Source organism: Acetobacterium sp. K1/6 (assembly GCF_034438075.1).
GTDB classification, from domain to species: domain Bacteria; phylum Bacillota; class Clostridia; order Eubacteriales; family Eubacteriaceae; genus Acetobacterium; species Acetobacterium carbinolicum.
In genome coordinates this window covers 1-57,671 of the sequence record NZ_JAXQGA010000018.1, presented here as the reverse complement: position 1 = coordinate 57,671, position 57,671 = coordinate 1, and the positions used below count along the sequence as shown (strand labels likewise).

At 41.2% G+C, this 57,671-nt stretch carries 58 protein-coding genes, 3 pseudogenes and 1 riboswitch (1 of these 62 running past the window's edge); of the genes and pseudogenes, 23 read left to right on the top strand and 38 right to left on the bottom strand.

Features of this window, described 5'->3' with window-relative positions:
- Positions 1–343: the start of a uroporphyrinogen decarboxylase family protein gene (locus tag U2P91_RS14320; RefSeq protein WP_322519859.1), read on the bottom strand. 635 nt of this gene lie to the left of the window's left edge; only the first 343 of its 978 coding nucleotides appear in the window; the start codon lies at positions 341–343; the stop codon falls past the left edge of the window.
- Positions 344–726: 383 nt separating this feature from the next.
- The gene (locus U2P91_RS14315; protein WP_186841452.1) at positions 727–1,929 is read right to left on the bottom strand and encodes an IS110 family transposase; all 1,203 of its coding nucleotides are present in this window, start codon (positions 1,927–1,929) and stop codon (positions 727–729) included.
- Positions 1,930–2,237: 308 nt separating this feature from the next.
- On the opposite strand from U2P91_RS14315, the gene U2P91_RS14310 reads away from it, so the two are divergent.
- A complete protein-coding gene (locus U2P91_RS14310; protein ID WP_322519858.1) occupies positions 2,238–3,689 on the top strand; it encodes a helix-turn-helix domain-containing protein in 1,452 nt (483 codons plus the stop codon).
- Positions 3,690–4,074: 385 nt separating this feature from the next.
- Here U2P91_RS14310 and U2P91_RS14305 read toward each other — a convergent pair whose 3' ends face one another.
- The 7 genes from U2P91_RS14305 to U2P91_RS14275 form a co-directional block, all read right to left on the bottom strand.
- The gene (locus tag U2P91_RS14305; RefSeq protein ID WP_322519857.1) at positions 4,075–4,377 is read right to left on the bottom strand and encodes a hypothetical protein; all 303 of its coding nucleotides are present in this window, start codon (positions 4,375–4,377) and stop codon (positions 4,075–4,077) included.
- Positions 4,378–4,565: 188 nt separating this feature from the next.
- Positions 4,566–4,745, bottom strand: coding sequence for a transposase domain-containing protein (locus U2P91_RS14300; protein ID WP_322519856.1), 180 nt, complete (start codon positions 4,743–4,745; stop codon positions 4,566–4,568).
- A gap of 212 nt (positions 4,746–4,957) precedes the next feature.
- A complete protein-coding gene (locus U2P91_RS14295) occupies positions 4,958–5,809 on the bottom strand; it encodes a tyrosine-type recombinase/integrase (RefSeq protein WP_322519869.1) in 852 nt (283 codons plus the stop codon).
- Entirely contained in the window at positions 5,751–5,996 is a 246-nt protein-coding gene (locus tag U2P91_RS14290) for a hypothetical protein (protein ID WP_322519855.1), read from the bottom strand. Before U2P91_RS14290 ends, U2P91_RS14295 begins: the two co-directional genes overlap by 59 nt.
- Positions 5,986–6,786: a tyrosine-type recombinase/integrase gene (locus tag U2P91_RS14285; protein ID WP_322519854.1), complete on the bottom strand. Its 801-nt coding sequence runs from the start codon at positions 6,784–6,786 to the stop codon at positions 5,986–5,988. The genes U2P91_RS14290 and U2P91_RS14285 overlap by 11 nt, the downstream gene beginning before the upstream one ends.
- An 87-nt stretch (positions 6,787–6,873) precedes the next feature.
- On the bottom strand, positions 6,874–7,971 hold the full coding sequence (locus U2P91_RS14280) for a tyrosine-type recombinase/integrase (RefSeq protein ID WP_322519853.1): 1,098 nt from the start codon (positions 7,969–7,971) through the stop codon (positions 6,874–6,876).
- Positions 7,928–8,539, bottom strand: coding sequence for a hypothetical protein (locus U2P91_RS14275; protein WP_322519852.1), 612 nt, complete (start codon positions 8,537–8,539; stop codon positions 7,928–7,930). Before U2P91_RS14275 ends, U2P91_RS14280 begins: the two co-directional genes overlap by 44 nt.
- 219 nt (positions 8,540–8,758) lie before the next feature.
- Here U2P91_RS14275 and U2P91_RS14270 point away from each other — a divergent pair, with 219 nt between their 5' ends.
- Positions 8,759–9,220: a glycine cleavage T C-terminal barrel domain-containing protein gene (locus U2P91_RS14270; protein ID WP_322519851.1), complete on the top strand. Its 462-nt coding sequence runs from the start codon at positions 8,759–8,761 to the stop codon at positions 9,218–9,220.
- Positions 9,221–9,347: 127 nt separating this feature from the next.
- Here the strand turns inward: U2P91_RS14270 and U2P91_RS14265 are convergent, their stop codons facing one another.
- The 12 genes and pseudogenes from U2P91_RS14265 to U2P91_RS14210 form a co-directional block, all read right to left on the bottom strand.
- On the bottom strand, positions 9,348–9,914 hold the full coding sequence (locus U2P91_RS14265) for an MFS transporter (protein ID WP_322519850.1): 567 nt from the start codon (positions 9,912–9,914) through the stop codon (positions 9,348–9,350).
- Positions 9,911–10,138, bottom strand: a complete 228-nt coding sequence (locus U2P91_RS14260; RefSeq protein ID WP_322519849.1) for a hypothetical protein — start codon at positions 10,136–10,138, stop codon at positions 9,911–9,913. Before U2P91_RS14260 ends, U2P91_RS14265 begins: the two co-directional genes overlap by 4 nt.
- A gap of 19 nt (positions 10,139–10,157) precedes the next feature.
- Positions 10,158–10,514, bottom strand: a complete 357-nt coding sequence (locus tag U2P91_RS14255) for an MFS transporter (RefSeq protein ID WP_322519848.1) — start codon at positions 10,512–10,514, stop codon at positions 10,158–10,160.
- A 355-nt stretch (positions 10,515–10,869) separates the two neighbouring features.
- A pseudogene (locus U2P91_RS14250) lies at positions 10,870–11,589 on the bottom strand (LarC family nickel insertion protein); the annotation flags it as partial.
- A gap of 17 nt (positions 11,590–11,606) precedes the next feature.
- On the bottom strand, positions 11,607–12,368 hold the full coding sequence (gene larB, locus U2P91_RS14245; protein WP_416173385.1) for a nickel pincer cofactor biosynthesis protein LarB: 762 nt from the start codon (positions 12,366–12,368) through the stop codon (positions 11,607–11,609).
- Positions 12,369–12,380: 12 nt separating this feature from the next.
- A complete protein-coding gene (locus U2P91_RS14240) occupies positions 12,381–14,039 on the bottom strand; it encodes a DUF362 domain-containing protein (RefSeq protein WP_322519846.1) in 1,659 nt (552 codons plus the stop codon).
- A 16-nt stretch (positions 14,040–14,055) separates the two neighbouring features.
- Positions 14,056–14,427, bottom strand: a complete 372-nt coding sequence (locus U2P91_RS14235) for a hypothetical protein (RefSeq protein WP_322519845.1) — start codon at positions 14,425–14,427, stop codon at positions 14,056–14,058.
- On the bottom strand, positions 14,417–15,334 hold the full coding sequence (locus U2P91_RS14230; protein WP_322519844.1) for a 4Fe-4S binding protein: 918 nt from the start codon (positions 15,332–15,334) through the stop codon (positions 14,417–14,419). Before U2P91_RS14230 ends, U2P91_RS14235 begins: the two co-directional genes overlap by 11 nt.
- Before the next feature lie 101 nt (positions 15,335–15,435).
- Positions 15,436–15,669 (bottom strand): MoaD/ThiS family protein, encoded by a 234-nt coding sequence (locus tag U2P91_RS14225; RefSeq protein ID WP_322519843.1) that lies wholly within the window; start codon positions 15,667–15,669, stop codon positions 15,436–15,438.
- 5 nt (positions 15,670–15,674) lie between these two features.
- Complete coding sequence (locus tag U2P91_RS14220) at positions 15,675–15,899, bottom strand: 4Fe-4S binding protein (protein WP_322519842.1); 225 nt, start codon at positions 15,897–15,899, stop codon at positions 15,675–15,677.
- A complete protein-coding gene (locus tag U2P91_RS14215) occupies positions 15,900–17,897 on the bottom strand; it encodes an aldehyde ferredoxin oxidoreductase family protein (RefSeq protein WP_322519841.1) in 1,998 nt (665 codons plus the stop codon).
- A 36-nt stretch (positions 17,898–17,933) separates the two neighbouring features.
- Complete coding sequence (locus U2P91_RS14210) at positions 17,934–18,245, bottom strand: hypothetical protein (RefSeq protein ID WP_322519840.1); 312 nt, start codon at positions 18,243–18,245, stop codon at positions 17,934–17,936.
- Positions 18,246–18,506: 261 nt separating this feature from the next.
- On the opposite strand from U2P91_RS14210, the gene U2P91_RS14205 reads away from it, so the two are divergent.
- Positions 18,507–19,124, top strand: coding sequence for a TetR/AcrR family transcriptional regulator (locus U2P91_RS14205; RefSeq protein WP_322519839.1), 618 nt, complete (start codon positions 18,507–18,509; stop codon positions 19,122–19,124).
- A gap of 241 nt (positions 19,125–19,365) precedes the next feature.
- Here the strand turns inward: U2P91_RS14205 and U2P91_RS14200 are convergent, their stop codons facing one another.
- From U2P91_RS14200 to U2P91_RS14160, 9 genes are all read right to left on the bottom strand, one after another.
- On the bottom strand, positions 19,366–20,040 hold the full coding sequence (locus U2P91_RS14200) for a cyclase family protein (protein WP_322519838.1): 675 nt from the start codon (positions 20,038–20,040) through the stop codon (positions 19,366–19,368).
- Positions 20,041–20,129: 89 nt separating this feature from the next.
- On the bottom strand, positions 20,130–20,984 hold the full coding sequence (locus U2P91_RS14195) for a class II fructose-bisphosphate aldolase (RefSeq protein WP_026395515.1): 855 nt from the start codon (positions 20,982–20,984) through the stop codon (positions 20,130–20,132).
- Position 20,985: 1 nt separating this feature from the next.
- Entirely contained in the window at positions 20,986–22,428 is a 1,443-nt protein-coding gene (locus U2P91_RS14190) for a four-carbon acid sugar kinase family protein (protein ID WP_416173384.1), read from the bottom strand.
- Entirely contained in the window at positions 22,428–23,324 is an 897-nt protein-coding gene (garR, locus tag U2P91_RS14185) for a 2-hydroxy-3-oxopropionate reductase (RefSeq protein WP_322519837.1), read from the bottom strand. The genes U2P91_RS14190 and garR overlap by 1 nt, the downstream gene beginning before the upstream one ends.
- A 231-nt stretch (positions 23,325–23,555) precedes the next feature.
- Complete coding sequence (locus U2P91_RS14180) at positions 23,556–24,170, bottom strand: DUF308 domain-containing protein (protein ID WP_322519836.1); 615 nt, start codon at positions 24,168–24,170, stop codon at positions 23,556–23,558.
- A gap of 39 nt (positions 24,171–24,209) precedes the next feature.
- The gene (locus U2P91_RS14175; protein WP_322519835.1) at positions 24,210–24,644 is read right to left on the bottom strand and encodes a C-GCAxxG-C-C family protein; all 435 of its coding nucleotides are present in this window, start codon (positions 24,642–24,644) and stop codon (positions 24,210–24,212) included.
- A gap of 133 nt (positions 24,645–24,777) precedes the next feature.
- The gene (gene metK, locus U2P91_RS14170) at positions 24,778–25,956 is read right to left on the bottom strand and encodes a methionine adenosyltransferase (protein ID WP_322519834.1); all 1,179 of its coding nucleotides are present in this window, start codon (positions 25,954–25,956) and stop codon (positions 24,778–24,780) included.
- Between the two features lie 111 nt (positions 25,957–26,067).
- Positions 26,068–26,163: riboswitch (SAM riboswitch) on the bottom strand.
- Between the two features lie 134 nt (positions 26,164–26,297).
- Positions 26,298–27,479 (bottom strand): Xaa-Pro aminopeptidase, encoded by a 1,182-nt coding sequence (locus U2P91_RS14165; protein WP_322519833.1) that lies wholly within the window; start codon positions 27,477–27,479, stop codon positions 26,298–26,300.
- 15 nt (positions 27,480–27,494) lie between these two features.
- Complete coding sequence (locus U2P91_RS14160; RefSeq protein WP_322519832.1) at positions 27,495–27,980, bottom strand: small multi-drug export protein; 486 nt, start codon at positions 27,978–27,980, stop codon at positions 27,495–27,497.
- A gap of 150 nt (positions 27,981–28,130) precedes the next feature.
- Between U2P91_RS14160 and U2P91_RS14155 the strand changes: the two genes are divergently transcribed.
- The 4 genes from U2P91_RS14155 to U2P91_RS14140 all read left to right on the top strand — a co-directional run bounded on the left by U2P91_RS14155 (position 28,131) and on the right by U2P91_RS14140 (position 32,590).
- Positions 28,131–28,841, top strand: coding sequence for a tRNA 2-thiocytidine biosynthesis TtcA family protein (locus U2P91_RS14155; protein ID WP_111889383.1), 711 nt, complete (start codon positions 28,131–28,133; stop codon positions 28,839–28,841).
- 143 nt (positions 28,842–28,984) lie between these two features.
- The gene (locus U2P91_RS14150) at positions 28,985–29,671 is read left to right on the top strand and encodes a response regulator transcription factor (protein ID WP_111889811.1); all 687 of its coding nucleotides are present in this window, start codon (positions 28,985–28,987) and stop codon (positions 29,669–29,671) included.
- Positions 29,671–31,479 (top strand): ATP-binding protein, encoded by a 1,809-nt coding sequence (locus tag U2P91_RS14145; RefSeq protein ID WP_322519831.1) that lies wholly within the window; start codon positions 29,671–29,673, stop codon positions 31,477–31,479. Before U2P91_RS14150 ends, U2P91_RS14145 begins: the two co-directional genes overlap by 1 nt.
- The gene (locus tag U2P91_RS14140; protein WP_111889381.1) at positions 31,460–32,590 is read left to right on the top strand and encodes a hypothetical protein; all 1,131 of its coding nucleotides are present in this window, start codon (positions 31,460–31,462) and stop codon (positions 32,588–32,590) included. Before U2P91_RS14145 ends, U2P91_RS14140 begins: the two co-directional genes overlap by 20 nt.
- A 61-nt stretch (positions 32,591–32,651) precedes the next feature.
- Here U2P91_RS14140 and pyk read toward each other — a convergent pair whose 3' ends face one another.
- The 3 genes from pyk to U2P91_RS14125 form a co-directional block, all read right to left on the bottom strand.
- Positions 32,652–34,394, bottom strand: coding sequence for a pyruvate kinase (gene pyk, locus U2P91_RS14135; protein WP_322519830.1), 1,743 nt, complete (start codon positions 34,392–34,394; stop codon positions 32,652–32,654).
- Between the two features lie 132 nt (positions 34,395–34,526).
- A complete protein-coding gene (locus U2P91_RS14130) occupies positions 34,527–35,483 on the bottom strand; it encodes an ATP-dependent 6-phosphofructokinase (RefSeq protein ID WP_322519829.1) in 957 nt (318 codons plus the stop codon).
- 2 nt (positions 35,484–35,485) lie between these two features.
- Positions 35,486–39,034, bottom strand: coding sequence for a DNA polymerase III subunit alpha (locus tag U2P91_RS14125; protein WP_322519828.1), 3,549 nt, complete (start codon positions 39,032–39,034; stop codon positions 35,486–35,488).
- A gap of 511 nt (positions 39,035–39,545) precedes the next feature.
- Here U2P91_RS14125 and glpK point away from each other — a divergent pair.
- The 12 genes from glpK (at position 39,546) to U2P91_RS14065 (ending at position 50,203) form a co-directional block, all read left to right on the top strand.
- Positions 39,546–41,036: a glycerol kinase GlpK gene (glpK, locus tag U2P91_RS14120; protein ID WP_322519827.1), complete on the top strand. Its 1,491-nt coding sequence runs from the start codon at positions 39,546–39,548 to the stop codon at positions 41,034–41,036.
- Positions 41,037–41,176: 140 nt separating this feature from the next.
- Positions 41,177–41,788 (top strand): glycerol-3-phosphate responsive antiterminator, encoded by a 612-nt coding sequence (locus U2P91_RS14115; RefSeq protein WP_111889377.1) that lies wholly within the window; start codon positions 41,177–41,179, stop codon positions 41,786–41,788.
- A gap of 111 nt (positions 41,789–41,899) precedes the next feature.
- On the top strand, positions 41,900–43,369 hold the full coding sequence (locus U2P91_RS14110; protein WP_111889376.1) for an NAD(P)/FAD-dependent oxidoreductase: 1,470 nt from the start codon (positions 41,900–41,902) through the stop codon (positions 43,367–43,369).
- Positions 43,369–44,640, top strand: coding sequence for an NAD(P)/FAD-dependent oxidoreductase (locus U2P91_RS14105; RefSeq protein ID WP_416173386.1), 1,272 nt, complete (start codon positions 43,369–43,371; stop codon positions 44,638–44,640). The genes U2P91_RS14110 and U2P91_RS14105 overlap by 1 nt, the downstream gene beginning before the upstream one ends.
- Positions 44,637–45,005, top strand: a complete 369-nt coding sequence (locus tag U2P91_RS14100) for a DUF1667 domain-containing protein (RefSeq protein WP_111889374.1) — start codon at positions 44,637–44,639, stop codon at positions 45,003–45,005. The genes U2P91_RS14105 and U2P91_RS14100 overlap by 4 nt, the downstream gene beginning before the upstream one ends.
- A 185-nt stretch (positions 45,006–45,190) precedes the next feature.
- Positions 45,191–45,955: a GDSL-type esterase/lipase family protein gene (locus U2P91_RS14095; RefSeq protein ID WP_322519825.1), complete on the top strand. Its 765-nt coding sequence runs from the start codon at positions 45,191–45,193 to the stop codon at positions 45,953–45,955.
- Between the two features lie 12 nt (positions 45,956–45,967).
- Positions 45,968–46,438 (top strand): DUF4358 domain-containing protein, encoded by a 471-nt coding sequence (locus U2P91_RS14090; protein WP_322519824.1) that lies wholly within the window; start codon positions 45,968–45,970, stop codon positions 46,436–46,438.
- Between the two features lie 9 nt (positions 46,439–46,447).
- Positions 46,448–47,848: an MBOAT family O-acyltransferase gene (locus U2P91_RS14085; protein WP_322519823.1), complete on the top strand. Its 1,401-nt coding sequence runs from the start codon at positions 46,448–46,450 to the stop codon at positions 47,846–47,848.
- 10 nt (positions 47,849–47,858) lie between these two features.
- The gene (locus U2P91_RS14080) at positions 47,859–49,046 is read left to right on the top strand and encodes a DHHW family protein (protein ID WP_322519822.1); all 1,188 of its coding nucleotides are present in this window, start codon (positions 47,859–47,861) and stop codon (positions 49,044–49,046) included.
- A gap of 98 nt (positions 49,047–49,144) precedes the next feature.
- Positions 49,145–49,396 carry a hypothetical protein gene (locus U2P91_RS14075; RefSeq protein ID WP_111889349.1) on the top strand — a complete coding sequence of 84 codons (252 nt, stop codon included), beginning with the start codon at positions 49,145–49,147 and terminating at the stop codon, positions 49,394–49,396.
- 110 nt (positions 49,397–49,506) lie between these two features.
- Entirely contained in the window at positions 49,507–49,755 is a 249-nt protein-coding gene (locus tag U2P91_RS14070) for a hypothetical protein (RefSeq protein WP_111889348.1), read from the top strand.
- 67 nt (positions 49,756–49,822) lie between these two features.
- Positions 49,823–50,203 (top strand): PH domain-containing protein, encoded by a 381-nt coding sequence (locus U2P91_RS14065; RefSeq protein WP_322519821.1) that lies wholly within the window; start codon positions 49,823–49,825, stop codon positions 50,201–50,203.
- 206 nt (positions 50,204–50,409) lie between these two features.
- On the opposite strand, the gene U2P91_RS14060 is transcribed toward U2P91_RS14065, so the two are convergent.
- Positions 50,410–51,012, bottom strand: coding sequence for a 50S ribosomal protein L25 (locus tag U2P91_RS14060; RefSeq protein WP_322519820.1), 603 nt, complete (start codon positions 51,010–51,012; stop codon positions 50,410–50,412).
- A 643-nt stretch (positions 51,013–51,655) separates the two neighbouring features.
- Between U2P91_RS14060 and U2P91_RS14055 the strand changes: the two genes are divergently transcribed.
- From U2P91_RS14055 to U2P91_RS14040, 4 genes are all read left to right on the top strand, one after another.
- Positions 51,656–52,333, top strand: a complete 678-nt coding sequence (locus U2P91_RS14055) for a response regulator transcription factor (protein ID WP_322519819.1) — start codon at positions 51,656–51,658, stop codon at positions 52,331–52,333.
- Positions 52,330–53,403, top strand: a complete 1,074-nt coding sequence (locus tag U2P91_RS14050) for a sensor histidine kinase (protein ID WP_111889329.1) — start codon at positions 52,330–52,332, stop codon at positions 53,401–53,403. Before U2P91_RS14055 ends, U2P91_RS14050 begins: the two co-directional genes overlap by 4 nt.
- 100 nt (positions 53,404–53,503) lie before the next feature.
- The gene (locus U2P91_RS14045) at positions 53,504–54,445 is read left to right on the top strand and encodes an ATP-binding cassette domain-containing protein (RefSeq protein ID WP_111889328.1); all 942 of its coding nucleotides are present in this window, start codon (positions 53,504–53,506) and stop codon (positions 54,443–54,445) included.
- The gene (locus U2P91_RS14040) at positions 54,442–55,260 is read left to right on the top strand and encodes an ABC transporter permease (protein WP_111889327.1); all 819 of its coding nucleotides are present in this window, start codon (positions 54,442–54,444) and stop codon (positions 55,258–55,260) included. Before U2P91_RS14045 ends, U2P91_RS14040 begins: the two co-directional genes overlap by 4 nt.
- Before the next feature lie 472 nt (positions 55,261–55,732).
- On the opposite strand, the pseudogene U2P91_RS14035 reads toward U2P91_RS14040, so the two are convergent.
- The 4 genes and pseudogenes from U2P91_RS14035 to U2P91_RS14020 all read right to left on the bottom strand — a co-directional run.
- Positions 55,733–56,776: pseudogene (locus tag U2P91_RS14035) on the bottom strand (TOTE conflict system archaeo-eukaryotic primase domain-containing protein); the annotation flags it as partial.
- A 12-nt stretch (positions 56,777–56,788) separates the two neighbouring features.
- A complete protein-coding gene (locus U2P91_RS14030) occupies positions 56,789–56,977 on the bottom strand; it encodes a hypothetical protein (protein WP_111889325.1) in 189 nt (62 codons plus the stop codon).
- 53 nt (positions 56,978–57,030) lie between these two features.
- A complete protein-coding gene (locus U2P91_RS14025; RefSeq protein WP_111889324.1) occupies positions 57,031–57,552 on the bottom strand; it encodes a nucleotidyl transferase AbiEii/AbiGii toxin family protein in 522 nt (173 codons plus the stop codon).
- A gap of 13 nt (positions 57,553–57,565) precedes the next feature.
- Positions 57,566–57,671, bottom strand: a pseudogene (locus tag U2P91_RS14020) (abortive phage infection protein); the annotation flags it as partial.

The following is a 57,671-nucleotide window of genomic DNA, read 5'->3' as shown; positions in this document are numbered from 1 at the left end:
CATTGGGATGATAATAAGTCAGCATTTGCTGCTCTGAGTCAAAATCCTTTAACTCAGCCTCTGCAAATGGTTTTAAATCAATTGCATCAGTATCCGGAAACTTGATATATTCTTTCCACTCGGTGATGTCTTCTAATATAAATTTACTCGAATCAGGAATACACCCTTCTGAGGTAACGTGCCATAATACGCCAAAAGGATCAAGCCCATCTTTGTCAGTTGGCGATTCAATTGGTCCATTAGAAAGAAAGCCAACAATTTTCATGGCTTCGAATGTCAGCGGTACATATTCCGGGTTTCCCCAATTCAATACTTCAAGAAGATTTTGTTTCGGTGTTAACATAATAAACTCCTTCGCTTTCGTAATATTGGATTTGTATGATTGAACCAAAGAATGAAAAAATAATAGTTATACCTTTATTTTCGTAATTCATTGCTTTTTTCAATCTCTTTAACTATAATACGAGTATATCAAAACGATTACAAAAATGCTTTATTCATTTATACTGAAAAACAATTTAATCTTCATGATTCAATTTGTGATAAACACACAAATACAAGCCCGATAAATATTAACGGCGCTTAAAACTGTTTTAAAAAAGCCTGCAAATAAAAAGTCAATAGGAAATTGAAAGTTTTGTAAAAAGTTATATTCAAGATAATGAAGCACGACAAAAAGACCAGCAACTATCGTTGGTCTGAAGATAAGAATATTTGTGGTGAGTGTTATGAAAGAGATAGCAGGTATTCTTTTACTCGTCCATAGTAGATACGCAGAAACTTATTAGCGCCTGCGGTCATGTAAACATAGTAAGGCTTGCCTTGGGCACGTTTCTTATCGAGAAACTGATAAACAGCATCATCCTGTGGCTTGGTCTTGATAAGAGCATCCATGACCTGAAACAACGTTTTACGCAAAGACGAAGAACCTCTTTTTGAAGTATGGACACTTTTTTGTTCATAGGTTCCAGATTGGTTAACACCTGGATCAACGCCTGCAAAGGCAGTAAGAGCACCCTTATGTGTAAACCGTGTAACATCGCCGATTTCAGCAATTAACTGAGGGCCAAGAGATGATCCAACACCTTTCATTCCCATGACGATTGAGTATTCTGGAAGTTTGGATGCGGTTTCATTCATCAGAGTACGAAGTGATTCTACAGTTTTGGAAGTAATGTTTAATTGATCGACCGCTTGTTTGACAATGAGTTTGGTCAAATGATCTTTAGGAAGTACAGGAACAAGTTCCTTTGCTGCTCCATAGATTTCTTCAGCTTTTAATTGACTGAAGTTGTACTTATTTCGCTTACACCATTTCTGATAATGGACGGTGAAAGCATGAAGAGACATTTTAAGAACACAGTCTACATGCCAGTATGCAGTAGCGAAATCAACCCATTTCTGGCTGCCATCATCACGAGCAGGGCTGTTGAAGTAAGTATTAACACCCGGATAGGTTTGATCAAGTATCGCGATAAAGTTATTTTTCATAGCCGTTTTGTGCTTCATGTAAAAACCAAACTGACGGTTCATTGTTTTTAACTGATTACGTATTTCATCCATAAGACTATACTGTTTCAAATCATTCCAACTGTCAAGAGCATAACGCGCTATTTTTATGGCATCTGCTTTATCAGATTTAACTTTGCGTAGAGAAGTGTCACCGAAATCTTTAATAAGCTTAGGATTTATGGCACTCACAAAAAGATTTGCCTGAGAAAGCTCACGTGCCAGAGGTTCATAATAACGACCCGTGTGCTCCATAACGATGCGGGATTCGCCGTCAATGGATTGGATCTGAGCGATGAGAGAACTGATTTCATTGGAAGTGTGGCGAATCTCAAAAGGCAAAGAAACAATCTCACCATACGGGCGGATAATAGCGATCATGCTTTTGCCCTTAGAAACATCAATACCTACTGCGTTCATGTTCATAAATTTGTCACTCCTTAAAATTATTGCAATGGATAAATACCAGTTTGACTCATTGCCTATTCAATCTACTGTGGTGTGACACGAACGTACTGTGGGACAGCAGTTCAACCTGCATAAAACGAACGCTGCGAATGAGGAGCCGGTTATCAGTCTTTTTTACGGACGCGAAGTCCAAGAAAGGCAGACGATATACCTATTGCTCTTACATTCTAACAGCTTAAGCAACAAGATGGATAAGGTCCTAACTGGTTGTTAGGTACTATGACCATAAATATATTGTAGTAGAAAGGATCGAATTATTGATGAAACTTAGTATGTGGATATTGGCAGACTGGTTAACGAAATACAATCCGGAGATTCATATAAAAGAGGGAGCCTGTGTGCTGGAACGGGTTCGTTTTCTTACTGATGAACAACACCGGTACGAATCCTGTGTTTTTGTTGGTCATTCAAAAAATATGGCGGCCGCTTCATCTAGTCAGGTAAGCTGTTTCAGTGGTGACGATCTGATTCTGCTGGAAACGAGTGATGTTGAAGCGATCTTTAACGAAATTTCAGATGCCTTTGAATTTTATTGGAATTGGCATGATCATATCAGGCGTGCCATTCATGATGGGTGCACCGTCCAGGTTCTGCTTGATCAAAGCAGCCATATTTTAGATGATTTTACTTTTGTTACCGATTCCGGTTATTTACTCAAAGGGCATTGTTGCGAAACTCCCCAAAACAGAGAAATCGAATTAGTCGAAAAAATATTAGCAGAAAACATGATACCCATGGATAGAATTTTAGTGCTCAACGATGATGATCGCATCAAAAAAGCTGCCAGTCGTGCTTATGTGGTGGATTATCCCACCCTACCAAAGCGGACCATCAGCCGTAATCTTTTTCTTGACCATGAACACATCGGTTGGTTGATCTTGGTCGAAATAAAACATTTAATCACACCTGGAAGAATCCAGTTTTTAGATATCCTTGGCGATATCATCGAAGAAGATTACGCCCGTTACGGTCAGGAAGTTAATGAAATTTTCTCCTATCAGAAAATGTTTGTGGATATTCTTTTCGATGATACCGAAATGCCTGATTCCATCAATCATAAAATGATGGCTATTAATTGGCAACCTGATGATGACAAACTTGTCTCTAAAATCATCGACTGTAATCAAAACCGAGATCTGAGCCTGGCTTTGCTGCGAAAGCTGGAAGCTGCCCTAACCGGGTGCATTCTCCTTCATCACGATGAAAGTATTATTCTTATCTCAAATTTGACGCTGATTAACCATGATGTTCTAATCAGACAGTTGCAGTTCCTATTGAAGCAAGCTGCCAGTCGATGTGGTTCAAGCTTTGTCTTTCAGGATATCAATCAATTAAAAGATGCTTACAGCCAGGCGGAAATTGCCATCACCTATGGTACAAATATTCCCGGTGACATTCAATCCTGTAACGATTGTGCCGTCGAATATAGTATCAATCTCTTACGCTCTACCAGTCATGCCGATTTACGACATCCGGGCATTCGAAAGTTGAACAACTATGATACTCTCCACAATTCAAACCTATCAAAAACACTTTGGCTATTTTTATTTAATGAAAGAAATTATACAGAGACCGCTAAACAGTTATTTATTCATAAAAATACCCTTGCCTACCGTATTTCCAGGATCGAGGAAATCACTGGTATCTCCCTTGATGATGCGGAAACCCGATTTCATCTGTTGATTTCATGCTATCTCGATTACTATTCCTGAATAGTTTGCCAATCAGCTGGGTAAACAATGTCAAAGAATGAACAAATAAAAATAGTGAGTACCGTTCACTGGCCCACAAAAAGCTGCATGGAAAAAGTAAAAAGACCTGAAATTTTCAGGTCTTTTTCATAACATCTTACTTCCGTGTCCCCGAAATCTCGGTGAAGAACCGCCATAAGATTTTTAAAATCTTATGGCTTGTCGATCTGGTCAAACACCGGAAAACCACATATGACAAGAGAAGGTTGTAACAAAAAACGGGTCATGCTGGTTTTTATGCTCCTGCAATCCTTGTTACTCGAAATCAGGGGTGGTATTAACCTGAAAGGTGCTTTTATTGCTTACCAAGTATTTAAATCGCTATTATTGCTGACGCTTTGAAACATCACATCACCGCAAGTAATGCCCTTGATATTAACGCGCGCATTTCCTGAACCTTATATGTGCTTTCTTCCATGCAAGAGACATTTGTAACAGCAATCTCTGAGACTTTAGATATAACAGCTTCGGTCAGTTTCTTATTCTTAACAAATTCTTCCACTTCACTTGCTCGAACCGGTATTGGTGCAATTCCGCCAAAAACGAAACGTGCATTCTTCACAACACCATCTTCCGCATCAATGACAGAAGCAAGACTCACTATCGCAAAATCAATTGCATTACACACGCGGAACTTGTCGTAATCCATCTTGCCTCTAGTAAACGGAATTACGATTTCCGTTACGAGTTCATCGCTTTCAAGGTTATCAATGTTAGAATACTTTTTGCCGCAAAAGTTATCTGCTGTAAATTCCCTTTTTGTCGTTTTAATTCGTAAGTGCTTCAAAAGATGACGTATAGCAAGTTTGATCCAAACCTGCTATACTGATGACATCATTATTTGAGGCACTTTTTATAGTTATGATTGAGTCTGCAAACCTCGGGTAATTCCTGAGACCATGGCAGGTATTTTTCAAGTACTTCCGGCTGTTGCAGGTAGTCGCTGTTGGGGATTTCTGTCAGAAGGTAATTCAGATATTCGTAGACATCAAGCTCATTGGCCCGGGCGGATTCCACCAGCGTGTAGAGAACCGCATTGGCGGTGGCACCTTTTGGTGAATCGGCAAAAAGCCAGGCACGACGTCCAGTTGCAAAAGGCCTGATGCTGGCCTCACAAAGTTATCCTGACATAAGAATAACTTTGTTTATCCTCATTATTAAAAAATCCTCAGGATTGGATAAAAGCGGCTTAAACTGCAGAAGCGCTGTTAAATCCTGAGGATTAATCTTTACCTCAAACCACAAAGTTTAGCCATTTCTTCTTCACTGCATGCCGTCCATAATGGTTCTTCGCTTTTTTGTTCTGGTGTTTCCACAGATTCGATGGCGATTCTAAGCATTTCTATCGATGGTTTTGCATAGACTTTTGTTGTTTCAGTAGATGAATGACCCAGGATTCTTGATATCAGCTCCAATTCCACACCGTTTTGGTAAAGATCAGTTGCCCTAGTTCGTCTAAACATATGTGGATAAACTTTTTCTGGTATTTCTAAACATTTTTCGCTTGCACTTTTAGCATACTGTCGTATAAAACGCTCAACATTTCCAGAAGACATTTTATCTGTGGTGCCTTTTATTTTTGTATAAAACACATATGGGTTTACAAGGGTTTCCTTTTTATGATAGATCGATAAATATTGTTTAAGGTGATCTCTCGTTTTTAGCGTAATTGCAACAATCCGTTCTTTATTTCCTTTACCCGAAATTCTGATATATGGGTTATCCGTATGTAAAGAAAGATCTTTTAGTCTCAGGCTTAACAGTTCATCGACTCTGATTGCTGCATCATACAGAAGTATCATGATTGCACGGTCACGCAATCCCATTTTTGTATTTTCAGGTTGCTGTAAAATAGCAGCTAACGCTACTGCGGTTAATGTTTGCTTCTCTTTTTCAGGAACTCTACACTGCGGTATCCTGGCGATGCTTAGTGCAACCGACTGGACTGCAATATTTCGATCAGAGGCAAACCATAAATATGATTTTAAAGCGGTAAGTCTTTGGTTACAGGTGCCAGCACTATTACCGTTTTCCTTTAAAAAGATGATAAAATCCTGAATGCATTTCTGGACTGCAGTCATCAAATTTAAAGACAGCAACAGATAGGTGCTGCGAATCAAACAGATAGCGTCTAAAGACGGTCAGTGAGTCCCGGTAGGATTTAGTGGTTTTGGGACTTCTTCCTAATTGAAGTGGTAGATATGTTTCCAGAAACTCCAAAGTCATTGAAAAAAACAACGAGTTGGTCTCCACTTTTTTATTCTTCATATGTAATCACCTCCGGAATGACGCTATCCGATACGACATCTTTCTGGCGTACAATCTGAAATGCCCTGTCCACCTGATGATAATAGTAGAACGTATCACTCACATTGGTATGACCCAGATATCTGCTAAGATAAGGCATCATGGTGTTTAGGCTGATTCCTTCCCGCATCCATTCGTTCATTCTGTCCACTACAAAAGTATGTCTGAGCGCATGGATGGTTGGCGCTTTATCACAAAGATCTGCAAATGGCGTCTGATTCCAGAATTGTTTGAATTTTTTATCCAGGCTCGTTTTATGGATCGGTTTGTGTGGATCACTACCAGGAAAAAACCATTCTGTTTCAGATATTTGGGCACCCATTCTTTTTTGGTAAAGCCTGCATAGTTTTGTGACATCTTCGGACATAAATACCAGTCGATCCTTATTTCCTTTCGACTGAATGATTGTCAGAATGCCTTCATCGAGGTTAACATGCTCTTTTTTTAGATGTGCGGCTTCTGCTAACCTTAATCCACAGCAATAATAAAGTCGAAAGATGACCTGGTACTCCATTGAAAAACGACGCCATTTATTGCCATCAGGGAGATAAGAATCGATCACTTCGTATAAACTCTCTAATTCGTCAGGGCTTAACAGGTGTGGAACCGTCGTGACCGTTGAAGCCGTTTGTCGGGGGATGTATGAAACGATTCCCAAGGAATTCATGTACAAGGATAGCTGCCGCACGAAGGAAACTCTCTGATTCCGGAAGTTAACGCCCTCTGTGTCTCTTTGAAACGCCCATTTCATAATTAGATCACGTGTTGTCAGCTCTTTTCTGACGGATTAATCCTTCGATATATGGCGCAAAACTACTATGATAAACGTAATTTTTAATCATGACAACAACCCGCCTTTCACGTCAATGCCTTTGAGTGAAAGGGAACACTGCCTCATGGTATCCCCATCTGTTGCCAAATATTTCATAACCGTTGAATTGTCCTTATGACCAAGTGAATCAGCGATGGTATCGGTATTTGTTTTGCTTATCAGCAGGCGCGTTGCAAATGTTTTTCTGGTTAAATGAAAGCCATGCTTCTGCTTATCAAGGATATTGTTCAGAGCACTACAGCAGCTGCCTGTGCCAAGTCTGCTATAAGGAACGCGATGGGAAATGAATACATACTCGGAAACCATCGGAGGTCTGCCATTCGTGATATACTGATAGAGACTATTTCCGACATCAACGGGCATGGGAAGTTTTAAAAACCGACCCGATTTCTGTTGGTGGGTAGAAATCGTTCGTTCATCCCATGCAATATCAGTCAGTTTTAGCCCGGTAATATCTGAGGCACGCAGTCCCATGCGAAGACCGATTAACACCATGGCTGTATTTCTTAACGCCATCGGTTTTTCTGCAATTGTTCTGTAATGGTAAACGGCATCGACTTCTTCATCCGTAAGGGTCTCCACGATTTCAGTTTTTACTGCGCATTCAGTGGAGAGTGCCAGTGGCAACGTTTCAGGAACATATCCCAATACAGAAAGGTAATCCAGAAACCCGCGAATCCTTATACTGTAGGCATTCCTTGCTTCTGCCGTTGAATGAAGATCTGAAACATGAAATTCTTTTATTATTTCTGGGCTTATTCCAGCACAGCGGCTAATCTTTTTCTGTTCAAGAAATTTCAGGAATCTCAGACATGAAGAACGGTACATACTGATCGTAGAGACAGAATTTTCTTCTTTTTTCTTCTTTAATAGAAAATCAAGAAGTAGCCGACGGCTCCAATCGGGTAATATGTTGATGGAATCTTCCTTATAGGTATAAATGATACTGGGATTGATATCGCCACACGTCCGATACTGCTCAAAAAGTTTCATGGCACGACGGTATGATTTCCATTCAATGGTATCATTTTTAAGACAGGTACACCAGTATTCAGCGGTTTTATATGAATAGACGAGATTGTTTGTTGGCTTCCAGAAAAACATACAATTCTCGCCACGCTTTACGGAATGTTTTCTTCATGGTTTTTGAATAATGATGCTTTTCAAGAAAAACATCTCCTAATTCTTTTGCCATAGAATAATATTCTGCTGGGAGAATTTTGACTGCCATCTGATCCTGCTGATATAGGTCCACACACTTTTTTTCATCAGGTCGTTCATCCAGGATAATGATCCTTGAAATAGAAAATCGATCCAATGTAAATGCCAATGAACCTGGAATAAAATCTTTATCAGCGAGATGCTTAAGAAATCGTCTGATGATGCGATTATATAAGTTTTTTGTTTTCAAGGTACGATAGTTGTACTTATAATAATAGTCAATTACATTTTTGTGTGTGATCTCATCGGGTTTCGTGACCCCCACACTCCAAACGTAAATCAAAAATTCGGAACATGCCATCCGATGTTGCCTGCTATAGTTGTCACAAAATGAATGTGCAGTATCGCTCAGGTAGCCATCCAGCAATAAACGACACCAATCCGGAAGTTTGTCATAGTTGCAGGAATTTTCGTATACATAGCGCTTTTCTGTAATATAGCCATTTTGCATGACATCATTAATCCGAAAAAGAGCGATACGAGAAGTTTTGAACTTTGGATGTTTCCAGTTTGATCTGCTGCTGTCCAACCACTCTATCGCTGTCTCATGTGAATAAGGAAGCTGAGTTTGTTCCAGATACTGTTTGAATGACCGACACTACTCATTGGTAGTATGCACCCTGATATTAAATTGCGCTATCGTAATCCGGTCGAACTTGGCTGGAGTAAAATGATCAATTTCAATCACGACTTTGTCGGTAAGGAAGCGCTTAAAAAGCTGGTCGATAACCCTAAAAGAATGATGGTAACCCTCTCTTGGAACAAAGAGAATATCCTGGACATTCATGCATCTCAATATGAGCAGGGCGAACCGTATCCGAATATGGATGTACCAAGTGATAAAAGCTATCACGGCTACTACCAGTATCATGACGATCAGGTTCTTAAGGACAGAAAACTCATCGGGATTAGCTCCAGTCGAACCTACAGTTATTATTATCGTGAGATGGTCTCACTTTGTTCAATTGATATTGAATATGGTGATATCGGTACAGAAGTCATTATATTATGGGGCGACCCTGGTACCCGACAAAAAGAAATCCAGGCAACTGTGACCCGATTCCCATTCTTTGATGAAGGCCGAAACCAGGATGTTGATGTAACTAAAATTCCGCGCATTTTAAAGAAATAATTTCGTATTGCTTGTTCGACAGATTAGTTTAATCTCAAGGTTAAGCAGCCTGTCGAATATTTTTTGTTTAAAATAATTGGTTGATAATAAAAGAACTCGCTGTTGCTTAATTTCATCATCTTTGATTTTAAATTAGTTGTTTAGGATTTCGGTTCATGATAAAAATCAGTATCCAGGCTGCAAGCAGAGAAAGCCCGGCACCAAACACAAACGGAGCCTGAGGTCCAAAAATGTTCCACAACAAGCCGGCAATGACGCTGGCTGGCAGCAGGCCAATGCCTACAATGGTGGCTTGAAGTCCCAGCATCGTCCCTTTTAGATTGACTGGTGAAATTTCTGAGATTAAAGCCCGTTCAACACCAGCTGTCATGGCGGTGTAAAGACCATAAATGATAAACAGAATCACCAGCGCCTCTGCATTTGAAACAAAAGCAAACACGACATAAACCAAGGCAAAGGTGATATAACCAAAAACAAGAATCTTTTTTCTACCGTACTTGTCCGAAAGTTGACCAAAAGGCACCGCGAACAAAGCTGCCGATACATTATAAATGAAGTAGAGCAGGATCACATTTGCGTCCGTTAGGCCTAGACTCTTTCCTCTGAGAATTAAAAATGCATTAGATGAATTGCCTAATGTGAAAATAAACGTCACTGCCAGATAAAGTTTTAAATTCACGTCCAAGTTTTTCATATTTTTCCAGAATGGTTCCCGCACTTTGATTTCCTGTTTTGTATTTTTTCTTTGACAAACAATAGGATGACAAGCCCGATTGCTGCGGGAATGATGGAAATTGCAAACAGGGTTTGATAGTCAAAATCCCCATCGGCTTTAGACAAAAGGATAAAAGCGATTAAGATTCCCAGAGCAGAACCCGCCATGTCCAGTGCTTTATGGATGCCAAAAGCCTTCCCCATTTTGTTTGAGTCTGCACTTTCACAGACTAAAACATCCCGGGGGCGCTGTCCTGATCTCTTTTCCAATCCGATCAATCACTCTGGCAAACAAGATCCCCGTCCAGGAAGTTGCAATCAACAGCGCTATTTTATAGATGATCCCGGTGGAATACCCGCCAAAAGCCAGAATTTTTTTCCGCTTGTACTTATCTGAAATATAACCGCTGTAGACCTTTAATAAGCTGGCAATACTTTCTACAATCCCTTCTATGATCCCAATAAGTACTGGCGTCGCCCCAAACGCCGATGACAGATACAAGGGGATCAAAGGATAAACCATTTCTGAGCTGATGTCCGAAAAAAAACTGACCAGACCCAGTAGTATAATATTTAGCATTGATTTCACTCCTATATTTCATACAGTATTTTAGATAATATCAGAGACTCTTAAACCAGAACACCACTTCATGTAGTGTCATTCCATTTATTTTACACTATCTACCATACTATGAAACTAATAATTATTTCTATTTTAAATTGAAAAAAGACTTGATGTTATTGTATTTTTCGTTTTTATTCTGATTCATTAATTGCTCCTCTTTTTTTTAATTTTTCGTGCTCTATTACCTATTACACGTAAACTGTTGTTAACAGATATCACATTTTCAAAAAAATCAATACCCCCATATCAGCTGAGATATGAGGGTTCAAATTAGAGGGTTCGGTTTTTTAAATGATTATTAAAGTACTTCACCCATTACAACACGTAAAGCATTTAAGCGTCCTGTTTCTCTTTTTCCAAAGCCATATCCCACTTTTTCAATAGTCATTTCAGGTGTTTTTCCAAAAGTAGTCCCAAGACATTTTACCAGTGCCATTCCTGTGGGGGTTACCATTTCTGTTTTCACATCCTCCGTCACAAAAGGAATATTTGTACCCGTGAGCATTTCTATCACTGCCGGTACTGGTACCGGGATGATGCCGTGTTGGCATTTGATAAATCCGTTCCCGTCATGAATTTTTGAAACATGAATTTTTTTAATATCAAGCAGCTCAAGGCATATGACTGATCCCACAATATCAATGATGGAATCAATGGCTCCAACCTCATGAAAATGAACCTGATCTATGGGTTTACCATGAACTTTTCCTTCGGCGCGAGCCACTTCTTTAAATACATCTTTACTTGCGCTCTTAACCCAGTCTGTTAATTCACTGGCATCGATTATTTTTTCGATATCATAAAGATTTCTTTCACAATTGGTTTCTGATACTTCTTCAATAATGACATCCACATCGGTTCCCTTAATCGATTTTTTATGCTGCTTTTTTACTGCGATGTGATAACCGTTTAATTCTAATTTTTTCAATTCATTGATAAACAATTCTTCTTCGATACCTAAATCCAGGAGGGCTCCCAAGGTCATATCCCCGCTGATTCCTGAAAAGCAATTGAAATATAGAGCTTTCACATATGTACCTCGCGTATTTATAGTTTGTTGATCATACTGGCTGTATAGCCCGCCACAAATCCATTATCGATGTTAACCACACTAATTCCACTGGCACAGCTATTTAGCATGGTAAGCAATGCTGACAGGCCGCCAAAACTGGCACCATAACCGATGCTTGTGGGCACTGCGATAACCGGTTTATCGACCATTCCGCCAACCACACTGGCCAACGCGCCTTCCATTCCTGCGACGACTACTAAAACATTGGCACTCATGAGGGTGTCGGCATTGGCAAAGAGCCGATGGATCCCAGCCACCCCCACATCATAAACCCGAGTGACACGATTGCCCAAGGTTTCAGCTGTGATGGCGGCTTCTTCGGCTACGGGAATATCTGAAGTTCCCGCGGTAACAACCGCAATTGTCTTTTCGGTTACCAGAATATTTCTTTTTTTCACCACCACAATTCGAGCCGCTTCAAAGTACTCAGCATCATCCGTGACTTCGCAGATTCCCTCATATACTTCCCTGGTTGCCCGGGTCGCCATGATGTTATTGTTTTTTTCGGCCAGTTTTAAAACAATGGCTTTAATCTGCTCCACCGTTTTTCCCTGACTGAAGATGACTTCCGGATAACCATTGCGGATTTGCCGATGGTGATCCACCTTGGCAAATCCAAGATCGTCAAATTGGAGCTTTTTCACCTGGTTCAGTGCCTGTTCGATTTCCACTTCGCCTGATTTAATCTGCTGGAATAATTGACGGTATTCATTTAAATAGTTATCCATTTTGTTCATCCTTTTTCGTTTTTACATTAATTTAAGATTTTTCAGTTTTTCTTTTTTTACGTGTTCCGTCATTCTCGGCAGTGGCCACTCGATAAAGTCTTGTTTCATTTCCGCTTCACTTAATGTTGGAACTGGGAATACCTTGTCAAAATCTTTCTGATCATAAGGCACATCGTAATATTCCCCTTTATTCAGCATTTTTCTTCGGATTAGATACGTTTCCAACATCGATTTCATCATCCCGGGCATTCCCTTGTTATCCATCGACATTGCCGGAAGCGGTATCCCGGTTACTCCCGGCAAACCAAGCGTTGCTGCTCCAATATCGCAGCATCCGCCGGTAAACAGGTCAGCAAATGGTTCCATCTCTCTGGCACATTCACCAATGGCATATTTTTTCATTTGCAGTTCATTGATATCTTTTTTATTGTAAGCTTTACCGTTACCGTCAAAATAGTAAGTGACCCCGTCGATTTTTATACCGGAACCGTAGATAATGGCCAACTTAAAATTTTTATCAATGGGCTTTTTAGAGTATAAATACATTTCGAAAACCTGAGCGATCGCCGGGCGGCAACCACCGTTGCACATCCCTTCCATTTCCCTGACCAGCTCTGGCGTTACTTCATCAACACTGGTAATTTTATGGGTCGTATCATTTTTAGTGACCCCGATAAGCAATTTAACGTTGGGAAAGTTCGCCTGGAATCGTTCGCTTAAAAGCGATCGATCTGCCGGTCTGAACTTAAAATATTTGGGAGTTCCGATTATTTCGGTTTTGGGATCCCCATAGCCTCTCGAAACTGCTTCTTTGATGAGGACGTTTTCCTTGGAATCAAATCCCATCATTTCGGTGGTTAATCGATCGGCTTCCACAGAATTGTTACTGACGACAATCATTTTTGAGTCAACCGGATCAACTGGACCTGGTGTTAAGCCTTCGGCCCCGACAATTCCGTCAATGACGGTCAAATCCGGCTTAAACAAATACAAAAGATCCACTAATTTTTTTTCAATCTGATAGCTGTGATTACGATATCGCATGTTCACAGGTAGAGTTCCCATCGCATTTTTAAATCCCAGTGTAACGCCTGTGTAAAGATTTGTTTTCATCTTAGGTACGGAGATATAATATGCTTCGCCCCGGACGATTTCACTGAGTAACCGGGGAATACAGACTTCTTTCATCACCTCTGCCTTGGGCAGCATGTAGCGATCAATTGGCAGGTTTTCAAAAGCAACGAGACCAGTATGATATTTTTTAGCGATCCGATCCAGCCCGGTTGTTTTAAAATTGGAAGTCGTTCCCATGGCTCCGCCCGAAGACTCGGCAATGGTGATTCGGTTGGTATATCGGGAGATATAATCCACCACCGCTTCAAATACTCTGGGATCAGTGGATTGTGGCATATCAGCATTTTTATATCCCATATTGTGATAGACGGCGACAAGGTTCGGCTTGATTATAACGTGACGGCCATTGATCTGCTTTCTTAAATCAATTTTTTCATCAAGGGTGGCTAGTGCTGAAAACACCACTCTTCTTATTTCTTTAACATCTTCCCTGCCATAGTAGCTGGGGGTGCCATATTCTTTTGGCAAAGCAACATAATTATTTAAATAATTGAGCTGTTTTGCTTCTTCCACAACAACATAGCTTTTTTCCGTTTTTGCGGTCATTTTCTTATTCTCCTTATTATACATTCGATTCGGTTTCATTTACAAAACGGATTCCACAACCCTTTTTTTTAAATTTATCTTCGCTTATCAGACCTTCCTTTTCCAATTCTGCCATAATTTGGGCTTTTTTCATCTTGGCTTTGACTTCTTCCTGCAGCGGTTGCCACCAGGCAATTCCAAAAAACATGCAATTGGCGACTGCCTCCGGTTCTGATATTTCCGCCGCTTTGCCGATTTTTCGCCCTACTACCGCATATTCGGCAGCATGCAAGGCCGCCACGGCTGCCAACGGTTTCCAATCTTTCTTGACGACGCCGTAGGCGGCTGCACCGACCAGAACGCCAAGTGAAATACCTTTGTTCATTGCTTTTTTTGTATTATCTTTCATAGGGTACCATCCTTTCATATCCGTACTTGCCAGCTAAAAGTAACGTTTTACTCATAATGTGTTCAAATTCGTAATCTTCCCGAATCTCTAGTTCTCGAGCGCCGCCTTGACAAGTGGTTACACATAGCTCACATCCCATACACTTACTTTGATCAAAAATAACCGTGTCACCATCTGCTTTATTGACACCAAATGGACATCGTTCAAGACATTTTCCGCATTTTTCAATACCTAAGCATTTCCCAGGATCCTGTTTGCAAATCTCGGGACCCTTGCCAATACCTGTTCCTGTTAACCGAACGCCCTTGACACCACTGCATACATTGCCGTCGCAATTGCACATAACGAAGAGACCCGCTCCGGCATCAAACATATACAGAGCCTGATGAACATAGCCGCGGCTATGCATTTCATCCAGTATATCTTTGGCTTCATCCGCTGTGATTTCTTCAAACTCCATGCCCAGATCCAGGTAAATATCCGCACCATAAAACAAGGTGATATCTTTGATTTCAGGTTCCGTGATACCCGTTGGATATTTTTGGGTTCCTAATTGACAGATACAAGGCCCAACTGCAATACGAGCACCCTTGGCGCCTTCCACATAATAGGCAAAGTCCATCACATTTTTAGCTGCGTTTTGACTCAGAGCCAAACCATGAGGCATGGATTTCATCGCCGGGTGAGCACTCATCATGGTAAACGCGCCGATTTTTTTCTCCATCTCTTCCGCGGTCGCTGCCGTTTCAATCCCATCCAGAATTTTACTCGCTTGTTTAACCAATGCCGGCTCATTAACACCATATAAATAGTGCATCACATACTGGGCCATCGAAACTGGAACGACCGGATTATCATGACCGTTAAATTTCACACTGTCTTTTCCGTGAAAATTCAAAAAACTCATTTTGTTTCTCCTTTTTTTCTGTCACAAGATATTCTCAAAACTATCTTGTAATCTTAATTTTGTTTGTTTTATATTTCATCTTTCAATGCTATCGATATTTATCAACCGCCTGAAAGGCCGGAAAAAAATCCGATTGTATCTCCATCTTTCAGAGCCGTATTAAACGGAACAATTTGGCCGTTAACACTGGTAAGCCAGATCTTTGCAATGATTTTGGGCATTTTTAAAATTTTCAGTACATCTCCAACTGTTGAATGTTCTTTGATGTCCAAATATCCGTTTTCATCCATTTTTTCAGAGGTGTATCGTCCCGGTGGAAGAACTAAAATTTTCATTGGAATTATTCCTCAATCATGGCAATGGCATCGATGGGGCAAACCTTACTGCAGATTCCGCAGCTAATGCAGGCTTCATTTTTCTCTACCTTCGGATATGCTTTTTTATAACGATCCAAATCCGTTTTTGAAAGCTGGATACAGCTAGTCGGGCAGGCCTGATAACAGACACCGCAGGCGATACAGACTTTGTAATCAAACAGAGGATTTTTCTTTTTCTTTTTTTCCATTTATTTCACCTCTTCCAAAATGGTATTGATGCCCAATTGTTCAATGGTTTCTGCAGTGGGAATTCCGGTCTCTTCATCCCAGCCGAATGCTTTCCAATGGAGCCTCACCATTTCTTCATTCTGCAGCGTTTTTCCTTTTAACGGACCTTCTTGCAGCGGTGGTTTGCCAGCCATTCGATCCGGCAATGCCCATTCAGTAATCGGTACATGGTGTTTGGCGTTAAAAAGCTGGCGCATCGTCTGAATGCGTTTGCCGATTTCCATGTACTGGTCCCCAGTATATTCCCAGCCGGTGGCGGCATTTAACATCTCCACAATTTTCCAGTTGTTGTTTCCCAGCAGCATGGCGTAATAGCAGCCCCCAGCCCCATCGAGAAGTTCTTTGTAGCAGGCTGAAGCAACACTCTTAATTGCTTCTTTTTCACTGGGGATGTATTCGAGAGCTTTCTTTTCTTTCTCAGGTTTTGGTACCCAGGAGCAGATTAAATGAAGGGCTAAGGCATTGTAACTTTGTCGTGATCCGCCGGTATGCCGACCTGGTGTTGGATCGGCCACATAGTGCAGTCCCAATTGAGGGTCCATTCTGGAATCGTGCATGCCTGGTTCCTGACCGCCGATATGCATGGCTGCGGTAACCGTATTGTCACCGAGTCGCTCAACTGCTTTTTTTATGCCATCGGCTAAAATATCACCGATACCTTCTCGTTTAATCATTTTTCGGAGCAAGGCAATAATGGCATCACTATTTCCCCAATTGAGTTCCAGTCCATCCACCTGTTCCGGCGTTATAATCCCTCTTTCATAACACTCAATCGCATAAGCGACAACGCTGCCCGCTGAAATGGTGTCCATTGCCGCCCGATTGAGCAATTCATTGATATACAAAACGGATTCTAAGTTGTCATTCATCAGCAGTGGTCCAAAAGCATCCAGGGTTTCATATTCCGGTTTATGGGTATGGGAATAGGCACCGTTTTCCACATCTTTGATGCCGATCACCCCGCCGCAACCCATGGCACAAGAATAGCAGTGGTATTTTTTAAATTCCCGGGCAATCATCCGATCCGGATTATAAGCACTGACAAACTTTCGGCTGATATCCTTTGAACTGCCGGCCCAATTTTTTATGGGGGCATCCCCGCTTCTGATCGACATGGGTGTAGCCATCGGCGTCCCCCATTTTTTCAAAAGCATCGCCGATGCACCGCCATCCATGGGCCCGGATGTCGTCATCATCCCCATGACTTTTCCCCCGATACCCAGAGCTCCCCCGAGCTTAAGGGGTGGCAGATTGGCATTACGCATTTGATCGGCAAATGCTTTACTAATTTTTTTCATCGTATCCGGATGTTCAATCTGAATGGTTTTATTGCCGGCTAAAACGACGGCCTTTAATTTCTTGCTTCCCATCACCGCACCGACTCCAGATCGGGCAGCGATTCTTCCACCGTCAGTACAGATTCCAGAAATCAAGGAACAATTTTCTCCTGCCTCACCGATCACCGCAACCCGGGGCTGTTTTTTTAGACCGTTTGACCGGCAATCCTTTATCAAGGTGTCTTCTGCCTCGGTAGCATCCATTCCCCAATATTTTTTTGCACTTCGCAGTTCCGGGCCTTTATTGCTGACGAATAAGTAAACCGGTTCTTTGGCAATACCATGAAAAAAGATGGCATCATAACCACATTGCTTGATTGCCGGGGAGAAAAAACCCCCGCAGTTGGCATCACCCCAGCCGCCGGTGAGAGGCGACTTCGTCACTGCCAGCCATCGACCGGTCATCAAACTGCCGGTGCCTGTCAGCAGGCCGCTGACAAACCCCAGCACATTATCCGGTCCCATCGGATCAGCATCTGCCGGAATGTGTTTTAATAAATGGGATACGCCGATCCCTACGCCGGAAAGCACCTGTTGGCAAACAAATTCCGACACCATTTCTTCGATTATTTCGCCTGTATCTAAATGAACAATTAGAATCTTTCCCATCGATGCATTCATTATTATTACCTCAGTTTCTATTAATTATTCTTCACCTTAACTATGCTCATGATGGTTATGACTATTTCCATGGCTATGACTGTGTCCATGAGCAGATCCGCCATTTGCATGTGAATACTCACTTTTAATCTCATAATATTTGCTCAATTTATTTTTTTCAGCATCAACCACTTGTTTGATTTGATCCATCATCACTAAAACGTTTTCATCTTTTGTCCACTGTAATTCTTTTTTCTTATCCAGATTAAAATAGAATATATAATCCGTTAACATCGTATAACATTCTTCACGCATCAATTCCTGTTCCAAATCTTTTAACTGCTTCTCCAGGTTTTCAATCTCATTCATCCGTTTTCACTCCTCTCGTATTTAAATCTTATCGACTTTAGCAAACTTAACATGTACACTTGTATATTTTTATGATACACTTGTCCATTATAATACTTCATGTATTTTATTTAGTCAATAATTATTTTTAATATTTCATACAATTTTTTTAATATTGTTTTTTTACTAAAGTATTGTATAATAATTTTGTTATGCAACTTGATATCAACTTCTTGTATTTATGAAAAATAAAAAACTAATACGCTCTGGAAGGAACTAAACATGCGCAAAGATAAAGCAAATAATTATAATCTCATCATGGATACTGCCATAGCACTTTTTAATCAAAAGGGATACGATCAGATTTCCATTAATGAAATTTGCGAGAAATCTGGGGTTTCTCGTAGTACATTTTATAATATCTTCAAAAATAAAGATGACCTCATCTCTTCATTTTTTGATAAAGCTATTGTTTTACATGAAAACTATATCCCGATTATTTTATCTGCAGAAAATGACCTTGAACGTTTATGGATTGTTCATGAATTGTTTCTTAATATGATTGTGGAGGCTGGAAGCGACGTGGTGAAACAGGTCTATAAAATCAATTTGGATGAAAATAAAGGAAGTTTCGACGATACCTTTGGGGCCGATACCTGGTATCTCAACCCGATTAAGCAATGTCAAAGTCAGGAAATTATCAGAAGTCCTTTAACGCCAGAAAAACTGTATTTTATGATGATAAACTTTTCGATTGGCTTAGGTTATCAATGGTGTGCCAATGAAGGCAATTTTGATGTAAAAGCGATCTCTTTCCCGGTCTTTGAAGATCTTTATGATATTGCGCCAGAATACCGGAATCTTTGGCAGAAGGTTAATCAAAATCTTAATTCAATATAAATATCAAAAAACAAAAAAGATACGTCATGGCAGAATAACCGTGTTGTATCTTTTTAATTTGATAAATATAAGAATAAATTATTCAATCAGTTTTCCAAAACCGAATTTACCTTCATTCTCATTCAAGTGAATACTGATTCTATCAATCTTTTTCAATGACTAAATTCCCCATAGACAAGTCAATAAAATCAAAAAAACTGACGATGTTTCACATCGTCAGCAAGTATTTCTATTCTCTTTTCTAGTCTTCGATATCGGCAATGACGCTGACCTGGCTGCTGTCCAAGCCAACAATCCGCAATGGTGCAGCTGTAATCGAATTGATTTTTTTGTCACCCAGCACTTCCAGGTGCATATCTTCAATGGCAGTAATGAATTTCTCGGTGTTAAATCCTAAAAGATTCTGATGGGCTGGGGCTGCCAGATCATTACAGGGCGAACCAATGGCTAAAAAGTCAAAACCTACCGTTTTCAGATCTTTAAAGGTATTGACCATATATAAACAAGTTTCCGGCGTTAGGAAGGGACCTTCCATTTGATAAGTTTCGGGGGATGTTTTTCGTACCTTGTCAAAGCCGGTCCGAATCAATAAAAGGTCTGCTTTTTTGATTTCTTCTTCGTAAGCTTTTAATTCTTCAACCGTCACACCTTCACAGGCTTTTTTAGGAATATCCAAAAGCAATACATTTTTAAAGACAAAGTATTCCATCGGTAATTCGTTGATGCTTGGGCCATCGGGATTAAAGTGTTTTGGGGCATCATAGTGGGTGCCGCAGTGGTTCGGCAATTCGCTCATAAAACTGTTGAAGGGAAGAGCATCAACGCCAATTTGGGTTGCTTGACGCACCTTAACGGTTGGTTCTCCTGGCCAGGCCAGATCCTTCGGGTCCAATGGGTATGATAAAAAAATGTTCATAATTTTCACCTTTCACTGATTAATCTTTATTTTTAATTTTTAAATCTATATCTTTAGGAAAGCCCTGCAGTGATTTCCCATTCAGATCGTTAGTTGCTTGTTAGTTTTAGATATTCTTCAATCAGCAGAACCAGATCCGCTTTTGTTTGACGTATCAATTTTTCGTAACGCAATGAATTGACTTCGGGGCTTATTTTAATACTTCGCCGGATGCTTTCGACCGCTCCCAATGCCAGTTCAGTATTGACATTGATCTTACAAATACCAAGATTGATGGCTTTTTTAATCTGTTCCGCGGGGATTCCCGAGGACCCGTGCAGCACCAGTGGTATATCGGTGAGTGCTGCAATTTCCGCCAACACTGAATACTCCAAGTGCGGCTCGCCCCGATACAGACCATGAGCATTGCCGATGGCAATAGCCAGGGCATCAACCTCAGTTTCAGTGACGTATTTTAGCGCCAGCTCTGGCCGGGTAAACTCCGAAGTCTCAGCACTGCTGGGTTCATCATTTTGAGAACCATCTTCAGGGTTCATATAGCCCAGTTCCCCTTCAACACTGACCTTGGCTTCCCGGGCAATTTCAACCACTGCCCGGGTATTTTTAATGTTTTCTTCGATTCTTAAATGTGAACCGTCATACATTACCGAGGTAAATCCACAGTCAATCGCTCTTGTAATGGTTGACATATTTTTGGCGTGATCCAAATGCAAGACCATCGGCTGCTGTGAGCGTTCAGCCAGAAACCGAATGTTTAGGGCTATTAATTCTAGTGGTAGATCATCGAGATAGCTTTCGCCAAATGAAAAGATGACCGGGCGATTCAAATTATTTGCTGCCTGATTAACAGACAGAATGGTTTCTAAATTATATACATTAAAAGCCGGAATAGCTGTTTTGTTTTTTTTGCATTGATTCAGTAATTCCTTCAAACTAACCAGCACGTTATTCACCCATCAGCACTTCAACTGCTTCTTTCAGGGTTGTTTCGGTCCCGACATTACCAGGGAAGATAACATAGGGCAATCCCGGGAACTTGCTTTCCTCACCGGTCGTCCAAACGGGAATGCCCGGTTTGATCTGACCCATCACCATCGCTTTCTGGACGGTCAAGCCTTTGGTACCAATGTCACTGGAGGTAATCCCGCCTTTTGCCACAATAAAGTTTGGCCGCACTGTCAGTTTAGAAATGATACTGGTGACTGCATCAGAAATCTCTACTGAAACCCGGAGTTGGGCATCTTTATCATCAGTATCCAGATCAAACCGCTCACGTTTAGTGTAAACAGCCACAGTTTTTCCCGATTTGATATAATCTTCAACCAAGGCCACCACGCGTTTGACTTCTTTAGCCAATCCGCCGGCTTCTAAAACCAGATGTTGATTGAATTCAACAAATTGGATGTCCTTTTCTGAACTTTTCAAATTTTCCAACTGAACCGTTGTTTTATTGACATGGGAACCGACTACAATAATTCCGCCATTTTTATTCTCGGTCAGGATCAATTCGTCATGCGTTAATAGTTGTTTATCCGGAACTCCTCCCAGTACTTTGGTGATAGCAGCTGCTGAGCGGAAGATAAATGTCTTGCCTCGTTTTATTGCTTCGACAAAGGCAATCGTAAAGATTTTTACATCAACATAATCAATGGCATTGACAACTATTTTATTAAAATTCTCGACCTTACAAAGCTGATCAGTAATTTTATCGAACTCGATTTTTCTTAAATCGTCAAGGGCAATAAAGGTGACCGTTTCGGCCTGATAGGCTCCGCCTGATTTTTCTTCACACCATTCGCCCAAATGGGAAGACGTATATCCGAAAGATTTGTCGTTGGCAAATTCAGTTTCTCCTGCCGGTACCAGAACATCCCCTTCCTGAACATAATGGATATTGTTGATGGTAAAGCGTCCGCCTTCTTTAAAGAAGGGAAAAATGATTTCGCCGTCGATTTTTTGATCCGAACCGGATTCAACGGTTTCCTTCAACAACTTTGTTTCCAGCGGATAATGTCCCCGCAAGGTGGAATCACTGCGACTGATCAGAATAAACTCTTTTCCAGTCTTTTTTGAAACCGCTAAAATCCGCTCGGCGATCGCCTGATGAACAGCAGATGTTTCTTCGACTGTCAAGCCCCGAGAATTGGTGAGAATAAAAAACATGCTGTTATCCTCAGCGAATCCTTTTTCGATACTATCCACACTCCAGTCCGTGTAAACTGAAATACCGTGAACCGTTTGAATTCCCGTGGGGTCATCGTCTAAAACCACTACTTTTTTATTCAAGGTCTTGAGTGCTTCATTCAACCGGTTGGTGACTATTTTTTCATCTACGTTTTTAAATGAATTCAGGATTGAAGAATCTATTCTATCAACTGTGCGCATCATCACTCACCCTTTCTTCTTACTTCCACCTTTGCCAGCTTTTCGAAATACTGGACAATTCCACCATGGTCGTCATTTAAATGACCGTCAACCTTGAGGGCCTGCATGATTTCCAGCAACTGACTGCTCATCGGCATGGGCACGTCAATTTCATGGGCAGTAGCCATAACATTTTTGATATCTTTTAAATTAATGGATATTTTCCCCCCCGGCACAAAATTTCGGTCTATCATCAACGGCGCTTTAGCATCTAAAACCGTGCTACCTGCTAACCCGCCACGAATGGCTTGATAAACCAGCTCCGGATCGGCACCGGCCTTGGTTGCCATCACCAGCGCTTCGGATACGGCCGCAATATTCAAGTTGACAATAACCTGATTGGCCAGTTTGGTCACTGAACCACTTCCAGTGCCACCTATCAGCAAGGCCGACGAACCCATCATCTCGAAATATGGCATGATTCGATTAAACACTTCTTTCTCACCACCAACCATAAACGCCAGGGTGCCATCAATGGCCTTTGGTTCGCCGCCGCTTACCGGTGCATCCAGAAAATCTATGCCTAATTTTTCAAGTTTCGTTGCGCAGGTTTGTGATTCCACCGGCGTGACCGAACTCATGTCAACAATAACACTGCCCGTTTTGATGGAGTCGCAAACACCCCCCTGATTGAATAAAACAGCTTGAACGATACTACCATTTGGCAGGATTGTAAAGATAACTTCACATTGTTCCCCAATTTCAGATAGAGATCCTGAAATCGCCCCCAATGTGACCAGTTCATTCACAGCCCTGCTATCCAAATCATTGACCATTAGCCGACAACCGCCTTTTAACAGACATTTGGCCATGGGTTTTCCCATAATGCCTAGCCCTATAAAACCTGTTAATTTATTCATCGCTAGCCTTTCATTTTAGTAGGTCATCCTACATTTAGTTGTTTTAAAAAAATCCAAACCGCACAAACAGATAACGTCCTACATTTGGAACCCTTTACACTTATAATATGAGCTTTTTAATCTTTTGTCAAGCAAAATATATTCAAAACATCATTCCATTTTTTGTATCTAAAAAGCAGCTCCGGTTCTTCTCACCCGAGCTGCTCAATCATTCGCTATTATTTCGCCATATTATTCAATATGATAATCCTCATAGCCTCTTTTGACTTTTTTGATTTGGGTATACGTTCGTTTCATACCGATCGACTGGATTACCAAAAATAAACCGAATATACCAAAAGCAACACCAACAAGCATGACGATAATGGTTGCCGGGCCCATCGGATTAATAAAAGCGTAGATGCCAAACCCAATCAATGCCACGCCCATGACGATTTTAACAATTCTACCCACGTTTCCCGAATTTGCCGAAACAATCAATAGAAAAATTCCAGTAATGATGGCCCAGATGCCGATGATAATGATAAAAAATGCTACAATCACATTGGGAACCAGTAAGAAGACAGCGGCAATGAGCAGATCAAAGATTCCCCTTGTCAGACTGAAACCGATATTGGCATCATATTTATACCGCATGATCAATGCTGAGACAATGTATATAATTCCCATGATCCCACGGTAAACCCCAAAAGTAAAAACCAGCAGGGTGATCGCATGATTGCTGAAGAATACCGCAAAAATACTTAGGGCAATAAAACACAACCCATCCAGCAACATCAGCCACCACTTACCATAAGACCGTTCCAGTATATCAATGCCCAGAGATTTCGCTTCACTTTGATTCATATGATAACCTCCATCATTTCTTTGTGGTTATTTTTATCATTATTCTTTTTCCAGTGCTGCCACAACCCGATCAAAGACCTGGCCGGCCCGCAGTTTAACCGGGTTACAGGCAGCTACTTCATCGCGATGATGTTTTTTGATATAATCACAATCCAGACTGCCAAACTCTTTCTCGAATTCTTCGACTAAAAGCTTTGCTGCTCGCGTCATTTTAGCCTGGTCTGATGGTCTTTCTTCAGTGAATAAAGCGCCCAGGGCTGCCAATGATCCCGAAAAGGCGCCACAGGTTTTCTCAGAATAAAATCCGGCCCCAAATCCCTGCAGCATCCGAAAGCTTTCCGGCCGCAGATTTAAATCATATTTTTCATTGGCCGAACGAAGCAGTACCTCGGCACAATTCATATGATACTGGGGTTGTTCTTCAACTGGTTTGTCTTTTCCAAAAGCATTATAAATCTCAACATATTTCTCCATCTTTTCCTCCTCATTGTTTTTAGCGTTATAGCTGGGATACATCGTCGTTATACTTAAGATTATTTTACCACGATGCACCCCATTTAGCTAAATAAAATTGATGAAGTGGATGGTTTTTTTGATTTAATAAATTCTATAAACTGCTTTTCAGTTTTTCTACCATATCAAGTCGTTCCCAGGGCAGATCAAGATCGGTTCGGCCAAAATGACCATAGGCCGCAGTTTGTTTGTAAATGGGTGCTCTTAAACCGAGGTTTTTAATGATCGCGGCTGGTCTGAGATCAAAATGTTTTTCAATTAAGGCAATAATCTTGTCATCTTCAATTTTTCCGGTGCCAAAGGTGTCCACATAAATTGAAACCGGTTTGGCCACCCCGATGGCATAAGCCAGTTCCACTTCGCATTTATCTGCCAGGCCGGCGGCAACGATGTTTTTGGCCACGTGTCGGGCTGCGTAGGCTCCAGAGCGATCCACCTTTGTGGGATCTTTTCCCGAAAATGCCCCGCCGCCATGACGGCCATAGCCACCATAGGTATCGACAATAATTTTACGACCGGTTAAACCACAATCGCCCTGTGGTCCGCCGATGACAAACCGCCCGGTGGGATTAACAAAATACTTCGTATCGGCGTCCAGTAAGGCCGGATCAATCACGACCTTAATTACTTTTTCAATCATGTCCTTCTCAATGGTTTCTGAAGAAACATCGGTACTATGCTGAGTAGAAATAACCACGGCATCAATCCGTGTTGGCACCCCATCATTGTATTCCACCGTTACCTGGGTTTTTCCATCCGGACGTAAATAGTTAACGATTTTTTCTTTGCGGATATCGGTGAGTCGTTTGGCCAGTTGATGGGCTAGTGATATTGGCAATGGCATAAGTTCCGGGGTTTCATTGCAGGCAAAGCCAAACATCATCCCCTGATCACCGGCACCAGCAGCCAGATCAGCTTCTCTTGATTCACCTTTTCTTGATTCCAGTCCTTCATCCACACCCATAGCAATATCGGTTGATTGCTCATCAATGGCTGTAACGACTGAACAGGTATCACAATCAAAACCATATTTTGCCCGATCATAGCCAATTTCACGAACAGTTGCTCGGACAATTTTAGGAATATCCACGTAGCAGGACGTCGTAATCTCGCCGGCAACCAGTACCAAACCAGTTGTTACCAGTGTTTCACAGGCCACCCGAGCCATCGGATCCTGTGCGAAAATGGCATCCAGAACGGCATCGGAAATTTGATCAGAAATCTTATCGGGATGGCCCTCTGTCACCGATTCTGAGGTAAATAATTTTTTCATTTTGCTCTCCTTTTTTAATGTAATGTCCATTTACCTGATCGCTTTTATGATAATCACGAACGTTGATAATGAAAAAGCCTCGTCTAACGACGAGGCTAATGTTCACATTAAATCCCATCATTGCGAAAATATCGCAGGTATTGGCACCATACATACGCTGGTTGCCGGGTTTCATCGGGCCTGTCCCTCCACCTCTCTGGATAGGTAAATATTCAATTACTTTTTTTTTATCATACACATCATTATTTTTTTTGTCAAGTACTTTATTTACGACTAAAGTTTTCCGCTCGTTTTATCGTTTGATTCAAAGCTCTTTGTTTTAAACGATAAGAGGTGTTTAACTATAAGACGGTACAACCGTCATCCGTTATCACCACATCATCTTCAATCCGAATGCCGATGCCAAGCTTTTCCAGATATAAACCCGGTTCCACCGTCATTACCATTCCCGGTACCAAAATTAAATCGCCCTCCGGTCGCAAATCATGGGTATCCAAACCCAACGGATGACCAATCCCATGATAATAAAATTCTGTGATATCATTATTTTCGGGAACAAAACCGGCACGACAGCATTTCTCCAGAAACAGTTCCTTCGTCAGTTGCTGTAAATCTTTCATCACTGCACCCGGTTTGTAGGCGACAATCAGTTCCTTTTGAACGGCTTCCACAATTTCATAGAGCTTTTCCTGCTGCCTAGACATTTCTCCACTGACCGGAAAGGTCCGACTTAAGTCGCCGCAATAACCATCCACTCTGGCGCCCAGATCAAAGAGAACCAAATCCCCTGATTTTAACTGACAGTGATTGGACACATAATGCAAAACGGTGGCGTTTTGTCCTGATGCGACAATGGTTTCAAAGGCCAATCCCTCAGTTCCTTCTTTTTTTACATAATATTCAAAGAAAGCAGCCAGCTCATATTCGTAGGTACCGGATTTAATGAATGCCTTCATTTCTTCGATGCCTTTTTTTGTAACCGCATTGGCTTTCGCGATGGCGCGCATTTCTTCCTCGCTCTTAATCAGTCGCAAGCCCGCTAAAATGGGATAAAGATCCTTTAACTCGGATTGCTTTAAGATCTTTTTAAGCCCCTCATCGGTGGTTTTAAAACTCTGATGTTTAGGCGTTTTAAAATCAAAATAGACGGTTTGAACCGCTGCTGCACGGGCAATCTCCTTAGGTAAATCTTTAACATAATAAACTTCATCAATGCCTGAAACCGCTTTTGCTAGATCGCGATTGATCTTTTTACCCACCCATTTTTCTTTTAATGGATCGGCCGAGTCAATAAAGAGTTGATAAGCGCAGTCATTATGATGGTTTTTTATTATCACAAGGACCACCTCCGGCGCTCTTATACCGGTTAGATAATAAAAATTATTGTTGGCAAAAAAGGGATAACTGGCATCCGCCGTCATCTCTATTTCCCGGCCTGAAAATAAAATGGTAAGACTGTTGTTCGCCAGCCTGTCTGCCAGTTTCTTTCTGTTTTGTTGATAAAAATGCTGTGATAGTGCCATCACTTCTCCTACTATTTAAAATAACGACAGGCCGGCTGCCACCAATGCGGTAACAATCATACCTGCCGTTGCTGAACCCAGAACTACCGAAATCATACTGTGCTTAAAATCCAGCCCGATCAGTGAAGCAGCCAGACACCCGGTCCAAACTCCTGTTCCCGGCAAAGGAATCGCCACAAAGATAAATAAGCCCCAAAACTCATACTTCGTCAATTTATCCGATTTTTTCATTCCTTTGGCAATAATCCAATTCGCCATCTTCCCGAAAACCTTGGTTCCCGACATCCATTTCAGGATGGCTGGAATAAACAATAAGATAAACGGTGCCGGAATAATACTCCCCAGCACACCTAATAAATAGGCTTGCAGGTAGGGCATATCATAAGCTAAAATTGCCAGAGGAATGGCACCTCTTAGTTCAACAATGGGAATGGCAGATATGACAATGATTTCCAGCCAATCCGGTAAAAATGCCAAAAAACTAATAATTGCCTGTTTCATTTAAACAAATCTCCTTTTAATCTCTTCTGTTAAGTGTTAGAATGACTATAGAAAGCCATTAAGACTATATTGTACCTTTTATGAAAGACTTTGACAAGTGCTGAAACGTGACGCTTTACTTTAGCATCAAAATGAAAACAGGAGTACACCATGAAAAAAATTCTTGGTCCCCTTCGCCGGGGTATTGAAAAATATCAGATGATCAAACCCGGAGACCGCATTGCGATTGGTCTGTCCGGAGGAAAAGACAGCACGGCACTACTTTATGCCATGAAACGCTTTCAATACTTTTCGCCAGTCCCCTTTGAACTGGAAGGGATTACCCTGGATATGGGCTTTGACGGCATGGATCTGACCCCATTAGTGGATTTATGTGCCCGACTAAAGGTTCCCTACACCATCAAAAAAACCACTATCGGCCCGATCATATTTGAAGAACGACAGGAAAAAAATCCCTGTTCACTGTGTGCCCGCATGAAACGTGGTGCTCTTCATGATCTGGCCATCGAGCAAGGCTGCCGAACTGTCGCCCTGGGCCATCATGCCGATGACGCCATCGAGACTTTTTTTCTCAGCCTGTTTTACGAAGGCCGGATTAACACCTTTTCACCGGTGACCTATCTGGATCGAAAAGACATCACCCTGATCCGTCCCTTAATTTTTGTTAAGGAACGGGACATTATCGGAGACCCGGAAATGAAAGATCTGCCGGTAATCCAAAGCACCTGTCCCGCCAATGGCTACACCAAACGAGAAGACATCAAACAGATGATTAAAAACCTCCGCAAAACCATCCCGGATCTGGATGACCGGGTTTTGGGAGCTATCCAAAACAAGGAACAATTGAATCTGTGGTTTTAAACTGGTTTAAAACGATCGATAAAACGTCACGCAGTACCAACAATTGTTACATCATGTTGTTTGCATCGGTTCGGCAGTCTACAGGAACTTAAAGAAATTTTAATGATTTTTTATTATAGTAAGCTAAGAAAGCAGGTATGAAAATGAATGAGAAAATACTCGTTGTCGATGACGAAGCATCGATTGTTGATTTAATAAAACTGGAACTGGAATTTGAAGGTTATCAGGTGGAAACCGCCAGCGATGGTATAGAAGCTGTCGAAAAAGCATTAGCGGTCCGTCCGGATCTTATCGTGCTGGATATTATGCTACCAAAGAAAAACGGTTATGATGTTTGTCGGGAGCTGTCTCCCCAATTGGGCGTTCCAATTATTCTTTTAACCGCCAAAACCGATATCATTGACAAAGTCTTAGGGCTGGAACTGGGCGCTGACGATTATCTGACCAAACCCTTTGATAACCGCGAACTGCTCGCCCGAATCAAAGCGCATCTCAGACGTTCAACAATTACCATTGAACCTCAAAAACAGGAATCGCTGTTAAAAAATGGTGACTTAAGCATTTATGCTGATGAACGAATGGTCTTGTTAGAAGGAAACGAGATCCATCTCACTCCCAAAGAATTTGAATTGCTCTTTTTGCTGGCCTCCAATTTGGAGCAGGTTTTCCCCCGCGATACACTACTTGAAAAAATCTGGGGATATGATTATTACGGCGACACCCGAACAGTTGATATGCACGTTCAGCGCATCCGACGAAAAATTGACACCCAGGGCAATAAATACATCCAAACTGTTTTTGGAATTGGATATAAAATGAGGAAACTTTAATGCAACTAAGCTATCGGGTTCGAATGATCTTATACAATATCCTACTTTTTGCTTTTGCATTCTTAATTGTTGTATTTTGTGTTTTTCAAGGAACCTCCTACTACTATATTAACCAAACAAAAGACACCTTGCAAAAAACAGCCCAGGACTCCACCTTACTGATCAGTCAGGAATTAAAAAATGTTCAGATCCCGGATTCCCTTAAAAACCGATTTTTTACCAATAGTCTGTATCTTTCAAAAAGCATCGCCGAAAGCAAAAATCACCGGGTCGTGCTTTTTGATGACATGGGAAATCGCATTGCCGATTCGCTTGAAGAAACAACCCTTACCAATACACTAAAAACAGAGGTTGATCTTGCCGTGGCTGAAAATGCATCAGTTTTTACCTTAAAGTCCATTAATGATGCCCATATGGCGTATTTTGCGTCTCCGATTATAATTGATAATACCGTGGTCGGTTACATTGGTTTCATCGATTCAATGCACGAAATGGACAATTTTTTACGTATTGCCGGGATCCTTTTCGGGATTGGTGGCGTAATTGGTCTGATGGTTATGATTTTTGTAACCATGACCTTTTCCAAGCACTTTTTTCAGCCCATCAAAGATTTGACTAAAATATCGAATGAAATCAATCACGGTAATTATAATTTAACGATTTATTATAAACACACCGATGAAATCGGGGATCTGACCCATGCCTTTAACGGCATGGTTACCAATATCAACAGTGTTATCCTGCAACTGGAATCAGAACGAAAACGGCTGGCCGGGGTTCTGGCTTCCATCGATGATGGGCTTTTGGCGATTGATAAAAACGGTAATATTATCACTTCAAACAGTTATATAAAAACTTATTTTAATGTGAGCAACCCCAAAACGATTTATGATTTTCAGTATCAATCTTTTTTGCGGGATATTTTTGACAGCCTTAAAAACGGCAAAGACCATATATCTGAAGAAATTGACTGCAACAACCGGAATCTGTTGTTGATTGGCAGTCCCATCCGGGAAAAGGGTTTTGAAGAAAACTATATGATCATCATCCGTAATATGACCGCTGCTCGCCATATTCAGGAAGAACAGCGGAAATTTATCAGCAGTGTTTCTCACGAATTGCGTACCCCTCTAACCACCATCATTGGATATACCGACATGCTCACCCGCCGACAGGTCGCCGATCCGGAAATTCTTAACCGCTCGCTGAACACCATCAATCGGGAGGGGCATCGACTGCTGCGACTCGTTGATAACCTTTTAAACGTCAACAAGTTTGATAAAGCTGAGTTTGATTTTAAGAAAACGAACCTGAATATTGTTTTGCTTCTTTCCGAGGTGGTTGAACAAATGCAGATTAAGGCCAGTCAATCCGATATCGAAATTAATTATGTATCTGAAGATCTTCCTGAAATCCTGGGGGATTATGACCGACTCCAACAAGTCTTTATCAATATCATCCATAATGCCATCAAATATTCAAACCGTGGTGAAATTATTGATGTCATTTCAGCTATTGAGGATAATCACATCGTCGTATCGATCCGCGATTATGGACCGGGGATTTCAGAAATTGAACAAAAACGGATCTTCAATGCTTTTTATCGGGTTGAAGAGGATCGTTCCCGGGGTTATGATGAAGGCGGCTCCGGCCTGGGCCTTTATATTGTAAAACAGATTGTCGAAAAACATGATGGAAAAATTGACATTGTCAGTCAAGTGGGCGAAGGGACCAATATTATTGTGACACTTCCCATTTTGTCCGTCTTAATTTATGGAGGTGAAACCGATGAAAAAAGCAAAAAATAGAGTCCTTGTCTTTTGTTTTGTTTTATTGAGTTTGTTTATCACCAGTGGTTGCCAGAACCTCTTTATTCCTGTAAATGTACCGGTTGTTTTACGAAATAACCCAACCTCAAATGACCCTTTGCCACAGCAAGTTAGCATTCAATCTTATACTATGATCGCCCCCGGAATCGTACAGGATATTACCAATAGCGGAAATAATCTGATCCTTTTTACTTTTGGGACCTTCTATAATATTGACACCTATACTATTGAAACGATGCAGTTGTCCTCATTTGTCAATTCTGACAAAAGACCATTGAGCGCCTTTTATGATACCTTTGACACAGGTATTTACTATGCCGAAAAATTAGTCGATCCCTTAACGGGCAGCATCGACACTCAGATTGTCTGGTCGGACGTCAACAAAAACACGACCCGGATCATTTCCCTGCCGGAAGAAAATGTTATCCAGCGCTTTGGTATTGGCGATTCCGGCCAGGTGGTCTATGCCAATAACACAAGTCAGATTGTAAAGGCCGACAGTGAAGGGAATCGACAGATTTATAAGCTTCTTAACAACTATAATATCCTGGCCGTTGACTATATCAATAAAGAAAAGGTCGTCGTGTTTATGGCAACCGACCCCCAGAATGAAGAACGAACGAATCTATACTATGCAAAATTAGATGATGCTTCTTCTGAATTGTCTTCCACCCTAATTGCTGATAATGTGAGCAGTTTTGATATTAACGACTTAAACAATCAAGTGGTCTTTGTTAAAAACGGCGGCGACTCCCAAACGATCCGTACCTGGGATACCAACGCGACAAACTCAAGCAGTATCGCAGACGGTAGTTTTGGATCAGTCCGCTTTACACCAAACGGTGAGCGCATTGTCTTTACTCAGACAACACCCAATTCTGATGCTCAATCCAAATCGATCTGGATCATGGATACAAGTGGTAAAAATCCGCTCCAGCTCACGGCACCACTTAGCGTAAATTCAGAGATTATTTGTCACCCTTACAAATCCATGCTTTTTTTCTCAGTCGAAAAAAGCTCAAACAGTATTAACTCAACCGATGATCATACACTATCCCAAACCTATCAACTCACCTATAAAATTGACTGAATCCAAAAAGCGATTGGTATCATATGATACCAATCGCTTTTTATTAAGTATTTAATTAATTCTACTTCGTTTGAACCCGGCCCTGATAAACAACCCCACGGATGGGATCAACTGAAATAAGTTTCCCATGTTCAAGGATTTCCAACGCTTTAACAACATTGACAATAACCGGAATATCATAATGAAGTCCGGCAATGGCTCCTTCCGAACTGAGTCCACCTTCTTCCGTAATAATTGCCGATGCCAACAGTAAGATCTGACTAAGCTCTGGTGTCAGGGTTTTCACCACTAAAATATCACCTTCCTGAAAGTCATCCAGATTATCAGAAGTAATGAGTTTAGCAAGGCCAGTCACTGAGTTTTTCCCAATGCCGACCCCATTAATGATGGCATTTCCGACGGTATGCACCTTAATCATATTGGTATTTCCCTGAACACCTAAGGGCACACCTGCAGCAACGATGGCGAGATCTCCAAATTGCACATAGCCCTGCTCCATTGCTTTTTTTACCGCATCCATAATCATACTGTCAGTGTCCTTAAATTCCGGCGTGTAAATACAATTGACTCCCCAAACCAGGCCCAGACGACGAATCGTTGTCACCTTATCAGTAACCGCCAGAATCCCGCAATCAGGACGGTATTTGGAGATCATCCGGGCCGTATGACCTGAGGATGTGGCTGCGATAATAGTCTGTGCATCGAGTTGTTCAGAAATCTGACACGCCCCTTCGCTAACTGCATTCGTAATGCTCAGTTCCCCATGATCCGGTTTTTTACGACGGGCGTACTCTTCCGAATCTTCGCTTTTTACGACAATATTAAACATCGTTTTTACCGACTCTATCGGATAAGATCCCGCTGCTGTTTCACCTGATAACATCACGGCATCTGTTCCATCAAACACGGCGTTAGCCACATCACCGACCTCAGCTCGGGTCGGTCTGGGATTTCGCATCATCGAATCGAGCATTTGAGTTGCGGTAATAACGGGTTTCCCAACAAGGTTGCATTTTCGAATAATGCTCTTTTGAACCAGTGGTACATCTTCTGCCGGTATTTCTACCCCCAGATCCCCTCTGGCAACCATAATTCCATCGGAAACATTAAGAATTCGGTCGATATTCTCGACACCTTCCTGATTTTCAATTTTAGAAATAATGTCAATCAAATCTCCGCCATTGCGTTCTAAAACCTTTCTGATCTCTAATACATCATGGGGTTTTCTCACAAACGATGCCGCCACATAATCGACTCTTTGCTGGATTCCAAAAATAATATCACCGCGATCTTTTTCTGTTAAAGCAGGTAATTCAATGCTCATACCTGGTAGGTTGATACTTTTTTTGCTGCCCAGCGTTCCACCATTTAAAATCGTGCAGACCATTTCATTATTAAAAACATCTTCCACTTCCAATTGAATTAATCCATCATCGATGAGAATCCGACATCCCGGCGATACTTCATTGGGAAGATTTTCATGGGAAATACTGAAACGTTTTTCGTCACCCTGGATAATTTCGGTGGTTAGTGTTACCTTTTCTCCGGCAACCAGTTCTACCTGTCCGGCGCTCAGTTCTCCAGTTCTGATTTCGGGTCCCTTGGTATCCAACATAATCGCAACGGGAATCCCCAGCTCTTTACGTACTTCTTTGATCCGCTTAATTCTGGCCGCATGTTCTTCATGACTACCGTGCGAAAAATTGAGTCGTGCCACATTCATCCCATTGAGAATAAGTTCTTTTAATATTTCCTTTGTATCTGCTGCTGGTCCTAATGTGCAGACAATCTTAGTTTTTTTCATTTTCTACCTCTTTTCTAATTTAATCTCTCTCTATAAAATAACAAACATAAAAATCTTACTGATCAGCACCATCGTTATTGTTTATAACGCTGGTATAACCCGATTTACACGATGTTTGTTTTTATGAATCGCTCAAATGGATAATACCGAAGCCATATCATAAATATCCTGTCGGAAAATCTTTGGCATCGCCAGAGCTTCTTCGATCGGAATACCCAGATACGAGCCACATCGCTGGGCCATCACTGTTCCCGTTTCTTTCTTTATAATACTTAATACCGCATTATAACCCATAAAACTGGCCAGATTCCGATCCATATTCGACGGTGATCCCCCTCTTTGAATGTAGCCCAAATTTGTCCCCTTCGTTGTTACCTGGGTTTTTTCTTCAATCTTGACACAGTAATCCCGGTAATTACCACAGCCTTCTGCTAACATGACAATACTATGAAGTTTCCCCCGATCTTTCCCCTGCAGCAGTCGCAAACAAATCGCATCCAGGTCGGTTTCAACCTCCGGCAAAATTAAGGCCTCTGCACCTCCGGATAATCCCGAGTAAAGGGCGATATCGCCGCATTTTCGGCCCATCACCTGAACCACATTAATGCGATTATGGGAGTAGGTGGTATCTCTGATTTTGCTGATCGCATCCAGGGCTGTTGTTACGGCCGTATCAAAGCCGATGGTATAATCGGTAAATCCCAGATCATTATCAATGGTACCGGGAATACCCACCACGCTGACCCCTAATTTCTGGAGTGCCAGGGCACCATTCATGCTGCCATCACCACCGATAATAATCAGATGGTCAATGCCATATTCTTCCAGCACTTTGGCACCTTGCTTAACTCCCGCCTCGGTTGCAAAAAACTCACTTCTGGAGGTCCTGAGGATTGTTCCCCCCCGCTGTAGAATATCCGCTACCGAATAAACACTAAACGGTGTAATGTCGCCTTCCAGCAAACCTGCAAAGCCCCGATTAATCCCATAGACCTCAACCTTATTAAAGATTGCTGTTCGCACAACGGCCCGGATTGCTGCATTCATGCCGGGGGCATCGCCTCCGCTAGTTAAAACTCCAATTCTCATTTTTATTTTACCTCCACATTTTTTATTCCTAAAATTTGTCCTAATTCAGTGATCAGGGTTTCTTCAAGGGTAACCCATAAGTCTTTATTGGCCCCAAAATGCTTACCTTCGTTTTTTAAGTATAACACCACCGGCACCGATCCCGGATACTTAATTAGAATCGATTTTACCGATTTTATCAAGGCTTTTTCTGTTAAATCCCCTAAACTCAAAACCAGCTTTTGGCGCTTTTGGACTCCGTCATTGTTCTCATATGGCGCTTTGCTTTCGGTTACAGCCAGGTTTTGTATGTTCTTAGGCGGTTCTCCGATGGGATAGATCTGAGCTGCAATCACCGAGGTTCGAGCTTCTTCATTGTAATTGATTCGCCCCTTGATCACCAATGGTTGATCTTGTTTTAAATAACGACGATACTCATCATATGTTTTCGGAAAAACTACCACTTCGATGCGCCCATAAAGATCTTCAAGGGTTAGAAACGCCATCATCTGGCCTTTCTTTGTCATCATCGTTTTGCTCTCCACAATTAAACCACCAATACTGACTTGCTGTCCGTCCCGAATACCAGCATCTTTTAAATCCTGATAGCTGTCAACACTGCTGGAAAACAAGGTGACGGTTTTTTTTAAGATATCTTCATATTTTTCCAGTGGATGGCCGGTAACGTAAAGACCTAAAACTTCTTTTTCCAATGCTAACCGTTCTTCTTTGGAAAACGGCTCTTTTTGAGGGAAATGATCCTCCTTCAGCGTTGTCAGTTCCTGTGATCCACCCAGTCCGGCCATATCCAAAAGGGACATCTGTCCGGAAATGCGATCTTTCTTTTCTCGCTGAACCTGATCGACAATCAGTTCAGCAATGGCCAGCATTTGCGCCCGGCTGTTGCCGATGCCATCAAATGCCCCGCCCTTAATAAGACTTTCGATGCTGCGCCTGTTTAAGGATTTCAGGTCCACCCGCTCACAGAAATCCCGTAGATTCAAGAAATTGCCCTTGGCTTTGCGTGCTTCAATAATAGCGGCAATGGCATTTTTACCGAGCCCCTTAACGGCTCCCAAACCAAAGCAAATCGAATTACTAGAAACACTAAACTTCTCGTAGCTTTCATTAATACTGGGTGGTAATACATGAATACCCATTTTTCGGCAATCTTCTATATATTTCGCCACTTTTTTCTCATCATCCATAATACTCGACATTAAAGCCGCCATAAACTCGGTGGGATAGTAGCACTTCAACCAGGCAGTTTGATAGGCGACAACGGCATATGCCGCCGCATGGGATTTATTAAAGGCGTATTTTGCGAAATCTTTCATTTCTTCAAAGATTTTTTTTGCCGCCGCTTCTGATACCCCCCGGCGGATGGCACCGTCAACTAGAACTTTTCCGGTTTGATCGACTTCACCATGGATAAAAACCAGACCCTCGGCCTCCATCACGCTAATCTTTTTCTTGGACATGGCCCGTCTGACCAGGTCACTTCGTCCCATTGAAAAACCAGCCACATCGCGAAATATCTGCATCACCTGTTCCTGATAAACCATACACCCATAAGTGACGTTGAGGATATTCTCAAGAATGGGATGATCATAGGTAACCAGAGAGGGGTTTTTCTTGTTTTCAATATAGCGTGGAATCTGATCCATCGGCCCAGGCCGATAAAGTGAGATCCCAGCGATAATATCTTCAAAACTGCCCGGTTGGAGTTCCTTGATAAATTGCTGCATGCCCCGGCTTTCCAATTGAAAAACACCCAGGGTGTCGCCTTTTGAGAGCATTTCATAAACCTTGACGTCATCCATTTCCAGACTGTCCAGATCCAGACGACGACCAGTGCTATGTTCAATATGCTCCAGGGCATCGCGGATCACCGTTAAGGTTCGCAGGCCCAGAAAATCCATTTTGAGCAGGCCCAGATCTTCCAATAAACCCATCGGAAACTGAGTTGTGATTACATCATTGTTTCGATAAAGCGGGATATATTCAACCAGTGGCAAATCTGAAATGACCACCCCGGCGGCATGCGTCGAGGCATGCCGGGATAAACCTTCAATGGACTGAGCGGTCTTAACCAGCTTGGCAATATCGGCATCTGAATCTTCCATTTTTTTAAGTTCAGGATTTTCTTTTAAGGCTTGTTCAATGGTGATATTGACCCCTGGATGAATGGGTATTTCCTTGGCCACCCGATCGACCAGGCTGTAAGGCATATCGAGTGCCCGGCCAACATCCCGGAGCGCACCCCGAGCCGCCATGGTTCCAAAGGTGATAATCTGAGCCACCCGGTCTTCGCCATACTTGTTCACCACATAATCGATAACTTCCTGACGCCGTTCGTAACAAAAATCCACATCAATATCCGGCATTGTTACCCGCTCCGGATTTAAAAAACGTTCAAACAGCAACTGATACTTAATCGGATCGATGGTGGTGATTTCCAAACTATAGGCAACCAGGCTGCCGGCAGCACTTCCCCGTCCGGGCCCAACCATGATCTGATTGTCTTTAGCATATTTGATAAAATCCCAAACGATGAGAAAATAATCATCAAAGCCCATCGTATGAATGGTTTCCAATTCATATGCCAAACGATCTTGTAATTCTTTGGTCAGCGTTTGGTATTTTTTTACCAATCCTGCCATACACAGGCTTTTTAAATAGTCTCTGGCCCTTTCACCGGGAGGCAATTCAAACTGCGGCAGGTGGGTTTTTTCCAGGTCAAAGCTGACCTGACAGCGCCTGGCAATGCGATTGGAATTTTCAATCGCTTCGGGCAGATCAGCAAAGAGCTTACGCATTTCTTCCTGACTCTTTAAATAAAATTCATTGTTGGGAAAACGCATCCGCTTTTCATCCGAAACGGTGGCTGCGGTCTGAATGCATAAAAGAATGTCATGGTTTTCACTGTCTTCCTTGTGGACATAATGGACATCGTTCGTCGCCACCAATGGAATGCTCATTTTTTTTGATAACTGAATCATCCGCTCGTTTATCAACGCTTCTTCCCTGAGACGATGATCCTGAATTTCCAGGAAGAAATGATCTTTACCAAAAATATCCTGATAAACCCGACAACGCTCTTCTGCTCCAGCCAAATCATTGTTTAGGATCAATTGCGGAATCTCACCAGCGATACACGCAGACAAGCAAATAATACCATCGCTGTATTTTCTTAAGCAGTCATGATCCACTCTGGGCTTATAATAAAACCCATCAATAAAACCTTTTGAAACAATCTTCATGAGATTTTTATACCCAAGGTTGCTTTCTGCTAACAAAATGAGATGAGCTCGTTCTTTGTCATAGACGGGATCCTTGTTTTCAAGGCCTCTTGGAGCAACATAAACTTCACAGCCGATAACCGGATGAATTTTTTCCTTTAGACAGGCCTTATAAAAATCAACGGCACCAAAAAGCACCCCATGATCGGTAAGCGCAATACTCTCCATGCCACTTTCCGCCACCGCCTTAACAAGCTCGTTGATCCTGCCAAAACCATCTAATAGACTATATTCGCTATGCACATGAAGATGTGTAAACTGTTTTTCCATCTTTTCTTTCACTTTACTGTTAAAATTTAATTTCATGTTTTTCTAATTATTTCCGATTTCTTTAATTTTTATTATAACATAGATTCTTAAAAATAAATAGACATTTTGTCCCAGGCGGTTGAAATTGATCCCAGCAGCCGTGGCCTATCTATTTTCTACATTATATACTATTTTGCACTGATTATTCATTTTCATTTTAAATGATTTATTTCAACCGTTTTTTTTATTTGTTATTTATTTAACATTATTTTTTACTGGTAATCCTTTACATTATTTCAGAGTTATGTTAATATATGTTTGTAAACAATTTTACCTTTGCTTACGAAAAGATTCACTAATTTCATATATTGGCAGGAGTTATGGAGGGCCGTACTTTCGTTTTTACATTAAGAGAATATGTAAATCTGTTAGTATGTGCTTTTTTTGTTTGGTTTTATTGTTTTTTCTATGATTTTATTATGTTTTTTAAACATAATCAAATAAATAATCAAATAAATAGGGGGTTATACTTATGAAGAAGTATATCTTATCACTGGATGCAGGAACTACAAGTTCAAGAGCGATTTTATTTAACCATGACAGCGAAATCGTCAGTGTTGCGCAAAAAGAATTTACCCAAATCTATCCAAAAGCCGGTTGGGTTGAACATGACGCCATGGAAATTTGGGCTACCCAAAGTGGTGTTGTCACTGAAGCTTTATCAAAAATTGGCGCTACCGCTGAAGATATTGCTGCTATTGGTATCACAAACCAACGTGAAACAACTGTCGTTTGGGACAGAAAAACTGGCGAACCTATTTATAATGCCATTGTTTGGCAGTGCCGTCGTACCGCATCTTTCTGTGATGAATTAAAAGCCCGTGGATTGGAAGACTATGTTCGTGAAAACACCGGTCTTGTAATCGATGCTTACTTCTCTGGAACAAAAATTAATTGGATTTTAAATAACGTTCCTGGTGCACGTGAAAGAGCTGAAAAAGGCGAACTGGCTTTCGGAACCATTGATACCTGGTTAATCTGGAAATTAACTGATGGCAAGGTACATGTAACCGATTATTCAAATGCTTCCCGCACGATGGCATTTAATATTAAAACCCTTAAATGGGATGAAAAAATGTTAAAAGAACTGGATATCCCAGCTTCTATGTTACCAGAAGTTCGACCATCTTCAGATGTTTACGGATCAACTTCTCTTTACGGAACAGAAATTCCCATTGCCGGTGCTGCTGGTGACCAACAAGCTGCTCTCTTCGGACAAGCTTGCTTCGAACCTGGTATGGCTAAAAATACTTATGGAACCGGTTGCTTTATGCTGATGAACACTGGTGACAAACCCGTTAAATCGAACAGTGGCTTGATTACGACCATTGGCTGGGGCTTAGATGGCGAAGTTGATTATGCCTTAGAAGGTTCAATCTTCGTTGCCGGTGCTGCGATCCAATGGCTAAGAGACGAAGTTCGACTGGTTGATTCTTCACCTGATAGCGAATACTATTGTAATAAAGTTGCTGACACCAATGGTGTTTATATGGTTCCTGCTTTTGTTGGACTGGGTGCTCCGCATTGGGATATGTATGCTCGTGGTGCTATCTTAGGATTAACTCGTGGTGCCAACAAGGCTCATTTAATCCGTGCTACTGTTGAATCCCTCGCTTATCAGACAAAAGATGTTCTGGATGCGATGGAAAAAGACTCAAACATCAAATTGGCGGCATTAAAAGTTGATGGCGGCGCTTGCGCTAACGATTTCTTGATGCAATTCCAGGCTGATATTTTAGGCGTTCCTGTTGATCGTCCTTCAATCGTTGAAACCACTGCTATGGGTGCTGCTTACCTGGCTGGTTTGGCTGTTAAATTCTGGGATGGTAAAGCGGATGTAACTGCTGCCTGGAAACTGGACCGTTCATTTAAGCCTGCCATGGATGCTGATGTTCGTGCTAAATTATATGCTGGCTGGTTAAAAGCTGTTGAAACTGCTAAAGGCTGGGAAGACGCCGAATAATCTAACTACATTAATAATTCATTAATCAATAAATTGTTGGGGTGTTTAACCACACCCCGGCAATTTAGATTTTACTCTTTCCTATTTTTGTGATTGTGTTATAATGAATTTGCAAATACGATCCAACCGGGAGGAGTTTTATGTCGACGAGAAAATGTCTTCTCATGTTTCAAGACAACCCCATTATTGTCGCTGTTCGTAATCCGAAAGATATTTATGATGCCATTCATTCGAAATCGCAGATCATCTTTTTATTGACCGGCAATGTCTATAATCTTAAAAAAATGGTGGAGCTTTGTACTAAATCAGGTAAACACGTGTTTACCCATTTGGATCTTATTAAAGGTTATTCACAGGATAATTATTTTATTAAGTATCTAAAAGATGAGATCAAGCCAACGGGAATTATTACCACGAAAAACAATATTATCACTCGGGCAAAGCAGGAAGGTCTGATGACTGTTCAGCGTTTATTTCTATTGGATTCTTCTGCCATGGATATTTCAATTACATCGGCAAAGAAAATTAAGCCTGATGCCATCGAAATTTTACCTGGCCTGGTTCCAAAGCTGATTACAGCTGTAAAAAAGGAACTCGATATTCCAATTGTTACCGGGGGATTCATAGAGACAGAGGAAGAAGTTCGTTCGTGTCTTGCTGCTGGCGCACTATCAGCCAGTACATCTCACAAGCCTTTGTGGGATAAAATAGAACTTATTCGGGAAGAGCAGCGATTGCTCCAGAACGAATAAGCAAAAATAAAATACAAGGCAACGGAGAGCCATACTGTTTTCTTAAATGAACCCTTATTTAAGAAAATTGTATGGCTTTTAATTTTTTATTATTCTTAGGAGGAATATATTATGTATGATATCGCCATTATTGGAGCTGGTATTGCCGGTTCCTACATTGCTCGGGAATTGACCCGATACAAACTGGACATTGTTTTATTAGATGGAGAAAATGATGTCGGAAATCAGATTACAATGGCCAACTCTGCCATTGTTCATGCCGGTTTTGATGCCCCGGCCCATAAATTGAAAGGAAAATTCAACGCCGCTGGAAATCTTATGTACGATCAGGTTTGTGAGGATCTGGATGTGCCCTTTAAACGATGTGGTTCCATGGTTGTTGCTCATAACGAGTACGAAATGGCAACCCTGCACGAACTTTATCAAAACGGTTTAAAAAACGGAGTTCCTGGACTTCAGATCTTATTTAAAGATGAAGTCCACGCCATGGAGCCCCATATCCATGACGATATTTGCGGCGCTCTTTATGCTCCGACAGCAGGGATTGTGTCCCCCTTTGAACTCTGTATTCACGCGGCTGAAAACGCTGTCGACAACGGTGTTACCCTAAAGCTTAATCATCTGGTCAGTGATATCATAAACCACAATGACCACTTCGAAATTATTACCAATTCCGGAAATGTGGAAGCTAAGTATGTCATTAATGCTGCCGGCTTATTTGCTGATGATATCTATGAAATGGTTGGCAAACCCTACTTTAAACTGCTTGCTCGTAAGGGAAATTATTTTATCTTTGATAAAGAAGCCGGTTATCTGGTTAATAGTGTCATCTTCCCATGTCCTTCAAAAAAGGGCAAAGGTATTTTAGTGGCACCGACCGCTCACGGCAATCTGTTAATTGGACCGGATGCTGAACCCGTGCACAAAGGCGATATTTCGACCACCACTGAGCGCCTCGACTATATTAAAGAAAATGCCCTTAAAAACTGTCCTTCGCTACCATTTAACAAGATTATTAGGTCCTATGCCGGACTTCGAAACACTCCTGTAAAGGATACCTTTACAACGACTGATGGTGATTTCATCATTGAAGAATCGCCCGTAAAAGGATTTATCAACGTGGCTGGCTATGAATCGCCTGGACTCACCTCAATTCCTGCGGTTGCTCACTTTGTGGTCGAAGAAATTGTGAAACCAATGATCCCAGATATCGAAGAAAATCACGACTATAATCCTAAGGTCCGAAAGCATCTGCGTTTTGATGAAATGACCGAGGAAGAAAAAGTTGCAATTATTAATGAAGATCCAAAATACGGCAAGGTTATCTGTCGATGTGAAACCATCACTGAAGGTGAAATCATCGATGTTATTCACCGCAGTGCTGGTGCCCGAACCGTTAAATCAGTTAAAAAACGCTGTCGTGCCGGTATGGGACGCTGTCAGGGTGGCTTCTGTTCTCCCCGGGTTGTGGAAATTCTTTCCCGCGAACTCAATGTTCCATTAGATGAAATTATGTACGATCAACAGGATTCGACCTTCATTCTCTCAGGTCAAACGAAATCCGTTCAGGAGGAGGCGTAATCATGATATATGATGTTGTTATTTTAGGTGGTGGACCCGCTGGTTTGGCCGCTGCCGTTGAAGCTAAAAATGATGGAGCAGAAAATGTCCTGATTCTGGAAAGAGACCGGGAATTAGGCGGTATTCTTAACCAGTGTATTCATAATGGTTTTGGTCTGCATACGTTTAATGAAGAATTAACCGGACCGGAATATGCCGAACGTTATATTGATAAGGTAAAAGATCTTAATATTCCTTACATGCTCGATACCATGGTACTTGATATGCATGACAACGGGGAACTCAAATCCATCCACGTTATCAATGAAGAAAACGGGTACATGGTTATTGAAACGAAAGCTGTTATTCTAACTATGGGATGTCGGGAACGGACCTCTGGTGCCATCGGTATCCCGGGGTATCGTCCATCGGGTGTTTTCACTGCCGGTACTGCCCAACGTTTTATCAACATGGAAGGATATATGGTTGGTAAAGAAGTGGTTATCCTCGGCTCTGGTGATATCGGTCTAATCATGGCCCGACGAATGACCCTGGAAGGTGCTCATGTTCAGGCTGTTTGCGAACTAATGCCCTACTCTAACGGTCTGGTTAGAAACATTGTTCAGTGTTTGGATGACTATGATATCCCGCTAAAATTAAGCCACACCATCACCTTTATCCACGGTAAGGACCGATTAGAAGGCGTTACCGTTGCCAAGGTTGATGAAAAACTAAAAGTGATTCCTGGTACCGAAGAATATATTCCCTGTGATACCCTCCTGCTTTCAGTGGGCTTGATTCCCGAAAATGAAATCACTCGTAATGCCGGTGTTACCATGGACAACCGAACCAACGGTGCCATTGTCGGTGAACTGCGTCAAACCTCTATGCCTGGTGTTTTTGCCTGTGGAAATGTGGTTCATGTTCATGACCTGGTGGATTTTGTCAGCGAAGAAGCGGTCCTGGCCGGTAAAGGCGCAGCCAAGTATATCAAGGGTGATCTGGCTAGTGAGATTACCTTTACGACCACCAACGGCGACGGAATTGGTTATGTCGTTCCGCAGCAGGTTGCCATGAAAAACGTCGAGGAAAAAGTTACTTTCTATATGCGTGTGCGACAGGTCTTTCAAGATAAAGTGGTTAATGCCTATATTGGCGACCAATTGATCGCCACTAAAAAAGAAAAGAAATTACTGCCCGCCGAAATGGTTAACTTTAAGATCGCCAAAGATGTTTTAGCCCAGTATCCTGCCGGAGAAATCCGATTTGTCGTAGAGGAGGCAAAGAAATGAAAAAAGATATGACCTGTATTGTTTGCCCCATCGGGTGCCAGATGACCATTGAAGAAAAAGCGGATGGTACCTATGAGGTTACCGGCAACACCTGTAAACGTGGTCCAAAATATGCCATCAATGAAATGACCAACCCAACCCGGGTTATTCCCACTACGGTGGTGATTAAGCATGCCATGCTTCCCCGCCTGCCGGTTAAAACCGCGGAGCCCATCCCCAAAGGCCAGATTTTTGATGCCATGGCCGCTATTAATCAGGTTGTTGTGGAAGCACCCATAAAAACCGGTGATGTTGTTATCAAAGATCTTTTAGGTCTTGGAATCGATGTGGTTGCTACTCGAACCATGGATAAGTGCTCGTTCTGATATCTCAATAAATAGCGTCTGAAAATAATTCCCAGAGTTGTTTTCAGGCGCTTTTTTATTTATCTACTTTTAAACCACTATTCGTAACAACAAAATATTAATTTGTTACAAAACAGACATTGAATTTCTACCTGCTATTGTGATATGTTTAACTATACAAATTCGACAATAAAAGGTGTTACTCTATGTTTGAAAAAATAAAACAGCGTGTCCAGGCAAATCCGGTTATTGTTATGCTGATTCCCGGTGTTATAATGATGCTAATTCTGGTTATTGTGTATCAAACCACCGCCAGAGAAAACGCAAAACTTGACGAGGGTGTCGAAATCCTAACTGCACTAGAAGCCCGGGATCTCTATACCATGGAAGAAAAAATTGACTACATGAAGCGCAAAGCCGTTGACCCCGGCGATTACACCGCATTATTTGGCAATGCCCTTGTTTTTGGTGATTCCATCGCCGAGGGACTAGGTTTATTTGGATTTTTAAACCCGACCTCACTGGTTGCGATGATGGGAAAATCAGCCGAAAACAGTCAAGGAGACGTCCAAAGTATCGTTGAACTGGCACCGCGGTATGTTTTTTTTGAGTTAGGTCTCAATGACATCAGTCATCCCGATAGTACCCTGGACGCCTATATCCTTTCTTACGAGAAGCTTATCGATTCAATCCGGTTGCAATTACCGAATACCCAAATCTATGTTTGCAGTATCTTTCCGGTTACCGATGAAGCCCTCAAAGAAAACCCCGAGCTCAGTCAAATTGAAACCTATAATGCTGCGTTAGTGGAAATGGCTGCCCGAAAAAATATCCATTATATCAATACCTACCCGCTTTTGAAAAACAACCCACAGTACCATGAACAAGACGGCATCCATGTGATCCGTGAGTTTTACCCACTATGGTTGGACACGCTTGTGGATAACAGCAATTTAAAAAATTTATTATAGAATTGGACCATCATGAAAAAAATTTTTGTACTTCTATCCATTCTAATACTTGCGTTACTCTCTTTTGGCTGTCATTCTGCCGAGCAGGCACCTTTATCCCAGGTGGAAAACGATCTGCTCGCCGCTTCCCAAAACCTTAGCGGGATGGAAAAGGGGGATGGAAAAACATTGAAACGCTATTACGGACTCAATATGAGTGACTATCAGGAAGTTTTAATTTACGTCCCGGCCAATTATATGGATGTATCCGAAATCCTTGTGATTAAAGCCTCAGATTCCGCCCAATTGGATCTGATCGAAGGGGCCGTTGATGTCCGCAACGCCATGCAACTGGAGAGCTTTGGCGGATACGGACCGAAGCAGGTGGAGCTACTTGAAAATCATGAGTTTAAAATTGTGGGAAACACGCTTTTTTATTGTGTATCACCTGAAGCGTCCACATTAAAAGATACCTTTGTCAAAAGCATCAAGAATAATCCCTAAGGAGTGACCATGGTTTTTAGCAGTATTTTGTTTATCTTTGCTTTTCTTCCCATTGCATTGGGTCTGTATACCATTATCCCGAAACAGGGGAAAAATTTAATCTTGCTTCTGATCAGTCTATTTTTTTATGCCTGGGGAGAACCGATTTATGTTTTCTTAATGCTTTTTACCATCACCTTCGACTTTGGCATGGGACTATTGATGGACAAAAAGCCCCATTTAGTCCGGAAGCAAATTTTTATTTTTACTCTCATCGTGAATTTAAGCATTTTATTCTTTTTTAAATACTGGGGGTTTTTACTGAGTATCATTAACCAGATCTTTGGTCTGGGGATTCCCTACACGCCCTTACCCTTACCGATCGGGATTTCATTTTATACCTTTCAGATTCTCTCCTATGTCATTGATATCTATCTGAAAAAGGTTCCGGTCCAAAAAAACATCATTTCCTTTGGCTTGTATGTCACCATGTTTCCGCAGCTGATCGCTGGACCGATTGTTCGCTATAAGGATATCGACGATCAGCTAACCGAGCGGGTGATCAATCAGGAAAAATTCGGAATCGGAGTGGAACGTTTTATCCAGGGTCTCGGCAAAAAAGTTCTGCTGGCCAACAATATCGGCTATATCTGGACCCTTATTTCAGCCATAAATGTGGGTGAACTGTCAGTACTTACCGCCTGGATCGGAATTATCGCCTTTACCTTTCAAATCTATTTCGACTTTAGTGGTTATTCGGATATGGCCATTGGTTTGGGGAAAATGTTTGGTTTTGAATTTCTCGAAAACTTTAATTATCCCTATATCTCCCGAAGCGTATCCGAATTCTGGCGACGCTGGCACATTTCACTGGGAACCTGGTTTCGTGAATACCTTTATATCCCTCTGGGTGGTAACCGTGTTCCCATCCCCCGGCTCTTTTTAAACCTCTGTATTGTCTGGTTGTTAACAGGCCTCTGGCATGGTGCCAACTGGAATTTTGTCGTCTGGGGTGGCTATTATGGGCTGATCCTTTTTGCTGAAAAAGTATTCTTAAGCGCACTGCTGGAAAAACTGCCAAGATTTATTCAGCACAGTTACACCCTGATTCTGGTTATAATCGGCTGGGTTTTCTTTGCCAGTCCGGACATGGGTTTTGCCCTGTCTTACCTGCAGGTTATGTTTTTTACTGCCGGTGCGTCTCTGGTTGATTCAACCGGCCTCTATTACCTAACCACCAGTCTCATTTTATTACTTATATGCGGCATCTGCTGTACCCCGTTTGTTCATCAACGCTATAACAAACTGATTCACCAGGAAAAAAAATGGGTGATCACTTTTGGACTGGGACTTAACAGCGTGATTATGTTTTTATCCATTGCTTATTTAGTAACAGAAACATATAATCCTTTTTTATATTTTAGATTTTAGGTGAAGTAATATGCGAAAAAAAGATAACCATCGTGAACATGATCAATATGCTCATTCTTTATTTTATAAAAAATATATTAATTTATTGGGGCTGCTCTTTATCGGGATCATTGCCTTTTTCTCCCTGGCCTCACTGATCCTGCCCGATACCAAACTGTCTGAAAATGAAAACCGGATTTTAACCCAATGGCCCCGTTTTTCTGTGGACAGCATCATCGATGGCCGCTATATGAAAAAAATGCAAAAGTACACGGCCGACCAATTAGTCGGGCGAAATTTCTGGATTCATACCAAAACCAGTACCGATCGCCTGATCGGAAAAAATAGCTCCAATGGGGTTTATTTCGGCAAAAACGCCACCCTGATCGAAAACTTTGATCCTTTACCTGTTGACACTGTGGCGCAGACTCAAACTGCATTAAACCAGTTTGCTGAAAAGCACTCCGATCTAAACCACTACTTTATGCTGGTTCCCAATGCGATTAGTGTCACCGCTGATAAACTGCCAGCCTATGCTCCGGTACTAAATCAAAGCGACTATATCAATAGCTTTACTGCCGGCTTGCAGGAACACTTCAGCGTTCTTGATCCCAGTCCGATTTTAGCAGAACATCAGGACCAACTTTTGTATTATAAAACCGACCATCACTGGACCACTTTAGGTGCCTGGCTTTCTTTTCAGGGAGTCGCCGATAGCATGGGCATTAAAGCAGACCCTGATGCCTATATCGTTTATCCTGTTACCCACTCATTTTCTGGTGCCCTGGCTTCTAAAAGTGGCTATTTGACGTCTTCCTCCGATACCATTGAGGTTTATATTCCTAAAAGCGACGATGACTATTCGGTGGTAAGCTATGTGGAAGAACAAAAAAAAGCCGCTTCCCTTTATGACAGCGAACAATTAAAGGAGAAGGACAAATATGCCGTTTTTCTGGCTGGTAATCATCCCATTATAAAAATTAAAAATCCGGTACTGAATGAAAAAAATCTGCTGATTATCAAGGATTCATATGCCAATGCTTTTATTCCCTTTTTAACCCCTTTTTACAGTGAGATCACCGTCGTTGATCCCCGTTACTACTATGATAGTATTGATGATCTCATCGCTGATGCCCAGATCACTGATGTACTCTATCTCTTTAATGCGAACTCCTTTTTCCGGGATACCAGTTTGGAACCGGTACTAAACGACGATTAAGTATTTTTATAAATATTCAAAAATACTATGTCAAGTTTTGACAGAACAGGATATAATGTATTAAAGACAAATATCAACAAATCTTAGGAGGATACGAAATGGGCTTAAGATACTCGAGTAAAGTAATCGATGGAAAACTAAATATTAGAAATGATTATATCCAAACCGAGGGCGGTGATTTTCAGAAGCTGACAAAAAACTGGATTATAAAGGCCTACGAAAAAGCACAAGAACTTAATGACCTTGAATCAATGGAAAAACTGGAGCAACTAAAAATTGATATCTGGATTCCAGGGGAAAACAATGAGCTGGGAAAAAACGTGAGTTGGAGCTTAAAAGATGAGTTATAAATAATTCACGATCTGCTCTAAGCTTAGAATTATTTTTAATCAAACTAGTTTAACTCTCCATTAATTGGGTATTTTATTAAGATATAAATACTTAATAGGAGGGTTTTTTTATGAGACAAATTATGGGGATTCAGGTTGGTAATCGCGAAAGCGAAGCATTGAAGGTACAGGAATTGTTAACCAAAAATGGATGTATTATTAAAACACGTCTTGGTTTGCATGAATCTTCTGAAGAATTGTGCAGTATAACCGGACTGATTATTTTGGAGTTCTTGCCCGACAAGGAAGACGACATCGCCGTTATGGAAAAAGAATTAGCTGCCCTTAATACAATTGTAGTCAAAAAAATGGTTTTCTAAAACTCAAAAAAAGTTACTCAATTATGACTACAATTGGGTAACTTTCTTTGAAATAGAAGGAGTTGAAATGATCGACTTTAAAGCTTCACGCTTCATCATTACTGACAAAAAAAGTACTTCCATGATTCAGAAGAGTATCCAAGCTATGCTAAATGATCAGGAACAGGTGGTAGAGTTTTATGTAGCGGATCGATTCCCTTTCCCTTCTGAGGTATTGTTTACCTCTAAACGGATTATTATTTGTACCTATGAAGATCCTGAGCTTCCAATTTTCACTTTTCTACCCTACTCAAAGTTTATTGCTTTTTCTGTAAAAAACTCAAATAATTATGATTTGGAAAATGAATTAGAATTATATAATTACTTTGTTGATAAAATTTCCTTCGAATTTCCAGGTAACTACAACTTAAGCCTCATTATTAAATTAATCGGCAATGCAATCGGTTAGGGTGTTGTGCTGCACCCTAATGTGATTTTTTCATCCGTAAGTACCACAAAAATATAGCGTATAGCAAGTTTGATCTACCAAACCTGCTATACGCCATCTACTTGAGCTACATACTATTTACTTGACATATAAAAGTGCTTTCACGATAATGCAAAGGCATATAATTAAGTATTTTTTTGACACTTGATCAATAAACTTTGGCGGTTTTATTCCTGCACAGCTTCTAACTCATCTTCTGTGACTGTATCTTCTAATCGCATTTCATTTATCAGCAATACAATTTTATCCGCTTCAATTTCTGATTCAATGCCTTTGGGATAACTAATATCGCCAACACAGATTTTGTCGTTTAAATTAAGATCCGTTACATCGATTTCAAGATAATCCGGTATATCCTGTGGCAATCCTGTCACAAGGATTTTGTCCATTTGCTGCACAAAATTTAGTTCTCTTAATTCGATTGCTTCCCTGCCGATTATTTTAATATTAAGATCAAACTTAATGGGTTCGGTAATCGATACCTCCTGAAAAACGACATTTAAAATTTCACCTTTAATTGGCGCATGTTGAATTTCTTTTATCATTGCAGCATATGATTCCTGCCCCTCAAGATCAAGCGTAAATAAATAATTCTTCCCATATTTATGAATGTTTTTTACTAATTCATCTTTACTTATTTTTACTGAAACGGATTCCAGACCTTTTCGATTGATCGCACCGGGAATATAACCAATTTTCCTTAGTTTTTTTCCTGCACTGCCACTCATTTTTTCTCTTTTTTCTATTGCAATTGTTACTTTTTCGTTCATATTATTTTCTCCTTTTAATAAACTCTCACATCGTATTGTTCGTATTGTCTTATTTGATAACTATCAATTAAGATCCTGCCAAATTATTCATATTAATGTATTTCTACTACGTTCTTTTAATTATACCAAACATATGAATCAATATCAAGTTTTTTAAGAAAAAAGCAACAGTACGCTAACAATGCCCTGCTCATGGGCTTCCCAAAGATGCCACCAACCAATAAAGCAGGTATCAAACTCTCCCTGAAACAGGTATTTTAGAACATACGAAGGAAGACAGACGCAAAATCCAGTTCCGACAAACCCATTATCTTACAGGCGGGGCTGACTGCATTTGCAATCAATTCTCGGATGCTGTCAATCGTGAATTTAAATACAACTTTCCCCCCCAAAAAAAATAAGTCACTGATTTTTGCACCCATTCAAATCTTTTGAAGGACAAACAGATAATCTATGGATGGATTTTCCACAATCTGAATTGCAGAGATTTTGATTCGGAATGTTCAACACTATCAATCCTCAATTCTTTAACTTACAAGAAAGCATATCACCACATTCGGAAATAATCAAAAGTTGCAATTTTTTTGCTTCGTTTAATCTCCGTTTACATCGATATGATACAATTTAGAAGAGGTGATGAAAGATGAGTAAAATTATGATTGTTGACGACGATTCGAACATCCGTGAACTTGTGATTGCTTTGCTTCAAAACAACGGATTTGAAGTATGCGAGGCAGCAGACGGACATGAAGCGCTACAAAATATCGATATTGATAACCCTGATCTGGCAATTATCGACATCATGATGCCGAACATGGACGGCTTTGAGCTCTGTCGTCATTTGCGTTCTTATTACGAAAACATGCCGATTTTAATGCTGACGGCCAAAGGTGAGCTCGCAAACAAGGTAAAAGGCTTCGGACTTGGCGCCGACGATTATCTGACCAAGCCTTTTGAAGGCGATGAATTGGTCGTACGCGTTCAGGCGCTGTTGCGGCGTTATAAAATTGAAGCATCCCAGATAATCCAGATCGGCAATGTTACGATCGATAGAAACCGCCACAGCATCACAATGAATGGCTTACATGAAGATATTCCGATGAAGGAATTTGAATTGCTCTTCAAGCTGGCAAGCTTTCCCGGTAAAACATTTTCCCGCAACCGATTGATTGAAGATATCTGGGGCGTTGATTTTGAGGGAAACGAACGGACGTTAGACGTCCATGTAAACCGATTGCGCGATCGTTTTCCGGAGCAACAGACCGGTTTTAAAATTACCACCATCCGGGGTCTTGGATACCGGTTGGAGGTGGTCTCATGAAACAGACTAAACGACCTCCTGCCGCAATTTCAGTAGCTTTACTTTTTTTTACTTTTGGCTGTTCTTTTGCCGCCGGGTATGGCATTACAGTTATGATTTACCACTGGACCGGCACGCCTTCGGAATTTTGGACTCATATTATTTCAGGACTCGTTGGCATGATTTTATTTATATGTGTGGCATCCGTTTCCAGATTAATCGCTAGTAAGTATTCAAAAGGTATCCAGCAGCATCATGTTATGCAAAATCAATTACTAAACGCTATGACAAGAATTGCCCAAGGGGATTTCGACGTCTTTATCGAGACTTGGGATGAGTACCACCACAACGATATGGTGGAGGGAATCAATAAAATAGCGAAAGAACTTGGCACGATGGAACAGCTACGACAGGATTTTATTTCCAACGTATCTCACGAGATACAGTCTCCGCTGACTTCCATCAGCGGTTTTGCCGCATTATTAAAAAGCGACACCCTAACAACTGCACAAAAAAATCGCTATTTAGGTATCATTGAAACCGAAAGCAAACGGTTGTCCGCTTTAAGTGATAATCTGCTGAAGCTATCAGCGCTGGAAACTGGAGGTGAACCTTTATCCTTCATCGAATTCAGGCTCGACAAGCAGTTAGAGGATGTTGCCCTGATGTTAGAGCCACAATGGAGCACCAAGCATATTGTGATGGAAGTGGATTTGGAAAGATTATCAATCCAGGGCGACGAGGGGTTGCTGTCTCAAGTTTGGGTGAATCTTCTCCATAACGCTATAAAATTCACGCCGGAAGGTGGAATGATTCACGTTATATTGACGTCCGATCAAACAAAGGTGTGCTGTCAGATTATCGATACCGGTATCGGTATCCGGTCGGAAGACCAGATCCATATATTTGAGCGCTTTTATAAGGTCGATAAATCCCGCGACCGGGCTCTCGGCGGTAACGGACTCGGACTCTCTCTCGCTAAAAAAATTGTAGAATTGCATGAAGGTCAAATTACTCCGCAAAGCGAAATCAATAAGGGCACAACATTTACGATCACCCTGCCGAAGTTGCTTTCCATCAAAGACCGATAAACTTTTTTTCGCATTTACATTGTGTTTAAATGCCATTTATATTGTGTTTAAATTACTTTGTTAAACTAATTTCGAAGTAAATAAACAGGAGGTTATTTTTATGTCGATGATTCAAGTAGAAAATCTGATAAAACAATATGACAAAGCAAAAGCACCGGCCGTCAAGGGGGTCAGTTTTGCGGTGGATGAAGGCGAGTTTTTTGCTTTCCTCGGTCCCAACGGAGCCGGAAAAACCACCACTATTTCGATCCTGACCACTACATTGTCCAAAACTTCTGGCATCGTAATGATTGCCGGCTATGACATTGAAAAAGAAGCAAAGCAGGTACGGGATAAGGTAGGGATCATCTTCCAAAAGCCCAGCCTCGATCTACAGCTCTCAGCGGAGGAAAATATTCGCTTCCATGCTTGCTTATATGGGATGTACAGTTACCGTCCATCCTTTCGGCTTATGCCCGCAGAATATAAAAATCGTGTCATGGAACTCGCCGAGATTGTCGGAATTCGGGATACCATCTTTAAGCCCGTCAAAAAGATGTCGGGCGGCATGCAACGCAAACTGGAGATTATCCGCAGTCTCATGCACACACCGGCCGTTTTGTTTCTTGACGAACCGACGCAGGGACTGGACGCGGTAAGCCGTAGAAGTCTGTGGGAATACATTAATAATGTCCGCAAAGAATACGGGACAACGGTTTTTTTAACCACACACTATATCGACGAGGCTGAGCATGTGGATAAGGTATGCATTATTAATAAAGGACAGATTGCCAGCTGTTGCTCGCCGGAGGAAATGAAAAAAAGTCTGCTACGCAAGGAAATTATTCTGGATGCCGAAGACCGGATAAGCTTGACGAGTGAACTTTCGGAGCTGGGATTGTTACATAAAAAGGATACGCATATCATCGTTCCTTATCAGAACAGAACGCCGCAGGAAATTATTTCCAAACTTAAAACCAAACTGACGGTATTGGAAATTAAAGAGCCATCACTGGAAGACGCATATGTGGATTACATTAACAAAACGGCAGGTGCAGCATGACTGAAATTTCATTGACAAATAGAAAATCAAGAGTCAAACGAGAAATCAATGCCGTTATCACGATCGCTCTAAGGGACATAACTCTGGCACTCCGGTCACCCGGTACAATTTTTACGAGTCTTGCCATGCCATTGATCATGATGGGGATGCTGGGCGGCAGCCTCGCTGAGAATATGACGGGAGGACTCCGTTTCGATTACAGTAAATTTATGATGGTCGGTATGATGGTTAATATGCTTTTTATGGTCACAACCATGGGAATGACATCATTGGTCGAAGACCATACCACGGATTTTACTCAGGAGATGCTGGTTTCTCCGGTCTCGCGCTATTCGATCGTGATCGGTAAAATTTTCGGCTCATCCTTTGGTGCTATTATCAGTATGGCCGGCACCTTAATTGTTGGGATCATCATGGGAATTACCCTGAATCCCGGACAGCTGCTGATGATTCTCATCCTATCACCGCTGATGTGCCTTTCCGGCGGCGCTCTGGCAATGATCATCATCGGGGTTATCAAAAGCAATAAGACAGCCAATACTGCTGTGATGCTTATCACCATGCCGCAGATGTTTCTTTCCGGAGCGATCATTCCAATTAATAACTCCAGTGGCATTCTGTATGTCTTAAGCCATGCCATGCCGATGACATACTGCCTTGACCTGGTTCGCGCGGTGGTCTACGCTGGAACTCCGGAATACGCAAGCGTTGTATTATTTAATCCCGTGGTGAACTTTACCGCCATTGTCGTGTTGACCGTGATTTGTTTGATGATCGGTACCTTTCTTTTTGCCCGCTCGGAAAAAAGCAGGTAAAACAACATGAACAAAAGTATTGGTAAAATATAGATTATCATGTAAAACTCAAATTTTAGTTATAAACATACTCCGCCGCCAAGGGGATATAAACTTGATCAAGCATCTTCTTTAAATCCTCAAAGCACGTGGAGTGCGTAGCATTGATGTTAATGGTAAGTGATTAATGTACAAAAACAATTTTAAAACAAAAGGAATGGCTGTTTAAAGACATTCCTTTTGCAAAAATATAATCATTTTACTGGAGCTAGCGGGGGGAATCGAACCCTCGACCTACTGAGATTACGAATCAGTAGGTCTAGGGCATACATTATACGAACGATAAAGACAAAATGCCAACCATCATTTTTTGTCTTCATATACTTTCTTATCTAAGCCTATTTTTTTATGGAAACCTCATCCAACAGCCTCCCTGGCAAGGTGATCTCCAACCGATTATCATGCAATGCCACCCGGGAGTAAGTATTTTAATCTATTGACTGATATGTTCATAAATAATACCAGTCAATTCATTTGCCAATGCCCCATTATCAATCCGAATTAAAGATTGCTCATTTAAGCATCTCCCCAGAATATCGATACCGCCATACCAGACAATTCTACTATCAATAATCATGAACCGATATCGGTTATTTTTTATCTGAATCACATCAATTCCTTTTCCGCTTATTTTTTCAATAATCGCTTTGATATAATTCATTTGCTTATCTGGAAAAGCCACAATTTCATTGGTGCATAAGGTTACTCGTATTCCTGATGAATATGTTTTTAAAAGCACGTCTTTCACTTTTTCAATTTTCTTTTTCTGCAGATATGGACTTGAAATTAACACATTTTTTTTTGCCCTTTCAATATCCTTCAATACATAATCAAAATAATTTGATTCATCGAAAATACCATTTTCAAGATCAGACGTACTGCTACTGGTTTTTATACTGTATCCTAATGATCGGTATGCCGTTAACCGTTTATGATACATTCGTTCCAAAACTGGTATATGGACATCAACATAGTCATAGATAAGCACTTCCTTTTTACCTTCATAATTCCGATGAAGTCGTCCGGCATATTGAGCAATCGTTCCTTTCCACGCAATTGGCATGACCATAAATAAAGTGTCTAATCTTGCTTCATCAAAGCCTTCGCCAATCAGCTTTCCGGTAGCGATAATCACGTACTTTTCGCCACTTTTAATTGCCCTGATACTCTCCACCGCTTTTTTTCTATTCTTCGCCGTTAAATTGCCTGATAATTCAATAACATTTACGGTTTTGCCACTTTGAAGCTCAACCAATTGTTTGATATGGCTGGTTCTTTCTGTCCCTAACAAGTGTTTTTTCAGTTGTTTTCTGTCCAGTGACGCAAAATTACTTTGCTTACATTCCGTACACTTTGTCCGGGGTTTATTACAGATGCCTGGTTTGAAGTCATTAAAGCAGTATGGTGAATAGCCTGGCTTATTTCGCCACCGTTTGGCACAAACGTCAGTTCTGCCTCTGAAAACCGATAGAAATAAATCAAGTTTTTCCTACGTTGAACTCTTTTTTGTTAGACCAATTGTATCTTCAGCGTTTGTTAAATTTTCTGCTTCTTTAACAATACCGTTAACTGTGGATTCCTCAGCGATCGTTGATTTAAGATCCGCTATTGTTGCTTTTAACTTTTTGTTTTCACTCAATAATTCCTCGTATTTTTCCAATAGTTCAACATATTTCACTTATCTCACCTCGCATCAATCATTTCGGGCGATAAGAATTCACCGTCTTATTCTCATTTGTAAGTTCTATCTTTTGAATACCAATCTTCAGAAAAATCTTCTTCCTTAATGATTGCATTCATCGGCTTTCCGATAAATTGAACAACCATATCAACTACAATTTTAAATTCCAGATCAATTTCCAATGAATTCCTGGAAAATGACTTCCATCTTTTTTGCATATCATCGTCATTATACATATCTGATACTTTTACAATCGTGGTTTCATCAAAAATAGTTTTTCGATTGCTCAATGTATTCAAAAGCGCATCCTTCAGTATTTTTCCATCAAAATCGTAATGGTCTGCCAGGTAATAGATATCATAATAATCTTTCATTCTACTGGTAGTTTCCATCCGACTTATGATTGCATCCCATTTCTCTGAAACTGTTGATTCAAGAGAATAAGTGAAAATATTTGGTGATTCAAACCCACTGATCTGTACGCCAATTTTTCTACTTTCCGCATCTGGTATAATGACATCGCCAATGTCAATATCGAATGGTGTTTTAGTATTGGCGATAACGCCCACCATTTTGATCCTGATACCAAGGTTTGGATTTCAATCCCTTTGCGGCTGCGGATCAGATCACAGATGGTTCTTTCCATATCATAAACCGGAACCGTATGTCCAAAGGACGTCTGAGCAGTTGT

Bases quoted from the DNA above. Each gene is read 5' to 3' on its own strand.
- U2P91_RS14215 (WP_322519841.1), bottom strand. From the start codon at position 17,897: ATGAATGCATCGATGGGAAAGATTCTAATTGTTCATTTAGATACAGGC.
- U2P91_RS14175 (WP_322519835.1), bottom strand. From the start codon at position 24,644: ATGGAGAAATATGTTGAGATTTATAATGCTTTTGGAAAAGACAAACCA.
- U2P91_RS14295 (WP_322519869.1), bottom strand. From the start codon at position 5,809: ATGACTGCAGTCCAGAAATGCATTCAGGATTTTATCATCTTTTTAAAG.
- U2P91_RS14115 (WP_111889377.1), top strand. From the start codon at position 41,177: ATGTCGACGAGAAAATGTCTTCTCATGTTTCAAGACAACCCCATTATT.
- U2P91_RS14255 (WP_322519848.1), bottom strand. From the start codon at position 10,514: ATGCTAAATATTATACTACTGGGTCTGGTCAGTTTTTTTTCGGACATC.
- U2P91_RS14140 (WP_111889381.1), top strand. From the start codon at position 31,460: ATGAAAAAAGCAAAAAATAGAGTCCTTGTCTTTTGTTTTGTTTTATTG.
- U2P91_RS14080 (WP_322519822.1), top strand. From the start codon at position 47,859: ATGCGAAAAAAAGATAACCATCGTGAACATGATCAATATGCTCATTCT.
- U2P91_RS14060 (WP_322519820.1), bottom strand. From the start codon at position 51,012: ATGAACGAAAAAGTAACAATTGCAATAGAAAAAAGAGAAAAAATGAGT.
- U2P91_RS14040 (WP_111889327.1), top strand. From the start codon at position 54,442: ATGACTGAAATTTCATTGACAAATAGAAAATCAAGAGTCAAACGAGAA.
- U2P91_RS14165 (WP_322519833.1), bottom strand. From the start codon at position 27,479: ATGGCACTATCACAGCATTTTTATCAACAAAACAGAAAGAAACTGGCA.
- U2P91_RS14090 (WP_322519824.1), top strand. From the start codon at position 45,968: ATGAAAAAAATTTTTGTACTTCTATCCATTCTAATACTTGCGTTACTC.
- U2P91_RS14130 (WP_322519829.1), bottom strand. From the start codon at position 35,483: ATGAGAATTGGAGTTTTAACTAGCGGAGGCGATGCCCCCGGCATGAAT.
- U2P91_RS14290 (WP_322519855.1), bottom strand. From the start codon at position 5,996: ATGAAGAATAAAAAAGTGGAGACCAACTCGTTGTTTTTTTCAATGACT.
- U2P91_RS14315 (WP_186841452.1), bottom strand. From the start codon at position 1,929: ATGAACGCAGTAGGTATTGATGTTTCTAAGGGCAAAAGCATGATCGCT.
- U2P91_RS14095 (WP_322519825.1), top strand. From the start codon at position 45,191: ATGTTTGAAAAAATAAAACAGCGTGTCCAGGCAAATCCGGTTATTGTT.
- U2P91_RS14190 (WP_416173384.1), bottom strand. From the start codon at position 22,428: ATGATGCGCACAGTTGATAGAATAGATTCTTCAATCCTGAATTCATTT.
- U2P91_RS14235 (WP_322519845.1), bottom strand. From the start codon at position 14,427: ATGAAAGATAATACAAAAAAAGCAATGAACAAAGGTATTTCACTTGGC.
- garR (WP_322519837.1), bottom strand. From the start codon at position 23,324: ATGAATAAATTAACAGGTTTTATAGGGCTAGGCATTATGGGAAAACCC.
- U2P91_RS14205 (WP_322519839.1), top strand. From the start codon at position 18,507: ATGCGCAAAGATAAAGCAAATAATTATAATCTCATCATGGATACTGCC.
- U2P91_RS14265 (WP_322519850.1), bottom strand. From the start codon at position 9,914: ATGAAAAACTTGGACGTGAATTTAAAACTTTATCTGGCAGTGACGTTT.
- U2P91_RS14260 (WP_322519849.1), bottom strand. From the start codon at position 10,138: ATGGGGAAGGCTTTTGGCATCCATAAAGCACTGGACATGGCGGGTTCT.
- U2P91_RS14050 (WP_111889329.1), top strand. From the start codon at position 52,330: ATGAAACAGACTAAACGACCTCCTGCCGCAATTTCAGTAGCTTTACTT.
- U2P91_RS14065 (WP_322519821.1), top strand. From the start codon at position 49,823: ATGATCGACTTTAAAGCTTCACGCTTCATCATTACTGACAAAAAAAGT.
- U2P91_RS14110 (WP_111889376.1), top strand. From the start codon at position 41,900: ATGTATGATATCGCCATTATTGGAGCTGGTATTGCCGGTTCCTACATT.
- U2P91_RS14055 (WP_322519819.1), top strand. From the start codon at position 51,656: ATGAGTAAAATTATGATTGTTGACGACGATTCGAACATCCGTGAACTT.
- larB (WP_416173385.1), bottom strand. From the start codon at position 12,368: ATGAACAAAATGGATAACTATTTAAATGAATACCGTCAATTATTCCAG.
- U2P91_RS14070 (WP_111889348.1), top strand. From the start codon at position 49,507: ATGAGACAAATTATGGGGATTCAGGTTGGTAATCGCGAAAGCGAAGCA.
- U2P91_RS14025 (WP_111889324.1), bottom strand. From the start codon at position 57,552: ATGGTGGGCGTTATCGCCAATACTAAAACACCATTCGATATTGACATT.
- U2P91_RS14225 (WP_322519843.1), bottom strand. From the start codon at position 15,669: ATGAAAATTTTAGTTCTTCCACCGGGACGATACACCTCTGAAAAAATG.
- U2P91_RS14240 (WP_322519846.1), bottom strand. From the start codon at position 14,039: ATGACCGCAAAAACGGAAAAAAGCTATGTTGTTGTGGAAGAAGCAAAA.
- U2P91_RS14150 (WP_111889811.1), top strand. From the start codon at position 28,985: ATGAATGAGAAAATACTCGTTGTCGATGACGAAGCATCGATTGTTGAT.
- U2P91_RS14210 (WP_322519840.1), bottom strand. From the start codon at position 18,245: ATGAATGAGATTGAAAACCTGGAGAAGCAGTTAAAAGATTTGGAACAG.
- glpK (WP_322519827.1), top strand. From the start codon at position 39,546: ATGAAGAAGTATATCTTATCACTGGATGCAGGAACTACAAGTTCAAGA.
- pyk (WP_322519830.1), bottom strand. From the start codon at position 34,394: ATGAAAAAAACTAAGATTGTCTGCACATTAGGACCAGCAGCAGATACA.
- U2P91_RS14045 (WP_111889328.1), top strand. From the start codon at position 53,504: ATGTCGATGATTCAAGTAGAAAATCTGATAAAACAATATGACAAAGCA.
- U2P91_RS14285 (WP_322519854.1), bottom strand. From the start codon at position 6,786: ATGAAATGGGCGTTTCAAAGAGACACAGAGGGCGTTAACTTCCGGAAT.
- U2P91_RS14270 (WP_322519851.1), top strand. From the start codon at position 8,759: ATGATCAATTTCAATCACGACTTTGTCGGTAAGGAAGCGCTTAAAAAG.
- U2P91_RS14125 (WP_322519828.1), bottom strand. From the start codon at position 39,034: ATGGAAAAACAGTTTACACATCTTCATGTGCATAGCGAATATAGTCTA.
- U2P91_RS14100 (WP_111889374.1), top strand. From the start codon at position 44,637: ATGAAAAAAGATATGACCTGTATTGTTTGCCCCATCGGGTGCCAGATG.
- U2P91_RS14280 (WP_322519853.1), bottom strand. From the start codon at position 7,971: ATGTTTTTCTGGAAGCCAACAAACAATCTCGTCTATTCATATAAAACC.
- U2P91_RS14075 (WP_111889349.1), top strand. From the start codon at position 49,145: ATGGGCTTAAGATACTCGAGTAAAGTAATCGATGGAAAACTAAATATT.
- U2P91_RS14275 (WP_322519852.1), bottom strand. From the start codon at position 8,539: ATGCAAAATGGCTATATTACAGAAAAGCGCTATGTATACGAAAATTCC.
- U2P91_RS14180 (WP_322519836.1), bottom strand. From the start codon at position 24,170: ATGAATCAAAGTGAAGCGAAATCTCTGGGCATTGATATACTGGAACGG.
- U2P91_RS14160 (WP_322519832.1), bottom strand. From the start codon at position 27,980: ATGAAACAGGCAATTATTAGTTTTTTGGCATTTTTACCGGATTGGCTG.
- U2P91_RS14200 (WP_322519838.1), bottom strand. From the start codon at position 20,040: ATGAACATTTTTTTATCATACCCATTGGACCCGAAGGATCTGGCCTGG.
- U2P91_RS14305 (WP_322519857.1), bottom strand. From the start codon at position 4,377: ATGGATTACGACAAGTTCCGCGTGTGTAATGCAATTGATTTTGCGATA.
- U2P91_RS14310 (WP_322519858.1), top strand. From the start codon at position 2,238: ATGAAACTTAGTATGTGGATATTGGCAGACTGGTTAACGAAATACAAT.
- metK (WP_322519834.1), bottom strand. From the start codon at position 25,956: ATGAAAAAATTATTTACCTCAGAATCGGTGACAGAGGGCCATCCCGAT.
- U2P91_RS14145 (WP_322519831.1), top strand. From the start codon at position 29,671: ATGCAACTAAGCTATCGGGTTCGAATGATCTTATACAATATCCTACTT.
- U2P91_RS14230 (WP_322519844.1), bottom strand. From the start codon at position 15,334: ATGAGTTTTTTGAATTTTCACGGAAAAGACAGTGTGAAATTTAACGGT.
- U2P91_RS14085 (WP_322519823.1), top strand. From the start codon at position 46,448: ATGGTTTTTAGCAGTATTTTGTTTATCTTTGCTTTTCTTCCCATTGCA.
- U2P91_RS14220 (WP_322519842.1), bottom strand. From the start codon at position 15,899: ATGGAAAAAAAGAAAAAGAAAAATCCTCTGTTTGATTACAAAGTCTGT.
- U2P91_RS14155 (WP_111889383.1), top strand. From the start codon at position 28,131: ATGAAAAAAATTCTTGGTCCCCTTCGCCGGGGTATTGAAAAATATCAG.